The organism is Actinomycetospora chlora (assembly GCF_039542135.1).
GTDB classification, from domain to species: Bacteria; Actinomycetota; Actinomycetes; order Mycobacteriales; family Pseudonocardiaceae; genus Actinomycetospora; species Actinomycetospora chlora.
Window position 1 is genome coordinate 1 of sequence record NZ_BAABHO010000027.1, and the last position, 57,171, is coordinate 57,171.

Genomic DNA, 57,171 nt, shown 5'->3' on the forward strand with positions numbered 1-57,171 from the left:
GCCGCTGCCGTCGCCCACACCGACCCCGCCGCGTCCGGCCCCGCGCCCGGTGGCGCCGCGCGGTGCCGCCCCGGCCTCCCCGCCGGAGGGGATCACCGCGCTCGTGCCGGCCAGCCCGACGGCCCACGACCCGGTCCTGTCCTTCGCGGAGCGCGCCCCGGAGCGGCGGCCCGCGCCGCCCCCGCCGCAGGGCCGGCACCGCTGGTCGGCCGGCGACGGCCCGGACGACGCCCGGACGTCGCGGAACACCGGTCCCGGCCCCCGCTAGCCTGCGGAGCCGCACAGGGGGAGGGGGCCGATGGGGCGGTGGACGGAGGGGGAGCCCGGCGTCCTGCGACTGCCCTCCGGGCGGCTCGTGCGCGGCCGGGCGCTGCGCAGGCCGCTGCCCGACGGCGACCCTCCGGAGTTCGGGGTCTACCTGCTGGGCCGGCCGCCGCCGGCGACCGCGTGGGCGAGCCGGTGGGTGCGGTGGCCCGACTTCCGGCTCCCCGCGGACCGCGTGGCGTTCGACGCCGCCCTCCTCGAGGCGCTGGAGCGGGCCGGCGACGCGCGGGTCGAGTTCGCGTGCGGTGGCGGCAAGGGCCGGACCGGCACCGCCCTCGCCTGCCTGGCGATCCTCGACGGTCTGCCCGCCGCGGAGGCCGTGGCCTTCGTCCGCTCGTCCTACTCGCGCGGGGCGGTCGAGACGCCGTGGCAGCGGAGGTTCGTCGAGCGCTTCACCCCGCCGTCGTGAGGCTCGGCCGCGGCCTGACCCCGGACGGCGGGCTCAGCGCACCGGGCCCGCCTCGCCCGCCGTCTCGGTGAGCAGGCTGCGCACGAGGTCGTCGTCGATCTGGTCGACGGTCCGGAAAGGGACGCATCCCGTGCCGGCGTCGAGGTGCGCGAGCTCGTCGCGGTGCCGGTCGAGCCACTCGTCGTCCGACCGAGCGGTGCCGGCCCGGCGCCGACGGGTCCACAGCGGCCCCGCTGGCCCGCCGGTCGCAGTAGCGTGCGGGCCGAGCAGGGAGGTGGTCTGGTGGCGTCCGAGCCGTCCACCTGCACGGCCCCGTGTTGCGCGCCCGCGCCGGTCGCCCCGGGCCGTCGCGCCGTCCTCACCCGGCGGGTCGGGCTGCTCGTGGCCGCGACGATCACCTACAACGTCGTCGAAGCGGGCGTCGCCCTCTTAGCCGGCACCGTCGCGTCCTCCTCCGCGCTCGTCGGGTTCGGGCTCGACTCGACGATCGAGGTGGCCTCCGCAGCCGCGGTGGCCTGGCAGTTCGCCGGCGGCGACCCCGAGGCACGGGAGCGGACGGCCCTGCGCGTCATCGCGCTCTCGTTCTTCGCCCTCGCGGCATACGTCACCGCCGAGTCGGTCCGCGCGCTCCTCGGCAAGGCCGAGCCGGAGCCCTCGACGGTCGGCATCGTCCTCGCGGCGGTGAGCCTTCTCGTCATGCCGTTCCTCTCGGCCGCGCAACGCCGAGCGGGCCGGGAGCTGGGGTCGAGATCGGCGGTGGCCGACTCGAAGCAGACGCTGCTGTGCACCTACCTCTCGGGCGTGCTCCTGCTCGGGCTGGTGCTCAACGCGACGCTGGGCTGGAGCTGGGCCGACCCGGCCGTCGCGTTGGTCATCGCGGCCGTCGCCGTGCGCGAGGGGATCACCGCCCGGCGCGGTGAGCAGTGCTGCTGACGGGGTTCAGCGGCGGTTCGTCGAGCGCTTCCCTCCGGCGTCGCGGGCGCCCGGGGCGGCGGGCGAACGGGTCAGTTCGTGACCCTGGATGGCCCAGGTCGTTACTACTCCGACATCCACGGAAGGAAAGGAGACGCTCGTGCTGCGTCGACTCGTATCGGGAACCGCTATCGGGGTGGCAGCGCTCGGGATGCCGCTGGCGGCGGCCGGCGTGGCCCAGGCCCACGAGCACGCTGGGGAGGGTCAGGGCAGCCTGGTCTACGCGCCGATCTCGGTGAACAACTGCGGGAACACGGTGAACACCGTCGGCTTCCTCAACCCGGCCTTCGGCAACACCTGCGTCAACCAGGGCGACAGCGAGGACGGCGTGCAGACGGGCGACGCGGCCGGGCCGTCCGTCTCCGACCTGGCCCTGCCCGATCTGCCGACCTCGGTACCGGCTGGTCAGTAGTACCAGGGGAACGGGCTCCAGTCCGGCGCGCGCTTCCCGAGGAACGCGTCCTTGCCCTCGGTGGCCTCGTCGGTCATGTACGCGAGCCGCGTGGTCTCGCCCGCGAAGAGCTGCTGGCCGACGAGACCGTCGTCGGGGAGGTTGAACGCGTACTTGAGCATGCGCTGCGCCTGGGGCGACTTGCCGAGGATCTCCCGCGCCCACTGGATCGCGGTGGTCTCCAGCTCGGCGTGCGGGACGGCCTCGTTGACCGCGCCCATGTGGTGCATCTGCTCGGCCGTGTAGGTCCGGCCGAGGAAGAAGATCTCGCGGGCGAACTTCTGCCCGACGGCGCGGGCGAGGTAGGCCGACCCGTAGGCGGCGTCGAAGCTGCCGACGTCGGCGTCGGTCTGCTTGAAGCGGGCGTGCTCGGCGCTGGCGAGGGTGAGGTCGCAGACCGCGTGCAGCGAGTGCCCGCCGCCGGCGGCCCACCCGTTGACGACGGCGATGACGACCTTGGGCATGAACCGGATCAGCCGCTGGCACTCCAGGATGTGCAGCCGGCCCGCGCGGCCCTTCTCGTCGGCCGACACCTCACTCTCGGACTCGGCGTACTGGTAGCCGGTGCGCCCGCGGATGCGCTGGTCGCCGCCCGAGCAGAACGCGTGCCCGCCGTCCCGGGGTGAGGGCCCGTTGCCGGTGAGGAGCACGGCGCCGACGTCCGCGCTGGTCCGAGCGTGCTCGAGGGCCGTGGCGAGCTCGTCGACCGTGTGGGGGCGGAACGCGTTGCGCACCTCGGGGCGGTCGAACGCGATGCGTACGCAGCCCAGCTCGACGTGGCGGTGGTAGGTGATGTCGGTGAACTCGCCGACCTCCCGCCAGGCGGCCGGATCGAACAGGGGAGCGTCGGCGTCGACCATGGTCGGCACCCTAGGAGCAGCGCGGCCCCGGTGCCGTGATCGCCGGACCGAGGACCGCGTGCGCGCTGGACGCGGCGCACGTCCTGGAAAGGGCGATCACGCGAGGCCATACTCGCCGCCGTGGCCCACGACGAGGCACTGGCGGGGCGCCTGCGCGCGGCGCTCGAGGGACAGGACGGCCTCAGCGAGAAGCGTATGTTCGGCGGGCTCGCGTTCCTGCTCGACGGGCACATGGCGATCGCCGCGAGCTCGCAGGGCGGGATCCTGGTCCGGGTCGACCCGGCCCGCGAGGACGAGCTCCTGGCCCGCGCCGGCGTCGAGCCCATGATCATGCGCGGCCGGCCCATGACGGGGTGGCTGCGGGTCGCGGGCGACGAGCTCGGCGACGACGCGGCGCTCGAGAGCTGGGTCGGCGAGGGTGTGTCCTACGTCAGGACCCTGCCCCCGAAGTGAGCAGCCGGCGCAGCGCCTCGCGGTCGGGCTTGCCGATGCCGCGCGCGGGGATCGCGTCGAGCACGGTGACCGACCGGGGCGCCGCGTGGCCCAGCTGGGGGGCCACCGTCGCCCGCAGCCGGTCGGGGTCGAGCCCGTCGCCGACGACGGCGGCCACGACCCGCGCCCCCCACTCCGGGTCCGGCAGCCCGACGACGCACGCCTCGCGTACCCCGTCCTGCGCGAGCAGGGCCCGCTCGACGAGCGCCGGTGCGACGTTCTCCCCGCCGGTGACGATGACGTCGTCCGCGCGCCCGAGCACCTCGAGACGCCCGTCGTCGGTCCACACCCCGAGGTCGTTGGTGCGGAACCCGCCGCCGGTGAACGCGGCCCGGTCCGCGTCGGACACCGCGCCCCGGTAGCCCGCCGCCAGCGTCGTCCCGCCGAGGACGATGCGCCCGTCGGGCTCCAGCGTGACGGTCACGCCGTCGAGCGGCCGGCCGTCGTAGACGCAGCCGCCGCAGGTCTCGCTCATGCCGTAGGTCGTCACCACGGGGACGCCGGCGGCGCGGGCCCGGTCGAGCAGCGACGGGTCGGCGGCGGCCCCGCCGAGCAGCACCGCGGTGAAGCCGCGCAGCGCGTCGAGCGCGGGGCCGCCCGCGTCGAGCAGACGCACGAGTTGGGTCGGGACGAGCGAGGTGTACGCCGCACCGGACGCGGCCGCCGCCGCGGTGAACGCGTCGGTCCGGAAGCCCGCGCGGAGGTCCATCACCGCGGCGGGCTCCGCCGAGCGCAGCAGCACCTGCAGGCCGGCGACGTGGTGGGCGGGCAGCGCCAGCAACCACCGCCCGGGCGGGCCGATCCGGGCGTACGTGGCCCGCGCCGAGGCCGCGAGCGCCGCGGCCGGCAGCAGGACGGCCTTGGGGACGCCGGTCGAGCCGGTGGTGGTGACGACGGCGGCGACGGCGTCGTCCACCGGGCCGAGCAGGGCCGGGTCCGCGTCCTCGCCGGGCCCCGTCGGCAGCACGGCCGGCCCGTCCCCGGCCACCGCCGCCGCGGCCGCCTCCCCGAGGTGGCGGGCGGCCGCGGGGCTCCCGTCGGTCGGGACCGTCACCAGGGCGCGCACCGATCTAGGGTAGGTCGGTGGTCGGGACACCGTCGGTCGTCGCGCTGCCGCTGCGCACCCGCTTCCGCGGGATCACGGTGCGCGAGACCCTGCTCGTGGAGGGCCCGGCCGGGTGGGGCGAGTTCTGCCCCTTCCCCGAGTACGACGACGCCGAGGCGCGCGCGTGGTGGCGCTGCGCCCGCGAGGCCGCGGAGGACGGCTGGCCGGCGCCGGTGCGCGACCGCGTCGAGGTCAACGTCACCGTCCCGGCCGTCGACGCCGACCACGCGCACCGCATCGTCACCGACTCCGGCGCCCGGACGGCGAAGGTCAAGGTCGCCGAGAAGGGTCAGGACCCGGGGCAGGACCTCGCCCGCGTCGAGGCCGTCCGCGACGCCCTGGGACCCGGTGGGCGGGTGCGCGTCGACGCCAACGGCGGCTGGGACGTCGACGCTGCCGTCGCCGCGATCACCGCGCTCGCCCGGGCCGCGGGCGGGCTCGAGTACGTCGAGCAGCCGTGCGCGACGGTCGAGGAGCTCGCGGCCCTGCGCCGCCGCGTCGACGTCCCCGTCGCGGCCGACGAGTCGATCCGCCGCGCCGAGGACCCGCTGCGCGTCGCGCGGGCCGAGGCGGCCGACGTGGCCGTACTCAAGGTCGCGCCGCTGGGCGGGGTGCGGGCGTCGCTGCGGGTGGCCGAGCAGATCGGGCTGCCGTGCGTCGTGTCGTCGGCGGTGGAGAGCTCCGTGGGCCTGGCCGCCGGCCTCGCGCTGGCCGGGGCGCTGCCGGAGCTGCCGTTCGCGTGCGGGCTGGGCACGGCCGACCTGCTCGCCGCCGACGTCGTCGCCGCCCCGCTGCACCCGGAGCGCGGCGTGCTGCCCGTCCTCCCGCACCCGCCGGCGCCGGACCCCGCCCTGCTCGAGCGTCACGCGGCCGGACCCGCCGCCCGCGACTGGTGGACCGCGCGGCTGCGCCGGGTACTGGCCCTGGAGGACAGCGTCGTCCCCACCCGCCCGACGTGACCCGACGTGAGGAGTGCAGGGACATGAGCGACAAGGACGAGCGTCTCGAGGCCGGCCGCGAGGTCGTCAAGGCCAAGGAGGCCAAGGGCCTGACGTGGCAGCAGCTGGCCGACGAGCTGGGCCGCTCCCTGGTCTGGACGACGTCAGCGCTGCTCGGCCAGCAGCCCCTCGACGCCGAGCAGGCGCAGAAGATCGGCGCACTGCTCGGTCTCGACGAGTACGCGATCGCGTCGCTCTCGCTGCCGCCGGTGCGCGGGGAGCAGGCGATGGACCCGACCGAGCCGGTGACCTACCGCCTCCAGGAGGCCCTGCAGGTGTACGGGACGAGCATCCACGAGCTCATCCGCGAGGAGTTCGGCGACGGCATCATGAGCGCCATCGACTTCACCCTCGACCTCGAGCGCGTCGAGGACCCCAAGGGCGACCGGGTGAAGCTGACGTTCAACGGCAAGTTCCTGCCCTACAAGGTCTGGTGAAACCAACCCAGACACGCCGTGTGCGAGTGAACGGGACGCTCCGCACGCGCGGGTAGCGTGCGGAGCGTGACCGCCGCGCCCCCGCACAACCCGGCGCCCTCGGCCGACGCGCCGGGCGGGGACGCCGCGCGCGGGGCCGGGTCCGACCCGCGGCTGGAGTACGGGCCGCCCGAGCACGTGCGCACGGCGTTCGGGGTCCGCGACTCCGTGCCGCGCCCGCGCCCGGACCTCCCCGGTCCCGCCTGGTGGTGCGACGGCCTCGTGCTGCGCCCGGTGGCGGACACGGTGCTCGCGGCGTGGTCGGCGGGCGCGGTCGAGGAGCTGGCCGCGGCCGGCGTCGACGGGCTGCGCCTCGCGCGGCCCGTGCGGGCCAGCGACGGCCGCCGCGTCGTCGCCGGCTGGGCGGCCAGCCACGACGTCGCCGGACGCGTCGAGCCGCGCCACGACGACGTCATCGCCGCGTCGCTGCGGCTGCACCGCGCCACTGCGCGGCTCGAGCGTCCCCGTCTCGTCGACGACCGCGACGACCTGCTCGCCCGCGCCGACCGCGCGGCGTTCGGCGAGCGCGACATCCCGCTCGACCCGGAGACCGGCGGCACGCTGTTCGCCGAGCTCGCCCGCCGCCGGCGCCCGCTCGAGCGGCCGTCGCAGCTCGTCCACGGCGACCTCTTCGGCACCGTGCTGTTCGACCCCGCCGACCCGGGCGCCCCGCCCGCGGTGCTCGACCTCGTGCCGTTCTGGCGGCCGGTCGAGTGGGCGGCCGCCGTCGTCGTCATCGACGCCCTGGCCTGGGGCGGGGCCGACCCGGGGATCATCACGCGCTGGTCGCACCTCGTGGCGTGGCCGCAGATGCTGCTGCACGCGCTGCTCTTCCGACTCGCCGTGCACGCCCAGCACCCGTCGTGCACCCGCGAGTCGCTGCAGGGCCTCGAGCACGCCGCGCGGCTCGTCGGGAGCCTGCTGCCCGCCTGAGCACGTGATGTTGCCCGCACCGGCCGTCGCCCGGGTGCAACACACGGTCATCGCCACGTAACACCCGGTTCCTACCGTCCCGCCGAACGGATGCGGGGTCGACACCACGGCCTGCCGCCGGTCCCCACGGCGAGGAGGCGAGGACCATGACCGCAGCGCAGCCGCGAGGCAGCCTGCTGCGTGGCCGCTGGATCGACGACTGGCGTCCCGAGGACGAGTCGTTCTGGCAGAGCACCGGCAAGCGGATCGCCCGACGCAACCTGTGGATCTCGGTGCTCTCGGAGCACATCGGGTTCTCGATCTGGTCGCTGTGGTCGGTCCTCGTGCTGTTCATGCCGGAGTCGACCTACCACATCGACACCGCCGGCAAGTTCTTCCTGGTGTCGGTGCCGACGCTCGTCGGCTCGGTCCTGCGCCTGCCCTACACGATGGCCGTGGCGGTCTTCGGCGGCCGCAACTGGACGATCATCAGTGCCGCGCTGCTGCTGATCCCGTCGATCCTCGCCGCGATCGTCATGCACCCCGGGACGTCGTACACGACGTTCATCATCGTGGCGATCTTCGCCGGGGTCGGCGGCGGCAACTTCGCGTCGTCGATGACCAACATCAACGCCTTCTTCCCCGAGAAGGCCAAGGGTGCGGCGCTCGGCATCAACGCGGGCGGGGGCAACCTCGGCGTCGCGGTCGTGCAGCTCCTCGGCCTGCTGATCATCGCGACGGCGGGCACGGGGGCGCCGCGGATCCTGCTGGGGATCTACATCCCGCTGATCGTGGTCGCGGTCGTCTGCTCGGCGCTGTTCATGGACAACCTGAGCTCGGTGCGCAATTACACCGGCGCGCTGAAGGAGGCCACCCGCGACGCGCAGACCTGGATCATCTCGTTCCTCTACATCGGGACGTTCGGGTCGTTCATCGGCTACAGCTTCGCGTTCGGGCTCGTGCTGCAGAACCAGTTCGGGCGCACGCCGCTGCAGGCCGCCGCGGTGACGTTCATCGGCCCGCTGCTCGGGTCGCTCATCCGGCCCGTCGGCGGCTGGCTCTCCGACCGCATCGGCGGCACCCGGGTGACGTTCTGGAACTTCGTCGCCATGGCCGTCGCCTCGCTGATCTGCATCGGGGCGTCCGCGATCGACTCGCTCGCGCTCTTCACCGCCGGCTTCGTGCTGCTGTTCATCACCTCGGGCATCGGCAACGGCTCGGTCTACAAGATGATCCCGGCGGTCTTCCGCACCAAGGCGCTCGCGGCGTCCGAGGGGCGCGGCTGGGACCAGGAGGCGGCCCTGCTGTGGGCCCGCCGCACCTCCGGCGCCGTCATCGGCATCGCCGGCGCGATCGGCGCGTTCGGCGGCCTGCTGATCAACCTCGCGTTCCGCTCGTCGTTCCAGGCGACGAAGAGCGGCACGCCGGCGTTCTGGTCGTTCGTCGCGTTCTACGCGGTGTGCTTCGTCGTCACCTACCTCGTCTACATGCGGAGGGCCACGGCGGCGACGGACCCGACGACCGGTAGGCGGATGTCGTACGCGGAGGTCTGAGGTGGCCGCCGGCGCCGCGACCTATCCTGTGCGGGTGGTGGACGGCGTCATCCAGGTCGGGCACGCGTGACCGCGCGCCCGCTCGAGGGCTGGCGCGTCGGGGTGACGGCCGACCGGCGCGCCGACGACCAGCTCGACCTGCTGCGCCGCAAGGGTGCGCAGGTGCTGCACGGGCCGACGATGCGGATCGTGCCGCTGACCGACGACGCCGAGCTGGCCGCGACCACCCGGGAGCTGGTCGCGGCGCCGCCGGCGGTCGTCGTCGCCACGACCGGGCAGGGTTTCCGCGGGTGGCTCGAGGTGGCGGCCTCGTGGGGCCTGGAGTCCGAGCTGTTCGGGGTGCTGTCGTCGGCGACGCTGCTGGCCCGCGGGCCCAAGGCGCGGGGCGCGATCCGCGGCGCCGGGTTGCGCGAGGCGTGGTCGGCCGACGAGACGGAGTCGTCGCCGGAGGTGCTGGAGCACCTGCTGGCGTCGGGGGTCGACGGGGTGCGGATCGCGGTGCAGCTGCACGGCGACCCGATGATCGACTTCCTGGCCGCGCTGCGCTCGGCGGGGGCGGACGTCGTGACCGTGACCGTGTACCGGTGGGAGCCGCCGCCGGACCTCGCCGCGGTCGACACGCTGATCGACGCGATCCTCGCGCGGGAGGTCGACACCGTGACGTTCACGAGCGCGCCGTCGGTCGAGGGCCTGGTGCACCGGGCGTCGGCGCGGGGGCTGCGGTCCGAGGTCGTGGCGGCGCTGGCGTCGGGGGAGGTGCTGGCGACGTGCGTGGGGCCGGTGACCGCGGCGCCGCTCGAGCGTCTGGGGGTCGTCGGCATCGCGCCCGAGCGGTTCCGGCTGGGGTCGATGGTCAAGCGGCTGGAGGAGCACGCCCGGCAGGCCCAGCTGACGTGACGGCACCGGCCCTGCTGCTGCTCGCCCACGGGACCGCCGACGCCGACGGTCGCGCCACGTGGGAGCGCCTGCTCGCGTCGGTGCGGCACGCGCTGCCGGCCGTGACGGTGGGGCTGGCGTACGCGGACGTGGTGGGGCCGACCCTCGCCGAAGCGCTGTCCTCGCTCCCGGGACCGGTCGTGGTGGTGCCCGCCTTCCTGGCGTCGGGGTACCACGTGCGGGTCGACGTGCCGGAGCAGCTGGCCGCGACCGGGCGGGACGACGTCGTCGTGGCCGAGACGTTCGGGCCGGACCCGCGGCTGGTCGGCGTGCTGCTCGACCGGCTGGCCGAGGCCGGGGCACGGCCCGGCGACACCGTCGTGCTCGCCGCCGCGGGCTCCCGCGACCCGGGCGCCCAGGACGACCTGCGGACCGCGGCGGCGCTGCTGACCGCGCGGGTCGGTCACGAGGTGCCCGTCGGCTACATCGCCGGCGGGGAGCCGCGGGTGGCGTCGGTCGTCGCCTCGGCGGCGTCGCGGGGACCGCGCGTGGTGGCGGCGACCTGGCTGCTCGCGCCGGGGGCCTTCCACCGGTGGCTCGCGGACGCCGGCGCGGCCGTCGTGGCCGAACCGCTGGGCGACCACCCGGACGTCGTGGCGGTGGTGCTGGCCCGCTACGAGGCGGGGGTGTCCGCGGGGGCCGCCGCCGGAGTGGGCGCGTGAGCCCGCCGCGCCGACCTGCCGGCGGCCTCGACGTGCACCTCTACGCGTCCGACGGCCGGTGGATCGCCTGGTACCGGCCCGGGCTGCCGTACGTGTGGAACACCCGCGACCGGTGGGTCGGGTGGTTCCCGTGGGGGGAAGAGGGCGGCGTGCTCGACGTCCTCGACCCCGCCGACGCGTACCTCGGGACGGTCGTCGGCGACCGCCTCCTCGCGCGCACCCACCGACGCCCCCGACCGGTGCCGACGCGGGTCCCGGAGCCTCGACGGCCGGTCGGGCCTCCCGATGTCGACCGTGCGCAGGCCATCGCTCCCCCGATCGGGTTCGTCGACGTCGACGCAGATCGACTTCTCGGCGACTGACGGACATCTCGGTGTTTACGCGGCGTCACGATGGGGTGATGCTGTGCCCATGGGGCGCGTGATCGGCATCATCATCGGGCTGGCCGTCCTGTTCGCGATCATCTCCAACCCCGTGGGAGCCGCGCAGACCACGCGCAACGGCTTGTCGAACCTCGGAGCGGCCGGCGAGCAGGTGACGACCTTCCTCTCGAGCGTCGTGAACAACGTCGCGGTGAGCACGTCGTCCAGCGGCGGCAGCACCTACACCGACAGCAACGGCCGGACGTACTACTACCCCTCCGGCGGTGTCGAGACGGGCGACGGCTCGACCCCCATCGACCGCTGACACCTCCCGGCCCCCGCTGACCCGACCAGCAGGGGCGCAGGGCTCCGCCGGTGCGAGCAACGCGGCATTGCTGGCACAGGGCGCCAGGATCGCCACATCCTCGCCGCGCGACACGCCGATGATCAGGCCCGTTGCGCGATCCCGTCGACGACCAGGACATCCGGAGCCGGGAGCTGTGCGGCGATCGCCAGTCCCTGATCGAGGTCCCGCTCGACACCGTCAGGGTCGTCGCGGACCTGGGTCGGGCGGCTGCTCACGACGACGAGCCCGACGTCGCGCAGGAGCCGCTGCCGCCGAGCCGTCGTCTCGACCTGGTCGGGCGTGGCGAAGTGCTCTTCGACCGAGTCGACCTCCCAGACGAGGCCGACCTCCTCGACGTAGACGTCGACGAGTGCCAGGAAGCGGCCGTCGGGACGCAGGAGGCGGACGTCGAACCGCGCCGCTGGTAGCCCGCGAGCCACCCACCACTCCCGGGCCTCGAACTCCGCAGCCGACCGCACCCCGGCCTGGACCGCGCGCAGGACCGCCCGAGGTGCGGCCGTCCCCCGCCGGCAGCCGGCCTCCAGCTCTTCCTCCAGCTGCTCGACGAGCAGCATCCGCTGCTGGACGGGCTCGGCGAGGAGAGCCGAGATGCTCGTGGGGTTCCGTCTGCGTCGGGCCTCGTCGAGGACGGCGCGGACCAGCGGCGCGCAGGCCAGACCATCCCGCTCGAGGGCGCGCGGCATGCGCGTGGTCCGTTCGACGACGACGAAGCCTGCGCTGCGGACCTGGCGGTGGTCCGGCACGAGGACGTGCACGGTCTCGTCCTCGGGCAGGCGTCGGAGACCGAGGTGCCGGCAGGCCGCGGTCCCGGTGAGCACCGCGTCGGGACCCCCGTAGAGGAGAGCCGCGATCTCTCGCTCGCGACGGGTGGGGGTGCCGTTGTGCAGCACGATGATCCCCGGGAGCAGGCGCCGCCACGGGCCGCCGTATCGGCACCTCCGGTACACGGTCGTCTCGTCCATGCCGAGAGCGACGAGGGTCCGCACCGCGATCACGCCCTCGATGCTCGCGGCCACGAGCCTGTCCGAATCGATCGTCCGTGTTGCACGTCGCACGGCTGGAGCGTCACCCGACGCCCGTCCGTGGAACGAGGGTCCGCGGCCGATCTGTGGACGGACGGACGGGGTGTGGACGAGGTGTCGCGGCCGCGGCGGGAGCACGCCACCACACGGCTCATCGCGTGCCTTCGCGTCCCGAGGACGAGCGCCGTGACCCCATCGGCGTGTCCCGTCGGCGAGCATGTGGCGATCCTGGCGTGGGATGCCAGCAATGCCGCGTTGCTCGCATCCCGGATGCGCGTCCTCCCACGGCGGCGGGTCACTGCGCTGAAACACGGGGTCGAGGACGACCCTCCGTCGTAGTCACGAGGAAACACTTCGGCAATCGGCGGTTGGTGTGCTGATCGCAGCGAGGAACCGGATCGCCAACGGTCCCGCCCCGGGGTCGGCGAGGACCCTGCCTCCCCCGCGATTTCCCCAGGATCCGCGTCCCGGTCGAGGGCGCCCACCTGCCGCACCTGTCGAGGAGAAGAGCATGACCAGCACCGAGCTCTCCGACGTCGAGAAGAAGAGCCTCGAGGAGATCCCGCACCCGTCGCTGCCCGAGGGGTCGAGCATCTACGGCGGCACGAAGGTCTTCCCCGACCTCCAGGCCGAGAACGGCGAGACCTACTTCACGCTGGTCCACGGCATCGCGCACGAGTCGTCGGTCAGCTTCGTCGCCGTCCTGCAGGCCACGCGCGCGCTGCGCAAGGGCTTCGAGTCGGCCATGTACTTCTACGGCCCGGGCTCGCTGAACTGCCTGGCCACGCGCGGGTTCCCCACCACTGGCACCTCCGCGTTCCCCGGCGAGCACAACATCAACGACCAGCTCAAGACGTTCATGGGCGAGGGCGGCAAGGTGTACTGCTGCCGCTTCGGCCTCTCACTGCACGGTGCCCGCGAGGAGGACCTCATCGAGGGCATCATCCCGACGCACCCGCTCGACGTGCAGGACGCGCTCATCTACTACGCGCGCAAGGGCGCCATCATCAACTCGACCTACCAGCTCTGACGTGAGCCCGGCCGGCGCGGGGCGACCCGCGCCGGTCGGCGACACCCCCGCGCAGAGCCAGGAGGCCCGCTGATGTCCCCGCACGATCTCGGGCTGCCGACCGATCCCTACTTGGCCGCCCGCTCCGAAGTGGCCGTCCGCGGCGTCGCGGTCGACCTCGGCCCCTCCATCCCGCTGCGCCGCCCCGGCGGCGCCGGCCCGTCCGCCGACGGCCACGTGCTCGTCGACGGGCTCAAGACCACCGTCCCGATCAACCCGGCCAGCCCGTACCGGCTGCGCGACGGTCGCCTCGTGCGCACCGGCCCCGACGGCGGCGTCACCGACCTGGGCGTCGAGGTCGACACCGTCGCCCGCCCCGCCTTCTACGACCTCACCACCGCCGACGGCGTCCCCTACGAGCAGATCGCGCGGCTGCACGGCGACGACGTGCTCGCCACGACGGTCGTGCAGACGTGCGTGCGCTACGGGGAGGACCAGCGCTGCCGCTTCTGCGCCATCGAGCAGTCGCTGCGCAGCGGCGCCACCACCGCGGTGAAGACGCCCAACCAGCTCGCCGAGGTCGCCGCCGCCGCCGTCCGGCTCGACGGCGTGCGGCAGATGGTGCTCACCACCGGCACGTCGAACGGCCGCGACCGCGGCGCCCGCCACCTCGCCCGCTGCGTGCGCGCGATCAGGGCCGCGGTGCCCGGCCTGCCCGTCCAGGTGCAGTGCGAGCCGCCCGCGCCCGACGATCTCGCCGCCCTGCAGGAGCTGAAGGACGCGGGTGCCGACGCGATCGGCATCCACGTCGAGTCCCTCGACGACGCGGTGCGCGCCCGCTGGATGCCCGGCAAGGCCACGGTCCCGTTGAGCCAGTACTGGCTCGCCTGGGACGAGAGCGTGCGCCTATTCGGGGCGAACGCCGTCTCGACCTACCTCATCGTCGGCCTCGGCGAGGATCCCGACGAGCTGGTCGCCGGCGCCGCCGCGCTCGTCGACCGCGGCGTCTACCCCTTCGTCGTCCCGTACCGCCCGATCCCCGGCACGCTGGCCTTCGCCGACGGCGACCCCGCGCCGGACCCCGAGCTGCTCGCCGAGGTCACCGCGCGCGTCGCCAAGGTCCTGCAGGCCGCCGGCATGCGCGGCGCCGACCAGGCCGCCGGCTGCGCGGCCTGCGGCGCGTGCTCGGCGCTGTCCGCGGCGGGGGGCTGAGCGCCGTGTCGATCCTCGACCTGGGCGCCGCCGACGAGATCCTCGGCGGGCGCACCCGCCGGCCCGCCCGCGACGTCACCGTCGCCGAGGCGCCCGCGATCGACGCGCGCCACCCCGACGTCGTCGCCCACCGGGCGCTGCGGCGTGCGGTGTTCGTGGACGAGCAGGGTCTGTTCCGCCAGGGGATCGACGGCGCGGCCGGCGACCTCGACGAGCACGACCACGACCCGCGCGCGGTCGTGCTGGTGGCCCGCGACGGCGCCGGGGAGGTGCTCGGCGGCGTCCGCCTCGCGCCGGTCGACCCCGACGCCTCGCGCCCCGACCTCGGGTGGTGGACGGGCAGCCGCCTCGTCGTCGCCCCGACGGCCCGCCGCCGCGCGGGCGTGCGGGTCGGCGCCGCCCTGGTCCGCGCCGCCTGCGCCCGCGCCGAGGCCGCCGGCGTCCTGCGCTTCGAGGCCGACGTCCAGGCCCCCAACGAGACGCTGTTCCGCCGCCTGGGCTGGCGACGGGTGCGGGAGACGACGGTCGCGGGCCGCCCGCACGTGCGCATGCGCTGGCCGGTCGGGCGCTTCGCCGACCTCGTGGCGGCCACCAAGGCCCCGCTCGGCGAGCTCGTCGCCGGCCTGGCCGGTAGCGGGCCGCACGTCGGCGACGACGGCGCGCCGGTCCCGGGCAGCGACGTCGTCGCGGCCTGCGACGCGATCCTGCCCGCGATGGTCGAGCGCGACCCGGAGTGGGCGGGCTGGTGCGGGGTGCTGGTCAACGTCAACGACCTCGCGGCGATGGGGGCCGCGCCGACCGCGCTCCTCGACGCCGTCGGCGCGCGCGACGCGTCCTTCGCCCACCGGGTCCTGACCGGGCTGCGCGCCGCCGCCGACGCCTACGGCGTGCCCGTGATCGGCGGGCACACGCAGCTCGAGGTGCCCGCGTCGCTCGCCGTCACCGCCCTCGGGCGCACGGCGACGCCCGTGCCCGCGGCCGGCGGACGTCCCGGCATGGCCGTGCGCCTGACCGCCGACCTGCACGGCAGCTGGCGTCCCGGCTACACCGGCCGGCAGTGGGACTCGACGTCGACCCGCGCGCCCGCCGACCTGCGGGCGATGGTCGCCGCGATCGGGCCCGACGCTGCTCACCGGCCCGCGGCGGCCAAGGACGTCTCGATGGCCGGCGTCGTCGGGACGCTGGGGATGCTCGCCGAGGCCTCGGGCGCCGGCGCGGTGCTCGACGTCGCCGCCGTCCCGCGCCCGACCGGCGCGACCGTCGCCGACTGGCTGACCTGCTTCCCGGGCTTCGGCCTGCTCACCGCCGACGAGCCCGGCGCGCCCGCGCCGTCGGCCGGCCCGGCCACGAGCGCGGTCTGCGGGGAGCTCACCGACGGCCCCGGCGTCGCCCTGCGCTGGCCCGACGGCGAGACCACCGAGGCCGTCGCGGGCGGCGTCACCGGACTGGGCCCCGCGGAGCACGCCGCACCGACCGGAGGGAACCACCCATGACCGTCAGGACCTTCGCCGCCGCGGCCGCGGGCTTCGGCCGCGACCTCGACGAGGACTTCGCGCGGATCGAGGCGCTGCTCGCGCAGGCACGGGGCGCCGGTGCCGACCTGCTCGCGCTGCCCGAAGCCGCGCTCGGCGGGTACCTGTCGTCGCTGCACGACGACCCCGAGGACGTCCCGCCGCAGCTGGACGTCGACGGCCCCGAGGTGCGGCGGCTGATCGCGCTGGCCGGGGACACGGTGGTCACCGCGGGCTTCTGCGAGCGCGGTGACGCCGCCTCGGGCGGGCTGCCCTACAACAGCTGCGTGGCCGTGCACGGCGACGGCGTGCTCGGCCACCACCGCAAGGTCCACCAGCCGCTCAACGAGAACAACTCGTACGCCGCGGGTGACCGCTTCCGGGCGTTCGACACGCCGGTCGGCCGGCTCGGCATGATGATCTGCTACGACAAGGCGTTCCCCGAGGCCGCGCGGGCGCTGGCCGTGGACGGGGCGCGGGTCGTGGTGTGCATGTCGGCGTGGCCCGCCGCGCGCACCAACCAGGCCCCGGTGCTCGCCGAGGACCGCTGGACGCGCCGGTTCGACCTGTTCGACCGGGCCCGGGCGCTGGAGAACCAGATCGTCTGGGTCTCGGCCAACCAGGCCGGGACGTTCGGCGACATGCGCCTCGTCGCGAGCGCGAAGGTCGTCGACCCGGGCGGCGAGGTCCTCGCGACCACGGGCACCGAGGCGGGGCTGGCGGTGGCGTCGGTGGACGTCGACGAGGCCGTCGAGGCGGCCCGGCGGTTCATGGGCCACCTGCGCGACCGGCGCCCGGCCTCGTACGACGCGGCGCCGCTCGCCCCCGTCCCGGCCCGGGCCGGCTAGGGCCCGCCCGTGGTCCGCCTCGCCGCCGCCGCGGCCCACTTCACGCGCGACGTCGGGTTCGACCTCGACCGCATCAAGATGATCGTCTCGCACGCCCGCGACGCGGGGGTGGACCTCCTGGCGCTGCCCGACGGGGCGCTCGGCGGGTACCTCACCGACCTGCGGCGGCCGGACGCGGACTGCCTGCCGCCGCTGCTCGAGCCCAACGGGGACGAGGTCCGGTCGGTGATCGACATCGCCGGCGACATGGTCGTCTGCCTCGGCTACTCCGAGCGGGGCCCCGACCACGGCGACGGGCCGCTGCGCTACGACGCCGCGGTGTGCCTGTCCGGGGACGGCATCCTCGGGCGGCACCGCAAGGTGCACATCCCGGCCGGCGTGGCGCCGCTGTTCGCGCCGGGGGACCGGTTCGCGGCGTTCGACACCCCCGTCGGGCGGATGGGGCTGCTCATCGACCACGACAAGACGTTCCCCGAGGCGCCGCGGGCGCTGGCCGTCGACGGCGCGGAGATCATCGCGTGCCTGTCGGCCTGGCCGACGTCGCTGACCCACCGCGCGCCGCGGATGGCGCAGGACAAGCAGGCGCGGCTGTTCGACCTCTACGACCAGTCGCGGGCGGCGGAGAACCAGGTGGTGTGGCTGTCGTCCAACCAGAGCGGGCGCCTCGGCGCGCTGCACTTCCTCGGCCGGGCCAAGGTCGTCGGGCCGGGCGGGGAGATCCTGGCGCGGACGTGGTCGAAGGGCGGGCTCGCGGTGGCCGAGGTCGACCTCCCGGAGGCGGTCGACGCCGCCCGGGCCGTGCTGCACCACCTCGCCGAGCGCCGTCCCGAGACCTACGGTTGACCGTGCGCATCGCCCTGCTCACCTACTCGACGAAGCCGCGCGGCGGGGTCGTGCACACGCTCGCGCTGGCCGAGGCGTTCGCCCGCGCCGGGCACCAGGTGACGGTGTGGGCGCTCGCGCGCGGGGGTGACACGGCGTTCTTCCGGCCGGTCACGCCCGCGGTGCGCGTGCGGCTCGTGCCGGTGCCGGAGATCGACGGCGAGTCCGTCGGCGACCGGATCCTGAGGTCGATCGCGCTGCTCGCCGACGCGTTCTCGGGCGGGTTCGACGTCGTCCACGCCCAGGACTGCCTCACGGCGAACGCGGTGGGGCGGGCCCGGGGGTACGCCGGCCTGTGGCGCACGGTGCACCACCTCGACCGGTTCACGACCCCCGAGCTCGCGGCCTGCCACGAGCGGGCGATCGTGGAGCCGGCGGAACTGGTGTGCGTGTCGGAGGCGGTGGCGGCGGAGGTGCGTTCCGGCTGGGGACGGGAGCCGGCGGTGATCGGCAACGGGGTCGACGCGGCCCGGTTCGCGCGCGCCGCCGAGTCCGGGGCGGGGGCGCCGTGGCGGGAGCGGTACGGGCGCTACGTGCTCGCCGTCGGGGGGATCGAGCCGCGCAAGGGGACGCTGGAGCTGGTCGAGGCGATGGCGGCACTCGGGCGTCCCGAGGTGCCGCTGCTCGTGGCGGGCGGGGACACCCTGTTCGACTACCGGCCCTACCGCGCGGAGGTGTTCGCACGGGCGGCGGAGCTGGGCGTCGAGCCGGTGGTGCTGGGGCCGGTCGACGACGCCGCGCTGCCCGGGCTCGTCGCGGGCGCGGCGGTGTTCGCGTTCCCGTCGACGAAGGAGGGCTTCGGCCTGGCGGCGATGGAGGCCCTGGCCGCGGGCGTCCCGCTGGTAACCCGCGACCTGCCGGTGCTGCGCGAGGTCTTCGGCGCCGCGGCGCGGTTCGCGCACGACCCGGAGTCCTTCGCGCGCGAGTTCGCGAGCGTGCTCGACGGCAGTGGTGTCGATGGGGACCCGGAGCTCGACCCCGCCCACGCGACGGTGGGCCGCGCCCTCGCCGCCGCCCACACCTGGGACGCCGCGGCCGCCGCGCACCTCGCCCTCTACCGCCGCGGCTGAGGCACGGGGTGTCTCAGCGTGGCGTCCACTTGCTGACGATCGAGCACAGCACGCCGATAGGGTCAGGAAATCACCCATGATCTTGCCGAGCCGTCGGTGGTCCGTGCTGGACTCCTGACCGTGGACGAGGCCCGGCACGAGCGCATCCGCGCGGCGATCGCTGCGATCCCCGAGGGTTCTGTGGCGACGTACGGCCAGATCGCGACGGAGGTGGGCGAGGCCTCGGCTCGTCTCGTCGGCCGCGTGCTGCGCGAGGACGGCGCCGACCTGCCCTGGCACCGCGTCCTGCGTGCCGACGGTTCCAGCGCCCCGCAGCTCGTCGACGAGCAGCACCAGCGTCTGCGGGCCGAGGGCGTCGAGATCCGCGACGGACGGGTCGTGCTCGCCGACCACCGCGTCGCGAGCGGGTGGATTTCCGAACGTTGAACGTCAGCGTGGACGCCACGCTGGCACACCCCTGCGCCCAAGCCGCCGCGCGCCGACACGCCCACCTCCCGGCGCAGGGGTGTCGGGGGGTCGTGGTGGAGTGGTGGGCGTGACCGCCCCGACGAGTGCCGACCGGGCTCCCGAGCTGCGCCGCGCCGCCCCGTGGGTGCCCGGCGAGCTGGTGCTCGACGACGCCGCGCGGCGGGTCGTCGAGCACGACGCCGGGTTCCTGCGCGTGCTCGGCGGGCCGGGCACGGGCAAGACGACGCTGCTCGCCGAGCGGGTCGCGCGGCTGCTCCACTCCGACGCGGCGGCACGTCCCCTGGTGCTCGTGGGCGACCGGCGGGCCGCGGCCGCCCTGCGCGAGCGGATCGCCGCCCGTCGCCGGGTGCTCGCGGGCGGCACGGAGAGCGCCCGGGCCGCGGCCGAGCCGCTGGTGCGCAGCGTGCACTCCTACGCCTTCGCCGTGCTGCGCCGCCACGCCGCCCGGCGGGGCGAGGCGCCGCCGCGCCTGCTGCCGGGCGCCCAGCAGGACGCGATGGTGCGCGAGCTGCTGGCCGGCGAGGTCGCGGAGGTCGGCGCGCCGTCGGGCTGGCCGCCGCGCATGCGCCCGGCGCTGGAGGCCCCCGCCTTCGCCGGCGAGGTGCGCGATCTCCTGCTGCGCGCCGCCGAGCGCGGCCTCGGGCCCCGCGAGCTGGCCGACCTCGGCAAGCAGTACGGCGTGCCCGCCTGGCAGGCGGCCGGGCGCTTCTACCGCACCTACGAGGAGGTCACGCTCCTGCGGGCCGCGGCCGGGTCGGCCAACCCTCTCGCGAGCGCGCCGCCGCTCGACGCCGCCGAGCTCGTCGCCGCGGTGCTCGACGCCTTCGTCGCCGACCCCGAGCTGCTCGAGGTCGAGCGCGCGGCCGTGCGCCACCTCGTGGTCGACGACGTGCAGGACATGGACCCCCAGCAGGTCGAGCTCGCCCGCGCGCTGGGCGCCGCCGCGGACGACTGGGTGCTCGCCGGCGACCCGGACTCCTCGGTGCTCGGCTTCCGCGGCGCCGATCCCGCGCTGCTGCGCGACGCCGACCCGGGCGGGCTCGCGACCGTCGTGCTGCGCACCGATCACCGCAGCCGCCCGGTCCTGCGCGACGCCGTGGCCCGCGTCGTCGGCGCGCTGCCGGGCACGGGCCCGGGCCGGACGCGGCACGCGCCGCCCGGCGACGCGACCGGCGACGAGGGCCGCCTCACCGTCGACGTCTACGCCACAGCCGGCCGCCAGGCCGCCGCGGTGGCCGACCGGCTGCGCCGCGCCCACCTCACCGACGGCGTGCCGTGGTCGCGCATGGCGGTGCTCGTGCGGTCGGTGGCGGGCTCGTTGCCGCCACTGCGCCGCGCCCTGCTCGCCGCCGGCGTCCCGCTCGCCGTGCCCGCTGACGACACCCCGCTGGCGGCGCTGCCCGCTGTCGCCCCGCTGCTCACCGTGCTGCGCTGCGCCGCGGACCCGCCCCGTCTCGACGCCGACATCGCGCTCGCGCTGCTGTCCTCCCCGCTCGGTGGGGCCGACCCGCTGGCCGTGCGCCGCCTGCGCCGCGGCCTGCTGCGCCGTCACGAGGCCGGCGGCGGCGCGCCGGACACCCCGAGCGACGCCCTCATCGTCGACGCGCTGCGCGACCACGTCGAGGAACAGCCGAACCCCCTCGCGCTGCTCAGCCCGTCGGAGGCCGCGCCGCTGGCCCGCGTCGGCGAGCTCCTCGCCGCCGGCGCGCACGCCATCCGCGCGGGCGCCTCGGTGCCCGACGTGCTGTGGGCGGTGTGGGAGCGCAGCGGGCTGCAGCGCCGGTGGGTGGCGGCCAGCGAGCGCGGCGGGGTCACCGGGGCGCAGGCCGACCGCGACCTCGACGCCGTCGTCGCCCTGGTCGAGCGCGCCGCGCGCTACGTCGAGGACCTCCCGGGCGGCACCGTCGCGGGCTTCGTCGCCCAGGCCGACGACCAGCGGATCCGCGCCGACACGCTCGCCCCCCGCGCCCCGGACGGCGAGGCCGTCGCCGTGCTCACCGCCCACGCCGCCCGCGGGCGCGAGTGGGACGTCGTCGTCGTCCCGGACGTCCAGGAGGGCACGTGGCCGGACCTGCGCCGCCGCGGCACCCTGCTCGGCGTCGAGCGCCTGGTCGACGTGCTCGCCGGCGTCCCCGACGACCCGGCGGTGTCGGGTCAGGCGCCGTTGCTCGCCGAGGAGCGGCGGCTGTTCGCGGTGGCGCTCTCGCGGGCGCGCCGCGCGGCGCACGTCAGCGCCGTGGAGGCCGAGGACGTCACGCCCAGCCGCTTCCTCGACGACGTCGACGGCGGCCCGGTGGCCGACGATCCGGGTGACGCCCAGCGCCCGCGCAGCCGCCCCGGGCGCGCGCTGGTGCTCGCCGAGCTGGTCGGCGAGCTGCGCCGTGCCGTCACCGACCCGGACGCCGACCCGCGGCAGCGCGAGCGCGCCGCGGCCGGCCTGGCCCGCCTCGCCGACGCGCGCGTCCCGGGCGCCGACCCCGACGACTGGTACGGCCTGCTCGGCCCGTCCACCGACGCGCCGCTGCGCGCGCCGGGCACGCCGGTGTCGGTCAGCCCGAGCGCGGTGGAGACGATCCTGACGTGCCCGCTGCGCTGGGCGCTGCAGACCCACGGCGGCGACGACGGCGACTCGCTCGCGTCGGTCACGGGCTCGCTGGTCCACGCCCTCGTGCAGCGTGCCGCCGAGGGCGCGGGGGAGCGGGAGCTGCAGGAGGCCCTCGACGTCGCGTGGGCCTCGGTGGATGCCGGCGCCCCGTGGTTCTCGCGCCGGGAGCTCGCCAACACCCGCCGGATGCTGGGGTCGTTCCTCGCCTGGCGGGAGCAGACGCGCGCCCACCTCACCGAGGTCGCCGTCGAGCGGGAGCTGGAGGTCGCCGTGGCCGAGGGCGTGCGGGTGCGCGGGCGGGTCGACCGGCTCGAGATCGACCCGCACGGCCGCCCGGTGATCATCGACGTCAAGACGGGCAAGACGCCGATCTCGAAGGCCGACGCCGAGGCGCACCCCCAGCTCGCGGTCTACCAGCTCGCCACCGCGCTGGGCGCCTTCGCCGAGACCCTCGCCGGCCCGCACCAGACCCCGGCGCGCACCACGCCGGGCGGCGCCCGGCTGGTCTACCTCTCGCGGGCCGGCGGCGCGGCCAAGGAGCGCGCGCAGGAGCCGCTCGACGACGAGGGCCTCGCGCAGTGGCGCGAGGCTGTCGCCGCCGCGGCCCGGGCCACCGAGGGCCCCGTCTTCGTCGGCCGCGAGAACGACACGTGCGACCGGTGCCCGGTCCGCACGGCCTGCCCGGTGCACACCTCGGGCAGGCAGGTGCCGTGACCGCGATCGCGTTGCCCACGGGCCTGGTCGACCCCGTCGAGCTCGCCGAGCGCCTCGGCCTGCGCCGCCCCACCGACGAGCAGGCCGCGGTCGTCGGCGCCCCCACCGAGCCCGCGCTGGTCACGGCGGGCGCGGGCTCGGGCAAGACCGAGACGATGGCAGCGCGCGTGGTGTGGCTGGTGGCGAACGGCCTGGTCCGCCCCGAGCAGGTGCTGGGCCTGACGTTCACGCGCAAGGCCGCGGGCCAGCTCGCCGACCGCGTGCGCCGGCGCCTACGGGTGCTCGCCGCGTCGCCGCTGCTCGACGAGCTCGACCCCACCGGCGACCGGCGCCTCGCCGCCCGCGCCGGCGAGCCCACCATCTCGACCTACCACGCCTACGCCGGCCGCCTGCTCACCGAGCACGGCCTGCGCCTGCCCGTCGACCCGGGCGCCCGGCTGCTCTCGCCCACCGCGTCCTGGCAGCTCGCCCACCGCATCGTCGCCACCTGGGCCGCGGACCTCGACACCGACCGCGTGCCCGCCACGGTCACCGCGCTCGTGCAGGCGCTGGCGGGCGAGCTCGGCGAGCACCTCGCCGATCCCGAGGCGCTGCGCGTCCACGCCGAGCGCTTCGCCCGCGCGGTCGAGGACGCCCCCCGCGCGAAGGGGCAGGGCAAGGCGCTGCCGCAGACGCTCGCCGGCAAGGTCGCCGCCCAGCGCTTCCGGGCCGCGCTGCTCCCGCTGGTCGCCGAGCTCGCCGCCCGCAAGCGCGCCGAGCGCTGCCTCGACTTCGCCGACCAGATGGCCGCCGCCGCCCGGCTCGCCGAGGCCCACGAGGAGGTCGGGCTCGCCGAGCGCGCGGCCTTCCGCGCGGTGCTGCTCGACGAGTACCAGGACACCGGCCACTCCCAGCGGATCATGCTGCGGTCGCTGTTCGCCGGCGACGAGAACACCTCGGTGACGGCGGTCGGCGACCCGTTCCAGTCGATCTACGGCTGGCGCGGCGCGAGCGCGGCCAACCTGCCCCGGTTCGTCACCGATTTCCCGCGCGCCGACGCCGACGGCGAGTGGGTCGCCGCCGGCCGCCACGGCCTGCTCACGAGCTTCCGCAACCCGCCCGAGGTCCTCGCGCTGGCCAACGGCATCGCCGAGCCCCTCCGGGCCGGCGGGGTCCCCGTCGACGAGCTGCGGCCCCGGCCCGGCGCCCCGGCCGGCGACGTGCGGGTCGCGCTGCACACCGACGTCGAGACCGAGCGCGGCTGGCTGGCCGACGCCGTCGCCGACCGGTGGCGCGCCGCGGCCGACGCCGGCGGCGAGCCGCCGACCACCGCCGTGCTCGTGCGGCGCCGCGCCGACATGAGCGCGCTGGCCGCCGCCCTGCGCGCCCGCGACCTGCCCGTCGAGGTCGTCGGGCTCGGCGGCCTGCTCGACGAGCCCGAGGTCCGCGACGTCGTCTCCGCGCTGCGCCTCGTGGTCGACCCCCTGGCCGGGGGTGCCGCGGTCCGCCTGCTCACCGGGGCCCGCTGGCGGGTCGGCGGGGCCGACCTCGCCGCGCTCTGGCGCCGGGCCCGGGAGCTCGCCGCCCCTGTCGACCACGGTCCGACGGTGAGTGACGCCGTCCCCGACCCGGTGGCCGCCGCCCTGCCAGGGGAGCACGCCGAACGCGCGGGGCTGGTCGACGCGCTCGACGACCCGGGCCCGCCCGGGCGCTACTCGGCCGCTGGCCTCGAGCGCATCACCCACCTCGCGCGCGAGCTGGCGATGCTGCGCCGGCGGGTCACCGCCCCGCTCGTCGACCTCGTCGCCGACGTCGAGCGCGTGCTGCTGCTCGACGTCGAGACCGCCGCCCGCCCGGGCCCGGTCGGCCGCGCCCACCTCGACGCGTTCGCCGAGGTCGTCGCCGACTTCACCACCGGCGCCGTCGCGTCCGGCGGCACGGCGACGGTCACCGCGCTGCTGGCCTACCTCGACGCCGCCGAGGACGCCGAGGACGGCCTGACGCCGGGCGAGGTCGACGTCGCGGACCCCGCGACGGGCGGGACGCGCGTCCAGGTGCTCACCGTGCACGCCGCCAAGGGCCTGGAGTGGCAGCTGGTCGCGCTGCCGCACGTGGTCGACAAGGTGTTCCCCGCCGCCAAGCGGTCGGGCTCGTGGCTGACGTCGGTGGCGTCGCTGCCCGTCGAGCTGCGGGGCGACCGGCCCGACCTCCCCGAGCTCGACCTCGACGACGCCGCCGACCGCAAGGAGGTCCAGGAGCGCCTCGACGCCCACGAGCGGGCGTTCGACGACCGCCGGCTGGTGGAGGAGCGGCGCCTGTTCTACGTCGCGCTGACCCGGGCGGAGCACGCGCTGCTGGTGTCCGGGCACTGGTGGGGCGAGACCGGGGAGACGCCGCGGGGCCCGTCCGCCCTGCTCGCCGAGGTCGGCGAGCTGGCGGCCGCCGGCGGCGGGCGCTGCGGGGTCGTCGACGTGTGGGCCGAGCCCCCGGAGGAGGGCGAGCCCAACCCCATGGCCGCGGCGGTGCACCACGCGACGTGGCCGGTCGACCCCCTCGGCCGGCGCCGGGCGGCCGTCGAGGAGGGGGCGGCGCTGGTCCGGGCGGCCCGCGGAGCGACCGAGCCCGCGGACGGCGAGCCCCGGGACGACCCCGAGGGTTGGGCCGCGGACATCGAGGTGCTGCTCGCCGAGCGCGCCGCGGCCCGCGACCGGCACGCCCGGGTGCTGCTGCCCCCGCAGCTGTCGGTCAGCCAGCTCGTCGACCTCGCCGCCGACCCGGACGCGCTGGCCCGGCGCCTGCGCCGCCCGGTGCCGCGCCCGCCCGACCCGCGGGCGCGCCGGGGCACCGAGTTCCACGCCTGGCTGGAGCGCTGGTTCTCGGCCACCGAGCTCCTCGAGTTCGACGAGCTGCCCGGCGCGGCCGACGAGGACGCCGACGCCGCCGCCGACCCGGCGGGGGCCGCCGACGCCGCCGAGCTGCGCGAGCGCTTCACCGCCAGCCGCTGGGCGACGCGCACCCCGGTGGCGGTCGAGGTGCCGTTCGAGACCGAGGTCGCGGGCACGCTCGTGCGCGGGCGCATCGACGCCGTCTTCGCCGACGCCGACGGCGGCGCGACGGTGGTCGACTGGAAGACCGGCGGGGTGCCCCGCGACGACGCGCTGCCGGCGCTGGCGGTGCAGCTCGCGGCGTACCGCCTCGCGTGGTCGGCGCTGTCGGGTCTCCCGGTCGAGCAGGTGCGCGCGCAGCTGTACTACGTGCGGCACGACCGAACCGTCGCCCCGGCCGACCTGCTCGACGCGGACGGCCTGCGCGCGCTCGTCGCCGCGGTGCCCGCGGAGGACCGCGTGCCCGAGGGCGACCCGGAGGCACCCATCGCCGGCGCCGATCCCCGCGACCTGGACGCCGACCCGGACCGCGACGACGGCCCGCCCGAGGACGTCGACCCCGACCCCCGCTGACGAGGGGCATCATCGACGGGGTGAGCAACACCGAGACCGCGCCCGCCGAGGTCGCCTGCGCCCCCGGCGGCACGGACAGCCCCGTCGAGGTCCTCACGCCGCGGGAGGTGCCGCTCGGCGGGCCGCGCGCGATGACCGTGCGGCGCACGCTGCCGCAGCGGCAGCGCTCGCTGATCGGCGCGTGGTGCTTCGTCGACCACTACGGCCCGGACGACACGACGGCGAGCGGCGGGATGGATGTCCCGCCCCACCCGCACACGGGCCTGGCCACGGTGAGCTGGCTGTTCACCGGCGAGGTCGAGCACCGCGACAGCCACGGCGTGCACGCGATCGTGCGGCCCGGCGAGCTCAACCTCATGACCGGCGGGCACGGCATCGCGCACTCCGAGGTCAGCACGCCGTCCACGACGGTGCTGCACGGCGTGCAGCTGTGGGTCGCGCTGCCCGACCACGCCCGCGACGCCCCGCGCGACTTCGCCCACCACGCGCCCGACCCGGTCAGCCCGACGCCGGGCGCGACCGCGCGGGTCTTCCTCGGCCGGCTCGCCGGGGTCACCTCGCCGGTGCGCACCGCGTCGCCGCTGCTCGGCGCCGAGCTCCTCCTCGAGCCCGACACCCGGCTCGTGCTCGACGTCGACCCGGCCTTCGAGCACGGCCTGCTCGTCGACCGCGGGTCGGTGACGCTGCAGGGCCGTGCGCTGGCGCCCGCGGAGCTCGGCGCCGTGCCCGCCGGCCCGTCACGACTGGAGATCACGGCCGATGAGCAGGCCCGGGTCCTGCTCCTCGGCGGCCCGCCGTTCGGCGAGCAGATCGTCATGTGGTGGAACTTCGTGGCCCGCACCCACGACGAGATCGCCGCCTTCCGCGCCGACTGGGAGGCGGGCGGCGAGCGCTTCGGCGACGTCCCCGGCTACGTCGCCCGCGACGGCCGCACCGGCGACGCCGCCCGCCTCCCCGCGCCCGCGCTGCCGAACGGCGCCCTGCGCCCCCGGGGCAACCCCTAGGCTTCCCGCCGCACCCGCAGCGCGTGGGCGATCATCGGCGCCTGCAGCGGCAGGCGCCCGAACGCCACCGCGCGCCAGGGCCACGAGCGGCGCCGCCAGTCCCACGCCATCTGCACGTTGGCGGGGAACACCGCGACGAACAGTGCTGCCGCGGCGAGCGCCCCGAGCCGGCGGGTCCGCGGGACGGCGACGGCGGTCCCGACGGCGACCTCGGCGACCCCGCTGGCGTAGGTCCAGAACCGCGCCGACCCCGGCAGCCACGGCGGCACGATCGTGTCGAAGGGCTGCGGTACGACGCCGTGGAGCACGCCGGCGGTCAGCAGCGTGCCGGCGAGGGCTCCCGCGGGAGACGCAGCGATCAGACGAGCACGCCGATAGGGGAGCTCGACCCAGCGAGTCGGCGAGATCATGCCGTGCACCCTGGCAGGGCGAGGAGATCACCGCCCGACCGCGTACCCCTGCATCCCCCGCGGGTTGGCCGCGCCCCACAGCACGCCGCGGGACCGGTCGATCCCCACCGCCGAGAGCCGCCCCAGGCTCCACGGCCCGCTGCGCGTGACGCGGTGCCCCCGGCGCTCCAGGCCCGCGACGACGTCGTCACCGAGCCGGTCCTCCACGACGGCGCCGGCCGGCACGCGGCCGCGGGGCCAGAACGAGCTGGGTGACGACGTGGTGTGCAGCGCCGGCGCGTCGATGGCCTGCTGCGGGTCGTAGCCGCCGACGAGGGTGCGCAGCAGGTAGAGCAGCTGCCACTGGTCCTGCTGGTCGCCGCCCGGCGTGCCGAGCGCCGCCACCGGGCCCGCGCCGTCGAGCACGAGCGTCGGGGTCAGCGTCGTGCGGGGTCGCCGGCCGGGTGTCAGCGTCGAGGGCAGGCCCTCCTGCAGCCACGTCATCTGCAGCCGGGTGCCGAGAGCGAAGCCCAGCTCCGGCACGGTCGGCGACGACTGCAGCCAGCCGCCCGAGGGCGTCGCCGAGACGATGTTGCCCGCGCGGTCGACGACGTCGAGGTGGCAGGTGTCGCCCTTCGTCTCGCCGGCGAGGGTCACGGTCGGCTCGCCGACGGTGCCGTCGGCGGTGATGCCCGTGTCCGCACCGGCCAGGGCGAGGTCGGCGAGCACCGGGTCGCGCCCGCCGAGGCGGCCCGGCCGCAGGTCGGGGGAGGCCTCGGCGCCGACGAGGGCGCGGCGGGCGGCGACGTAGTCCGGGGCCAGGAGCGCGGAGAGCTCGACCGGGTCGCCCGACTCCCCGAACCACGCGTCGCGGTCGGCCTGCGCGAGCTTGACCGTCTCCAGCACGAGGTGGGCGCCGGCCTCGGTCGCCGGGTCGAGGTCGGCGTCGTCGTCCCCGTCGAGCGCGGCGAGCGCGGCGAGCAGCGCCGGCCCCTGCCCCCAGGCCGGGCTCTTCGCGATCCGGTGGCCGCGGAACTCCCCGATGGCCGCGTCGACCACCCCCGCGCGGTGGCCGGCGGTGTCGTCCACCGTCAGCACGCCCGCGTGGTGGGTGCCCGACGAGTGGCGGTGCGGCGTGCGGACCGACGCCGCGAGCGCCTCGGCGACGAACCCCTCGGCCCACACCGTGCGCACCGCGTCGATGCGCGCCGCCCGGTCCCGGCCCTGCGCGGCCTCCGCGAGGCGGACGAGGGTGTCCGCCCACGCCGGGTTGCGCAGCACCTCGCCCGGCGCCGGCACCCGGTCGCCGGGCAGCCACAGCGCGGCCGAGGTCGGCCAGTGCTCGCGGAAGAGGTCCGCCACCGTCGCCACCGTGCTGGCCAGCCGCGGGACGGCGGGCACGCCGCCGCGGGCGTAGCCGATCGCCGGCGCGAGGACGTCGCCGACCTCCCAGGTGCCGTGGTCGCGCAGCAGCAGGAACCAGGCGTCCACCGCGCCCGGGATCGCCGCGGCGAGCGCGCCCGCGCCCGGCACGCGGTCGAGCCCCTTCGCGCGGAAGTGCGCCACGGAGGCGCCCGCCGGCGCCGGGCCCTGCCCGTCGAGGACCCGCGGCGTGGGGTCGCCGGCCGTCGCGAAGATCGCCACGAGATCGCCGCCGGGGCCGTTGAGGTGCGGCTCGGTCACGTGCAGGACGAACGCGCCCGCCACGGCGGCGTCGAACGCGGTGCCGCCCCGCTCCAGCACGCCCATTGCCGTCGCCGCCGCGGCCCAGTGCGTCGCGGCGGCCATACCGACCGTGCCCTCGAGCACGGGCCGCGTCGTGAACTCCGGTCCGGGTGTCCAGCCGTGGGGCGTCACGCGTCCAGCACACCCCGAGGGACGGTCCGGACGGAAGAGTACGAGTGAAAAACTCAAAAGTATTGACTTAGGACTGACGCTCGGACAGAGTTCCCGCCACACCGTCCCGCCACCCCGGAGGCCCCGATGACCACGACGACCGCGCCGACGACCGCTCCCCCCGCCGCCCGCCCCCGCCCGGTCGCGATCGCGCTCTGGACGCTGCAGGCGCTGCTCGCCGCGGCGTTCGTGCTCGGCTCCGGCGCGCCGAAGCTGGTCGGCGAGGCCTACGCGGTCCAGATCTTCGACGACCTCGGCACGGGCCCGTGGCTCCGCGTGCTCGTCGGCGTTCTCGAGATCGCCGGCGGCATCGGCCTGCTGGTGCCACGGCTGGCCGGTCTCGCCGCCGCCTGCCTCGTCGCGCTCATGGTCGGCGCGACCGGCGCGCAGCTGTTCTTCCTGTCCGAGGGCTACTGGTACACGCCGGTGATCCTCGGGGTGCTGCTCGGCATCGTCGCGGTGGCGCGGCGCCACGAGGTCCGCCTCCGCTGACGCGGGCTAGCGTGGGGCTCATGACCAGCACCGCCGGTGCCGAGGCCCGGGAGGTCGCGTCGCGCGCCGAGGCGTTCGTGGCGGACCTCCGGGAGTGGCTGCGCATCCCCTCGATCTCGGCCGACCCCGGCCACCACGGCGACGTCGCCCGGTCCGCGGCCTGGCTGGCCGAGCGGCTGCGGGTCGAGGGCTGGCCGCGGGTCGAGGTCTGGGACGACACCGACGCCCTGCCCGCCGTGTACGCGTCGTGGCCCGCCGCCGACCCGGGCGCGCCGACCGTGCTGGTCTACGGCCACCACGACGTGCAGCCCGCCGACCGCGCCGACGGCTGGTCGTTCGAGCCGTTCGACCCCGAGGTGGTGGGGGAGGAGCTGCGCGGGCGCGGCGCCTCCGACGACAAGGGCCACCTCGCGATGGTGCGCCTCGGCCTCGCCGCCCACCTCGCCGCCACCGGCGCGGAGGCCCCCGCGGTCACCCTGACGCTGCTCGCCGAGGGCGAGGAAGAGTCGGGCTCGGCGCACCTCGCCGCGCTGCTCGACGCCCACCGCGACGCCCTGGCCTGCGACGCGATCGTCGTCACCGACACCGGCATGGTCGGCCGCGACACCCCGACCGTGTGCACGGGGATGCGCGGCATGGTCGACACCGAGATCGTCTTCCGCGGCGCGTCGGTGGACCTGCACTCCGGGCAGTTCGGCGGCGCCGTGCCCAACCCCGTCACCGAGCTCGCCCGGCTCGTCGCCGCGCTGCACGACGACGACGGCCGGGTGCAGGTGCCCGGCTTCTACGACGACGTGCGACCCCCGACCGACGCGGAGCGCGCGGCCTGGGCCGCGCTGCCCTTCGACGAGCCCGCCTGGCTCGCCGGCTCCGCGGCCGGCGCGCGCGCCACGTCCGGCGAGGCGGGCTGGAGCACCTACGAGCGGCTCTGGGCCCGCCCGACCGCCGAGGTCAACGGCCTGCACGGCGGCTACGGCGGCCCCGGCCACAAGACGATCGTGCCGCACTCCGCCTCCGCGAAGCTGACGTTCCGCCTCGTCGCCGACCAGGACCCAGCCCGCGTCCTCGACGGCATCCGGGCGTTCGTCGACGCGCGCACCCCGCCGGGGATCGACAGCGAGGTGATCGCCGGCGGTCCGGGGGTGCCGCCGCTGGTCTGCGACGTCGACTCGACGCTGGTGACGACCATCCGCGAGGCCATGGGGGCGGCGCTGGGCGCCGAGGTCCTGCCCGCCCGCGAGGGCGGCAGCGGGCCGGAGGCGCTGCTGTCCACCGAGCTCGGCGCCCCGCTGGCGTTCCTCGGCGTCATGCTCCCGTCGGACCGCATCCACGCCCCCGACGAGCGGGCCGTGCTGCCGCTGCTGCTCTCCGGGGCCGAGGCCACCGCGCACCTGTGGCGGATGCTGGGCGAGCGCGGGCTTGCGTGAGAGCGCGCTCGAAGACCTAGCGTCGGGATCATGAGCACGGCACAGCAGCCGATCGGCTCCGGCTTCGGAGCACACACCACCGCCACCGAGGTCCTCGCGGGCCTCGACCTCACCGGCCGCCTGGCCGTCGTCACCGGCGGCTACTCGGGTCTCGGGCTCGAGGCCACGCGGGCCCTGACCGCCGCGGGCGCGCACGTCGTCGTCCCCGCCCGCCGCCCCGACGCGGCGAAGGAGGCGCTCGACGGGATGGAGCGCGTGGAGACCGACGCCCTCGACCTGGGCGACCTCGACAGCGTCGCCGCCTTCGCCGACCGCTTCCTCGCGACGGACCGCGCGATCGACATGATGATCGACAACGCGGGCATCATGGCCACGCCGGAGACGCGGGTCGGCCCCGGCTGGGAGGCCCAGTTCGCCACCAACCACCTCGGCCACTTCGCGCTGGTCAACCGCCTGTGGCCGGCGATCGCCCGGGGCCGCGACGCCCGCGTCGTGTCGGTGTCCTCCCGCGGGCACCACCGCTCGCCGGTGCGCTTCGACGACCTCGACTGGCGCGTCGAGCCCTACGAGAAGTGGCAGGCCTACGGGCAGTCGAAGACCGCGAACGTCCTGTTCGCGGTGCACCTCGACGCCCTGGCCGCCGACCGGGGCGTGCGGGCGTTCTCGCTGCACCCCGGCGGCATCATGACCCCGTTGCAGCGCCACCTGCCGCGCGCGGAGATGGTCGCCCTCGGGTGGCTCGACGAGGACGGCAACCCGACCCCGGAGGCCGCCGCGAACTTCAAGACCCCCGAGCAGGGCGCGGCCACCGAGGTCTGGGCGGCCACCTCGCCGCAGCTCGCCAGGCGCGGCGGGCTCTACCTCGAGGACTGCGAGGTCGCCGAGGTCGCCCCCGAGGCCGGCGCCCGCGGTGTGCGCGACTACGCCGTCGACCCCGACGCGGCCGCGCGCCTCTGGGCGATCTCGGCCGAGCGGACGGGCGTGGACGCGTTCGCCTGATCGTGTACCGGCACGGACGGGGAGCCGGCCCGCGGGCCCGGCTCACCCACCCGTCCGAACGGGTCCGACGGACCGTCACCGGAGCCGGCCGCGCGGCGGCGTCGGCGCCGGTGACGGCCGCGCGGACGTCCCCGGACCGCCGTAGCAGACGCCTGATCGTGAGCGTCGCGGATGCCTCGATCGTGGGGGCGTCGCGGGTGTTTGAATCCCGCCCGTGTCACTCACGGGGGCTGCGGCGGGCCCGCATCTGGATCGTTCCCACCTGGTGCGCGGGACCGGCGGGTCACCGCGGCGGACACCCCGTCGAGCGGCGCGCTCCGGGCGCCGCGTCCGGGTGCTCGGCGTCCTGCTGGCGCTGGCCGTCGGCGCCGCGCTCGCGCTCTGGCTGCTGGCGACGGCGTTCCCCTCGCGCGCCCTCGGCGGCGACGGCACGGGGGGCACCGCCCAGGCGCCGGCCGCGGTCGAGACGGTCGGCCCGGCCACGGTCGTCGCCACCAGCTCCTGCCTCGCCGCGGACCCCCGCGACACCGTCGTGGTCGACGGGCCGGCCGGCCGGCGGCTGATGGCCCTCGACGCGTGCGGCACGCCCGTCGCCACCCGCGTCACGGTGCGGATGGCCTTCGTCGGCACCGAGCCCGCGGCCACCCCGGCCCGCCTGGCCGGCACCGGCTCGTCGGCGCCGCTGGCGGCGGCCGGTCCCGCCGAGTCGCCGCTGACCGACCGGTTCGCGGTGCTGCTCACCGGCGTCGCCGCGCTCGGGATGGGCGGGCTGCTCGTGGCCGTCGTCCGCGAGCGCTCCCGCCGGGCCGCACGGCCCGCGCCCGCGCGGCCGCCCGCGCGGCCGGTCACCACCGTCAGCACGACCGGCCGGGAGCCGCGCCGCGCCCCGCACCGCCCGTCGGCGCGGCCCGGGCGCTCCACCCGCGCCGGACGTCCCAGCGCCCTCGACGCCGGACGGCGGCAGCAGGGTGCGCGCGGTCGCACCACGCCGCGCCGTCCGGCTGCCGGACCGCACCGCGGGTAGGTTCTGACCGTGTGACCTCCAGCGTGACCGCCCCCTCCCAGGGGCTGCACCGCCACGTGCTCGACAACGGGCTCCGCGTGCTCCTGGTGCCCGACCCGGCCGCGCCCGTCGTGGGCGTCGCCGTCCACGTCGACGTCGGCTTCCGCTCCGAGCCGGAGGGCCGCACCGGGTTCGCGCACCTCTTCGAGCACTTGATGTTCCAGGGCTCGGAGAGCCTGGAGAAGCTCGCGCACTTCCGCCACGTGCAGTCCTCGGGCGGGGTGTTCAACGGCTCGACCCACCAGGACTACACGAACTACTTCGAGGTGCTGCCCTCGGCGGCGCTCGAGCGGGCGCTGTTCCTCGAGGCCGACCGGCTGCGCGCGCCGCGCCTGACGCCGGAGAACCTGCGCAACCAGGTGGACGTGGTCAAGGAGGAGATCCGGCTCAACGTCCTCAACCGGCCCTACGGCGGCTTCCCCTGGATCCTGCTGCCGCCGGTGCTCTACGACACGTACCCGAACGCCCACAACGGCTACGGCGATTTCACCGACCTCGAGCAGGCCGACCTCGACGACGCCGCCGCGTTCTTCGACGCCTACTACGCGCCGGGCAACGCCGTGCTCACCGTCGTCGGCGACCTCGACCCGGACGAGGCCGCGGCGCTCGTCGAGAAGCACTTCGGGGACATCCCCGCCCGGCCGGTGCCGTCGCGGCCCAGCTTCGCCGAACCCCCACCGGACCGGGAGCGCCGCGACGCCGTCGTCGACGCGCACGCGCCGCTGCCCGCGCTCGCCGTCGGGTACCGCCTGCCCGACCCGGACACCGACCTGCCCGGCTACCTCGCGCACGCGGTGCTGGCCAGCCTGCTCACCGACGGCGAGGCCGCGCGGCTGACGCAGCGCCTGGTCTACGGCGACGAGCTCGTCACCGACGTGTCCGCCTCCTGCGGTCTGATGGGCGCCCCGCTGGACGCCCGCGACCCCGACACGTTCACGATCACCGCCGTGCACCCCGCGACGGTCGACCCCGACCGCATCCTCGGCGCCGTGGACGACGAGCTGGCCCGGCTCGCCGCGCAGGGCCCCGAGCCCGAGGAGCTGCGCCGGGTGACGGCGCGCTGGGCATCATCGCTGCACCGCGAGCACGACCGGCTCATGAGCCGGATGCTCGCGCTCGGCTCCGCGGAGCTCGTGCAGGGCCGCGCCGAGCTCGCCGACGAGCTGCCGGGCATGCTGGCCGCCGTCGAGCCGGCCGCCGTCGCCGACGCGGCCGGGCGCCTGCGCCCCGACGCCCGCGCCGTCCTCACCGTGACGCCGGGGGGTGGCGCATGAGCGCGCCGACCAGCGCGACCCGCCGCAGCGCCGAGGAGATCGGCAGCACGCCCGCCGGGCCGCGCCCGCTGCCCCCGCTGGGCCCGCAGCGCTCGGTGCCCGCGCCCGACGAGGTCGACACCGTCCTCGCGTCGGGCCTGCGGGTCATCGCGGTCCGCCGCCCGGACGTGCCGATGGTCGAGGTGCGGCTGCGGGTGCCGTTCGCGGACCCGAGCGGGACGGCCGCATCCGACCACGCCGCGGTCGCCGAGCTGCTGTCCACCACGATCCTGTCCGGTACGCGCTCGCGCAGCCGCATCGGCATCGACGACGACCTCGCCGGCGTCGGCGGGGAGCTCGGCTTCTCGGTCGACCCGGAGCGGCTCGCCGTCTCCGGCCACGCGCTGGCCGAGGGCCTCGACACCCTGCTCGACGTGCTGGCCGACGTCCTGCTCGCGGCGACCCACCCCGACGACGAGCTCGCCCGCGAGCGCGACCGCCTCGTCGAGCGGATCGAGCTCGCGTCGGCGCAGCCGTCGGTGATCGCGCGGCGGGCGCTGCAGGAGCGGCGCTACGGCGACCACCCGGTGACCCGCGAGATGCCGCGCCCCGAGGAGGTCCGCGCCGTCACCGGCGACGCCGTCCGCGCGCTGCAGGGCTCGGCGCTGCGTCCCGGCGGCGCGGTGCTCGTGGTGGTCGGCGACGTCGACCCGGGCGACGCCGCGGCGCGCGTGGAGTCGGCGCTGGCCGGGTGGACGACGGGCGAGGCCCGCGCACTGCCCGCGCTGCCCGCGCTGACCCCGCGCGACCTGCTGCTCGTCGACCGTCCCGGCGCGGTGCAGTCGCAGCTGCGGCTCTCGGCGCCCGCCGTGGGCCGGACCGACCCCCGCTATCCCGCGCTGCAGCTGGCGAACCTCGCGCTCGGGGGCTACTTCTCGTCCCGGCTGGTGGAGAACCTGCGCGAGGACAAGGGCTACACCTACCACGCGTCGTCGAGCCTCGAGCTCGACCCGCACGGCGCGGTGCTGCTGGTCGAGACCGACGTGGCGTCCGAGGTCACGGCCCCGGCGCTGCTCGAGACCCGCTACGAGCTCGGCCGGCTCGCGGTGGTGCCGCCGACGGCCGACGAGGTCGAGTCGGCCCGCCGCTACCTCGTCGGGTCGCTGCTGATCTCGATGACGACGCAGGCCGGCTACGCCTCGACGGTGGCCTCGCTCGCCGCCCACGGGCTCTCGTCGTCCTGGATCCGCGAGCACCCGGCGCGCATCGAGGCCGTCACCACCGACGAGGTCGCGGCCGCCGCGGCCGACTTCTTCGCGCCGACGCGGTTCACCGGTGTCGTCGTGGCCGACGCCGCGGCGAGCGCCGCCGGGCTCCGGGCCCTCGGCGGGGTGGAGACCCCGTGAGCTCGAGCACCGCGGGCCCCGACCTGCGCGCGGCGTTCCACCTCGACGCCGACCCGTCGCTGTCGCGCTCGACGGTCGACCGCCGCGAGCAGCTGCGCGTCGACCCCGACCACGCGAAGGCGCTGTGGCCGGACGCGCGCCTCGTGCTCGTCGACCCGCACGGCCGCACGCCGACCGAGCGGGCCGCGGACGGCACGCTGACGCTGGCCCTGGTCCCGACCGACGGGATGGGCGACATCCCCGAGGGCGCGGTCGTGCTGGGGGAGGAGGACGGCACCGCGTTCTGGGCGGTGCGCGCGCCCGACCCCGCGGAGGCCGAGTCGAACGACGCGGGCTCGGGCTTCATGACCGCCGAGCAGTGGTCGCGGGCCGGCGGCGGCCCGGACCACGAGAACTGGACCGACCTGCGGTCGTCGGGCGCCGACCTCGACGCCCGCAGCGCGGGCCTGCTGACCACCGCCGTGAGCCTGCTGAACTGGCACGACCGGTCGCGGTTCTGCGCCCGCGACGGCTCGGAGATGTACGCGATCAAGTCGGGCTGGGCGCAGCTGTGCCGGGCCCACGGGCACGAGGAGTACCCGCGCACCGACGCGTCGATGATCTGCCTGGTGCACGACGGCACGACGGGGGACCAGGCCCAGGTGCTGCTCGCCCGCCAGCCCATCTGGCCGGCGGGGCGCTACTCGGTGCTGGCCGGCTTCGTCGAGGCCGGCGAGTCGCTCGAGGCGTGCGTCGCGCGCGAGTGCGCAGAGGAGGTCGGCGTGGACGTGCACACGATCTCGTACCTCGGGTCGCAGCCCTGGCCGTTCCCGCGCTCGCTGATGATCGGCTTTGCGGCCGTCGCGGACCCCGCGCAGCCGCTCAAGCTCCAGGAGGGGGAGATCGAGGGCGCCCGCTGGGTCACGCGCGCGGAGCTGCAGACCGCGCTCGACGCGGGTGCCTGGTCCCACCGCGACGGTGCGCCGACGGGCGCCCGGGGCGTCGGGGGGACGGCGTTCGAGGCCGGTGCCGGCCGGGAGCTCATCCTCCCCGGCGGCGTGTCCATCGCCCGCGCGATGCTCGAGGCGTGGGCCGCCGCCGGGTGACGACGAGGGTCAGGACGAGGGTCAGGAGGCGGCCTCGACGCGGGCCAGGGTGTCCTTGACCTCGGCGAAGCTCGGGTTGGTGGCCGCGGAGCCGTCCGGGTAGACGACGGTCGGGACGGTGCGGTTGCCGCCGTTGACCTTCATCACGATCTCGGCGGCGTCGGGCTCGCGCTCGATGTCGATCTCGGCGTAGCCGATGCCCTCCCGGTCGAGCTGCATCTTCAGTCGCCGGCAGAAGCCGCACCAGCTGGTCGTGTACATCGTCATCTGTGCCACGACCGGTGCAACACGCGGCGGTGCCCGATCCTTCCGGCGCTCAAGCTTCCACGTGCCCGAACCGGTGGCGGGTCGCGCTGACGGCCTGCTCGCGCAGCACGGTCAGCACCTCCCGCCGGCCGTCGGCCACCACCGGCGCGTCGACCAGCGACGCGCCGACCGTCGCGGCCGCGCGCCGCAGCCACTCCGGCGCCGTGCCGACCACCCGGAGGCGCTCGCCGGGGCCGGGCGCGACGTCGTCCGGGGCGCGCACGGTGACCGGCACGCCCGCGCACGCGGCGGCGAGCCGGACCCGCAGCACGTCCCGGGGGGCGGCGTCCGGGGCGGCGACGACGCGCAGGGAGGGCAGCGGGCGGTAGCGGAAGACGTTGGCCTCGGCCCGCAGGCCGGTCGGGTCGTGCTCGACGGCGAACTCGTCGCGCCACGCCGCGGCGTCCGACGCGGCGGCGGCGCGCAGCCAGGCGAGGTCGTCGGGGGTGAGGTCCGGTGCCGCGGCGGCGAGCAGGTCGGCCGCGGCGGGCTCGAGCGGTGCGGCGGGCAGCGCGTCGAGCGGTCCGTCGTGCCAGGTGCCGAACTGCGCGACGTAGTTCGGCCCGCCCGGCTTCGCACCCGGGCCCACCACCGAGCCCTTCCACCCGCCGAACGACTGCCGCTGCACGATCGCGCCGGTGATGTGGCGGTTGACGTAGGCGTTGCCGACCTCGACCCGCTCGCTCCAGTGGGCGATCTCGTCGGGGTCGAGGGCGTGCAGGCCGCCGGTGAGGCCGTAGCCGGTGGCGTTCTGCAGCGCGAGCGCCTCGTCGAGGTCGGCGGCGTGCATCAGCCCCAGCACCGGACCGAAGCACTCGGTGCGGTGGAACCACGATCCCGCCGCCACCGGCTCCTTCACCCCCGGCGACCACGTCGTCCCGCCGAGGTGGCGGGGCTCGACGAGCCACCTCTCGCCCCGGTCGAGGCGGGTCAACGCCCGCTCGAGGTCCTCGCCCGGCGGCCCGATGAGCGGCCCCATCGTCGTCGACGGATCGGAGCCGTGGCCGACGCGCAGGGTGCGGACGGCGTCGACGAGCTGGCGGTGGAACCGTGCCCCGGCCGGGGTCCGCGTCGAGCGCATCGGCCCGACGAGGATCGCCAGCGACGCCGCCGAGCACTTCTGCCCCGCGTGCCCGAAGGCGGAGCGCACGAGGTCGGCGACGGCGAGGTCCGGGTCGGCGCTCGGGGTCACCACCAGGGCGTTCTTGCCGCTGGTCTCGGCCACCAGGCGCAGGTCGGGCCGCCACGAGCGGAAGAGCGCCGCGGTCGACGACGCCCCGGTGAGCACGACGTGGTCGACGGCCGGGTGGGTCACGAGCCGCCGCCCGGCCGCCCCCTCGTCGGTGTGCACGAGCTGCAGGGCGTCTGCCGGGATGCCGCCGCGGTGCAGGGCCGCCACGCCCGCCTCGGCGCACGCCCGCACCTGCGGCGCAGGCTTGACGACCACCGACGCGCCCGCCGCCAGCGCGGCGACGCATCCGCCCAGCGGGATCGCGATCGGGAAGTTCCAGGGCGGGGTCACGACGACGACGCGGTCGGGCGTGAACGGCGCGTCCTCGAGCTCCTCGGCGCGGTCCGCGTAGTACGCCGCGAAGTCGACCGCCTCGGAGATCTCGGGATCGGCCTCGGCGATCGTCTTGCCGGCCTCGCCGACCATCACCGTCAGCAGCTCGCCCCGCGCCGCCGCCAGCGCCCGCGCCGCCTCCCGCAGCACCGCCGCGCGCTCCCGGGCCGGCCGGTCGCCCCACGGCGACGCCGCGGCCCGCTCGACGACGGCGTCCACGGCGCGCGGGTCGGTGACCTCGGGCTCGCGCACCGGCGGTGCCGGGGCGGCGATGGCCCGCAGCGCCCAGTCCCGGTTCGCCGGCAGCGAGGGGTCGGTGTCGGGTTCGTTGCGGAAGCGCTCACCGATCGCCGGCGTCTCGGTGGTCCGGTCCTGCGTGCGCCGCGGCGTCGCCGGCGTCGCGTCGCGGTCGCGGACCGAGGCGCGGAACCGGTCGGTGTAGGACGCCGGGCCGGCGTCGGAGAACAGCGCGTAGAGGTAGTTCTCCGGCGACGCGTTCTCCTCCAGGCGCCGCACGAGGTAGGACACCGCGGCGTCGAAGTCGCCGCGGTGCACCACCGGCGTGTAGAGCACCAGCTGTTCCGCCACGTCGTGCGCCACCACGCGCGCCTGGGCCGGCGCCATGCCCTGCAGCATCTCGACGTCGATCTGGCGCTCGGCGCCGCGGGCGGCGGCGAGCTCGACGGCCAGGGCGACGTGGTGCAGGTGGTGGCTCGCGACGCCGATCCGCAGCGCGTCGACCAGGTCGCCGCCGATCGCGCGGTCGAGCAGCCGCACGTAGTTCGCGTCCACCTCGGCCTTCGACGGGTAGGGCGCCTGCGGCCAGTCGTGCAGCTCCGCGTCCACCTGCTCCATCGCGAGGTTCGCGCCCTTGACCAGCCGCACCTTGATCGGCGCGCCGCCGTCCGCGACGCGGCGGCGGGCGAAGTCGGCGAGCTCGCCCAGGGCGCCGAGGGCGTCGGGGAGGTAGGCCTGGAGCACGATCCCGGCCGACAGCCCGTGCAGCTCCGGGCGCGAGAGCAGCGCGGTGAACAGCGCGACGGTGAGGTCGAGGTCCTTGTACTCCTCCATGTCGAGGTTGACGAACGACCCGGTGTCGCGGGCCAGCGCGAACAGCGGCACGAGGCGCTCGACGAGCCGGTCGCGGCTGCCCTCGAGGTCCCACGGCACGAGCTGGCTCGCCACCGACGACGCCTTGACCGACACGTAGTCGACGTCGCCGCGGCGCAACAGGTCCATCGTGCGCGCGAGGCGCCGGTCGGCCTCGTCCTCGCCCAGCACCGCCTCGCCGAGCAGGTTGAGGTTGAGCCGGACGCCCTCGTCGCGCGCCTCGGCCAGCCGTCGCGCGAGCTCACGGCCGTCCGCGTCCACGATGAGGTGCCCGACCAGCGCCCGCAGCCGCCGGCGCGCGAGCGGCACGACGACCCGCGGGAACCCCGGCGCCAGGCGCGCGCCGGCCCGCAGCAGCACCCGGTCGATCCCGCGGACGAACTCCGGCAGCGTCCCGCCGCGCCCCGCGAGACGGGCCAGCTCGCGGGCGGCCACGCGGTCGTCGGCCGGCCGGGCGACGCGGTCGACGAAGCGCAGCGTGAACTCGACGCCCGCGGGGTCGTGCATCAGCGCCGCGAGCTGCGCCGACGGCCCGGTGCCGGGGTCGGCCGCCGCGCCGGCCCGGGCCCACCGGTCCGCCCGCGCGACGGCCCGCTCGACGAGGTCGTCGGGGATCCCGTCGGTGTCCGCCCGCGCGGCGAGCTGCTCGGTCATGCCCCCATGGTGGCCCTCACACGCGGGTCCGCAGGGCCCAGACCGCCAGCGGCGCGAAGACCGCGGCGAACGCGGCGCCCCACAGGAGCGTCGCGACGACGTTGCCGGCCACCGGCCCGCCGACGAGCAGCCCACGCAGGGCGTCGGCCATGCGCGACACGGGGTTGATCGACACCCACGCCTGCAGCCAGCCGGGCATCGTCTCGGTGGGCGCGAACGCGTTGCTCGCGAAGGTCAGCGGGAAGAGCACCGTGAACCCGTAGACCTGGACCTTCTCCGGGTCGCGGGCGAGCACGCCGAGCAGCACCGACGTCCACGAGAACGCCACGGTGAACGCCACGAGCAGGAGGAACGCCGCCACCACCGCGAGCGGCGACGTGGTGATGCGGAAGCCGAGCACGACGCCGATCGCGAGCAGCACCACCAGCGACCACAGCTGGCGCAGCACGTCGCCGAGGATGCGCCCGGTCAGCGGCGCGGACCGCGCGATCGGCAGGCTGCGGAAGCGGTCGAACGTGCCCTTCTGCAGGTCGGTCGCCAGACCGGTCGCGGTGTAGATCGTCAGGAACAGGGCGTTCTGCGCGATGAGCCCGCCGAGCGCGAACTGCAGGTAGGCGTCGGTCGACCCGCCGATCGCCCCGCCGAACACGAACGTGAACAGCAGCACGAACATGATCGGCTGGATCGACAGGTCGAGCAGCTCGGAGGGGTTGTGCTTGATCTGGACGATGCTGCGCCACGCCATCGTCAGCGACTGGCCGGCCCACCGCCCCGGCGAGACGCGCCGCGCCGGTCGCGGTGTCCCGGGGTCGGCCTCGGCGGACGGCCGTGCGGGCGCCGTGCGGTCGAGGGTCACGCGCTCTCCCGGTACTCGTCGGTGTGCTCCTGATCGACCGCGCGCCGCCCGGTCAGCGCGAGGAAGACCTCGTCGAGGGTGGCCCGCCGCAGCGTCAGCTCGGCGAGGCGCACCCCGATGTCGTCGAGGCGCCGGACCACCGCCGGCATCAGCGCGTCGTCGGGCGCGGGCACCGCGACCGAGCCCTGCTCGACGGTGGGCTCCGTGCCGGCCAGCTCGGCGGCGATCCGGCGCACGGCGTCGAGCTCCTCGGGCCGGCTCGGGCGCATCTGCAGCACCGCGGCGCCGGCCCGCGACTTGAGGTCCAGCGGCGTGCCCGTCGCCACGACGGTGCCCCGGTCGATGACGACGATGTCGTCGGCCAGCTGGTCGGCCTCCTCGAGGTACTGCGTGGTGAGCAGCACGGTGACGCCGTCGTCGGTGAGCCCGCGGACCATGTCCCACAGCTCGTTGCGGCTCGCCGGGTCGAGCCCCGTGGTCGGCTCGTCGAGGAAGAGGATGCGCGGGCGCCCGACCAGCGACGCCGCGAGGTCGAGACGCCGGCGCATGCCCCCGGAGTAGGTGCGCGCGGCCCGGCCGGCGGCGTCGGTGAGCCCGAACTGGGCCAGCAGCTGCGCGGCCCGCCTCCGCGCCGCCGCCCGGCCCTGCCCGAGCAGGCGGGCGATGAGCACGAGGTTCTCGGTGCCGGTGAGCGCCTCGTCCACGCCCGCGTACTGGCCGGTGAGCCCGATGAGCGTGCGCACGCGGTGGGGCTCGGTCACGACGTCGAACCCGCCGACCAGCCCGCGGCCCTCGTCCGGCGCGAGCAGCGTCGCGAGCACCCGGGTCGCCGTGGTCTTGCCGGCGCCGTTCGGCCCGAGCACGCCGAGCACCGTGCCCTCGGTGGCGGAGAAGCTGGCGCCGGCGAGCGCCGTGGTGGCGCCGAAGCGCTTGACGAGACCGTCGGCCTCGATGGCTGGTGGCACACCTCCACCGTCCCAGAGGGGTCCGACAGCGGCATGAGGTTTTCGCGGCCGGCGCACCGGTCCGCGCCCCGGCCGTCGGACCCGGTTGAGACGATGGGGTCGTGGGTGAGCTCGGTGGGCGCGGCGCGACGGCAGGACTCGACCCCGAGCAGACCCAGGCCGTCCTGGCCCCGCGCGGTCCGGTCTGCGTGTTGGCGGGCGCGGGCACCGGCAAGACGCGCACGATCACCCGCCGCATCGCCCACCTCGTCGCCGCGGGCCACGTCGCGTCCGGGCAGGTCCTGGCCGTGACGTTCACCGCCCGGGCGGCAGGCGAGATGCGCACGCGGCTGCGCGAGCTGGGCGTGGGCGGCCCCGGTCAGCCCCCCGTGCAGGCCCGCACGTTCCACGCCGCGGCGCTGCGCCAGCTGCGCTACTTCTGGCCGCGGGTGGTGGGCGGCCCGCCGTGGGAGGTGCTCGAGGGCAAGCTGCGCCTCGTCGGGCAGGCGGCGCAGCGGGCGGGCGCGCCGACGACGCGGGAGTCGCTGCGCGACCTGGCGAGCGAGATCGAGTGGGCCAAGGCCTCGCTCGTCCCCGCGTCCGACTACGCGGCCGCGGCCGGGCGGACGGCGCGGGACGTGCCGGCGCCGGTCGAGCAGGTCGCGGCGGTCTACGAGACCTACGAGACGCTGAAGAACCGCGCCGAGCAGCTCGACTTCGACGACCTGCTGCTGCACACCGCGGCCGCGCTCGAGGAGCACCCCGAGGTGGCCCACGAGTTCCACGAGCGCTACCGCTGCTTCGTCGTCGACGAGTTCCAGGACGTCACCCCGGCCCAGCACCGGCTGCTGAGCGCCTGGCTGGGCGGGCGTGACGACCTCACCGTCGTCGGCGACGCCAACCAGACGATCTACTCGTTCGCCGGCGCGAGCCCGTCGTACCTGCTCGAGTTCCCGCGGGTCTTCCCGGAGGCCACGGTCGTGCGGCTGGTGCGCGACTACCGGTCCACCCCCCAGGTCGTGGCCGCGGCCAACACCGTCATCGGGGCGGCGCGGGGGCGGGCCGCCGGGTCGCGGCTGCGTCTCGAGGGGCAGCGCCCGCCCGGCCCGGCGCCGGACTTCGCCGAGCACGACGACGAGCCCGCCGAGGCCGCCGCCGTGGCGACGGCCATCCGCGAGCTGGTCGACGACGGCGTGCCCCCCGCCGAGATCGCCGTGCTCTACCGCGTCAACGCCCAGTCCGAGATCTACGAGACGGCCCTGGGCGACGCCGGCATCGCGTACCAGGTCCGCGGGGGTGAGCGGTTCTTCCAGCGCACCGAGGTGCGCACCGCCGTCGCCGCGCTGCGCACCGCGGCGGCGCGCGCGCCCGAGGAGGCGCGCGGCGCCGGCATGGTCAGCCTGGTCCGGGCCGTGCTCGGCGAGCAGGGGCTCACCGACGAGCCCCCGGCCGGGGCGGCCGGGCAGGGCGCCGCGCGCCAGCGGTGGGAGTCGCTGCGCGCGCTCGCGGAGCTGGCCGAGGAGCTCGTGGCCTCGGTGCCCGAGGCCGATCTCGGGGCCTTCCTCGCCGAGCTGACCACCCGGGCCCAGGCGCAGCACCCGCCGACGGTGCAGGGCGTCACGCTCGCGTCGCTGCACGCGGCCAAGGGGCTCGAGTGGGACGCCGTGTTCCTCGTCGGGCTCACCGACGGCACGCTGCCCATCCAGCACGCCGACGGCGACGACGACGCCGTCGAGGAGGAGCGGCGCCTGTTCTACGTCGGGGTCACCCGCGCGCGGGTGCACCTGCGGATCTCGTGGGCGCTGTCGCGCAACGCGGGCGGGCGGCGCTCGCGGCGGCGCAGCCGCTTCCTCTACGGCCTGGTGCCCGACGACCACCCCGCGGCCCGCGTGCCGACGGGCCGCGACGGCGGCGGCGCCGGCGGATCGAAGGGCAAGCCGGCGTGCCGGCTGTGCGGCAAGCCGCTGCCCGACGCCGCGTCGGCCAAGCTCGGCCGCTGCAGCACCCACCCGTCCGACGTCGACGAGTCCCTGCTGGAGGCCCTGAAGGCCTGGCGCTCCACCGAGGCGAAGGCCCGGTCGGTGCCGGCCTACGTCGTGTTCACCGACGCCACGCTGATCGCCCTCGCCGAGCAGCGCCCGGCCGACCCGTCGGGCCTCGTCGCGATCCCGGGCATCGGCTCGTCGAAGCTCGAGCGCTACGGCACCGAGGTCCTGACGCTGCTGCGCGAGCACGCGTCGTAGATCCCGGCGGGGATTCTCCGGGGAACTCCGCGAAAAGGCGTTGCCTCCCTCGCGGAGGCGGCCCTACGGTCGACGAGCACCGGCGCGGAAGGCTGCCGGTCGGGAGGCGGGACACCGCCACGTGGTGACGTGAGGAAGGGGGCTCGTGAGATGGACATCGTGACCTTCGCGGGCACCGGTCGCCGCGTCGTGGCCTGGCCCTCGTACGTCGTCCCGATGCCGTTCGTCGGCGTCGCCACGTGCGAGCAGCAGGGGCAGCAGAGGGATCTGCGTCCCCGTGCGAGCCAGATCCTCCCGACCACCGACCCGCAGCGACCGTCCGCGCCCTCCCGCTGGGTGACCTGACACCAGGCCACCACCAGCACCCACGAGGCCGCGGACCCGCACCAGGGACCCGCGGCCTCCGTCGTCTCCACGACACGGATCCCCCGCCGCGGCTCCCGGCCCCGCCGACCCGCTACCGGAGGTAGACCGTGTCCCCCGCCGGACTCGCCATCCGTCCGACCGCCCCCGAGCCCCAGCCCCCCGAGCTCGAGATCGACCTGTTCGACGCCCTGACGGCCCTCGACCTGCCCTGCCGGCTGGCCGAGGAGGACCTGTGGTTCTCCGACCGGCCCGCCGACCTGGAGCGGGCCAAGGCGCTCTGCACCGACTGCCCGATCCGGCGCGCCTGCCTGACCGGCGCGCTGGAGCGGCGGGAGTACTGCGGCGTGTGGGGCGGGGAGATCCTCGAGCGGGGCGCCGTGATCGCCCGCAAGCGGCCCCGGGGCCGGCCGTCGAAGGCCGACCTCGCGCGCGACGCCGAGATCGCGGCCGCGCGGGCGGCGGCCGGGGTCGCCTGAGACCCCCGCCGGGGGAGAGGGGGCCCGGTGCGCGTGGGATGCGCACCGGGCCCCGGACGATCACACCCTCAGTGCGCGAACCCCGGCTGCCACTCCTCGAAGACCGAGCGCAGCGGGATCTCCGCGTCCAGCTGGCAGAGCACCGCGACCGACGCGAGCGTCACGCGGTGCACGAGCATGTACTGCGGCGGCAGGTTGAGCCCACGCCCGGTGGTGAACTCCGGCCGGCGCAGGTCGCCGAGCCGCTCGGCCTGCCCGCGCAGCCACGCCCGCGTGAAGTGGAACTTCTCGGTGCGCAGCGGGTCGGTCAGCGGCCCCAGGTACGTCATGGCCTCGTCGGGGCTCATGTCGACCCCGGGCAGGACGAAGTTCAGCTCGCGCAGCAGGTCGAGGAGCTCGTCGGCGCGGTCCTCCACGGCCAGGCGCAGCATGTGCCCGAGCTCGCGCGGGAGACCCTCGGGCAGCCGCGCGACGGCCCCGAAGTCGATCACGCACAGGCGGCCGTCGGGCAGGATCTGGAAGTTGCCCGGGTGCGGGTCGGCGTGCAGCAGCCCCACCCGGGCGGGCGAGGAGAAGTGGAACCGGGAGAGCAGCAGGCCGACGCGGTCGCGCTCCTCGGGCTCGCCGGACCGGATGATCGCCGACAGGGGCGTGCCGCTGATCCACTCCGAGACCATCGCCTTCGGCGCCGACGCCACGATCCGCGGGACGACGACGTGCTCGTCGCCGTCGTAGGCCGCGGCGAACGCCCGCTGGGCGTCGGCCTCGTCGCGGTAGTCGAGCTCCTCGGCCATGCGATCGCGCAGCTCGGTGAGCAGCGGCTTGATCTCCATGCCCGGCACGAGCGGCTGCACCATGCGGCTGAAGCGCTGGAGCTGGCGCAGGTCGGCCATCACGGCCTCGTCCGCGCCCGGGTACTGCACCTTCACCGCCACGTCGCGGCCGTCGTGCCAGACGGCGCGGTGCACCTGTCCGATGCTGGCCGCGGCGGCCGGGGTGTCGTCGAACTCGCGGAAGCGCTCCCGCCACCCGCGGCCGAACTGTTCGGCGAGCACGCGGTGGGTCCGGGCGGCGGGCATCGGGGGCGCGGCGGTCTGCAGGCGCGTCAGCGCCTCGCGGTAGGGCTCGGCGAGCTCGGGCGGCACCGCCGCCTCGAAGACGGACAGGGCCTGGCCGAACTTCATCGCGCCGCCCTTGAGCTCGCCCAGGACCGCGAACAGCTGCTCGGCGCCGCGGCGGGCGACGTCGGCGGTGATCTGGTCCTGGTCGCCCCCGGCGAGCCGCCGACCCCAGCCCGCCGCGGTGCGCGAGGCGAAGCCCAGCGGCAGCGAGGCCAACCGCGCCGACCGCTGGACCGACCGGCGCGGGATGTCATCGGTCACGCCCCGATTCTCCCCCGGCGCGGCGCTCGGGGCGCGATCAGGTGGGTCGGGGCGGCCGTGGGTCGGGCCACTCAGGGCGCCGGCGCGGTCGCGGCGGTGCGCTCGAGCCACCACCGGCGCTCGAGCAGGAGGTCGATCTCCGCGCGGAACAGGTCCACGAGCACGGGGAAGCGCGGCGACGCGAGCTCGAGGCGCTGGCACAGCCGCCCGAGGTGGACGTCCACCGCCGCGAGGTCGGGGCAGCTGTAGGTCGCGCTCTCCGCCCCGAAGACCGTCGTCAGCGGGTCGTGGCCGCTGGTGTCGATCGGGTGGGCGGAGGGGAACGTGGTCGTGGACATCGTGCTCTCCTTCAGGGAACCCCCGGACACCACCGAGTACCCGGCGCCCCGCGGTCCCGTTCCCGGATGTGACGCGCGCAGCCCTCACGCGGCGGCCGCCGTCCGCCGGGCCGGGGCACGGCCCCGGAGGGCGTGGCAGCCGCAGCCCGGGTGCCGGCGCAACTCGCGACGGTCCCGGGTGCCGTCGGTGGCGACCTCGAGCACCGCGCCGCGCGCGTCGGCGGGGCCGCCGCCGAGCTCCGCCAGCACCTGGGCGGCGGCGAGGGCGGCCACCGCGGCGGCGGTGACGACGGGCACCGGGGCGCCGCGGCCCGCCAGCCCGGCGGCGAGCCGGGGCCAGGCCGGGTCGGCGTCGGCACGGACCAGGTCGGCGCAGCGCAGGCACGGGGTGCGGCCGGGGACGACGAGGGGGCCGACCGTGCCGGTGCCGTCCACCACGGCGACGACGAGGTGGGGGCGCCCGGCGGCGGTGAGCGCCGCGGCGGTCACGGGGTCGGGACGCGGCCCGTCGGCGAGGACGACGAGGTCGGCGTGCGCGGTCAGCCACCGCTGCGCCGGCGACCCGCTCGGCGTGGGGCGGCCCCCGGCGCGGGCGACGGCCTCCGCGGCGGCGGGCCGCGCGGCCCGCCCGACGTCGGCGGGGAGCAGGCCGGTGCCGACGTCCCCGCGGCCCACGACGCCGCCGGCGACGTCGAGGACCCGGCGGACGCCGGCGGCCGCGAGCAGGCCGACCACCGCCACCGCGACCCGGCCGGCGCCGAGGACGACGACCCGGCGGTCGGCCAGGGGAGCGGGGCCGGCGGGCGTGGCGAGCAGGCCCGCGGCGTGCAGGCGTTCGAGCACGCCCCGCGCGGCGTGCGGGCAGGCGCCGGCCGCGGCCGCCTCGGCGAGCACGCGGGCGACGGGCCGGGAGCCGTCGAGGGCCCCGACCATGCGGGCGAGCGGCGGGGTGAGCCCGTCGAGCACGAGCGCGTCGGCGGGGTCGAGGCCGAACTGCAGGACGCCGGGCGCCCGGTGGTGGGCGGGCCGGCGCAGCCGGGGCGGGTCGGGCAGGGGAACGGGGAACGGGACCACGGGAGCTGGGAGCACACCTGGTTCGACGCCGCGGAGGCCCGAAAGGATCCCTCCCCGTACCCTCACCCGTCGTGGCCGAAACCCCTCCGCAGGTCGAGGTGCGCCGCAGCGCGCGGCGCAAGCGGACCGTGGACGCCCACCGCGAGGGGTCGACGGTGGTCGTCAACATCCCGGCCTCGATGTCCCGCGCGCAGGAGCGGCACTGGGTCGAGGAGATGCTGCGCCGCCTCGAGCGCGCCGACGCCCGCCGGCGGCCGGGCCGCCGCGCCGGGGACGCCGACCTCGGCGCCCGCGCCGTCGCGCTCGCCGCACGGCACCTCGACCCGATCGCGCCGGGGGGCGCGTGGCCGCGCCCGGCGTCGGTGCGATGGACGAAGCCGATGCGCACGCGCTGGGCGTCCTGCACCCCGACGGACGCGACGATCCGGGTCAGCGAGCGCCTGCGCGAGGTGCCGGGCTGGGTGCTCGACCACGTGCTGGTGCACGAGCTCGTGCACCTGCGCGAGCCCCACCACGGCCCGGCCTTCCGCGCCGCCGAGGCCGCCTACCCGCGCAGCGAGCGCGCGATCGGCTACCTCGAGGGCCTCGCGGCCGGCGCGGGTCTCCCGATCACCGACACGGACGGCGGGGACGCCGAGGAGCCCGACGACTAGCTCTCGTCGCCGCCCGTGTCGTCGCCCTTCTCCTTCGACTCCTGCTCGGCCTTCATCTCGGCCTCGAGGCGGGCCAGCGGATCGTCGAGGTCGGTGAAGCTCTCGCCGCTCTTCGGGGCGGCGCCCTCCTCCGAGGGCGCCACGGAGCGGCGCTCGCCGACGAAGGACGAGGGGTCGTCGAGGTCGTCGGCGGTGGGCATGAGGTCGGGGTGCGCCCAGACCGCGTCGCGGCCCTCGATGCCCCGCTGCTCGGTGAGCGTGCGCCACAGGTCGGCGGCGTCGCGCAGGCGGCGGGGGCGCAGCTCGAGCCCGACGAGCGTGGCGAAAGTCTGCTCGGCCGGCCCGCCCGAGGCGCGGCGGCGGCGCAGCGTCTCGCGCAGCGCGACGGCGCCGGGCAGGCGGTCGCCCACCGCGTCGGCGACGACGACGTCGACCCAGCCCTCGACCAGCGCGAGCAGCGTCTCGAGGCGGCGCAGCGCGGCCTTCTGCGTCTCCGTGGTCTGCGGCTCGAACATCCCCGAGCTCATGAGCTCCTGCAGGGACGCCGGGTTGGTGGGGTCGACCTCGCGGGCCAGCTCCTCCATCCGCGAGGTGTCGATCGAGATGCCGCGCGCGAACTCCTCGACGGTGGCGAGCAGGCGCTGGCGCAGCCAGGGCACGTGGCCGAACAGCCGCTGGTGCGCCGCCTCGCGGGCGGCGAGGAAGACGAGCACCTCGCCCGCCGGGCGGTCGAGGCCCTCGGTGAACGTGGCGATCGCGGCGGGCAGGAGCGCCGCGGTGCCCTCCGGGCCGAGCGGCAGCCCGACGTCCGAGGAGGTCAGGACCTCCTTGGCCAGCTGCGCGAGGCCCTGGCCGAGCTGCGAGCCGAAGGCCATGCCGCCGACCTGCGAGATCATGCCCAGCATGGGGCCGGCCATCTGGCGGGCCTCCTCGGGCAGGCCCTCGACCCACGCCCCGGCGACGCGCTGGGCCACCGGGTCGCAGAGGCGCTGCCAGGTGGGCATCGTCGTGTCGATCCACTGCGCGGGCGACCACACGGCGACCTGCGAGGCGCCCGACGGCAGCGTCGTCGCGTCCTCGAGCCACAGCTCGGCGAGGCGCACGGACTCCTCGGCGGCGCGCTGCTGCTCGCCGGACGGGGCCTTCGTGCCGGCGTCGCCGAGCTGCTGGTGGGCCATCTGCGCGGCGAGCTTGTAGTTCACCGGCCCCTGGGCGCCCGGGCCGGACGACTGGGACAGCATCTGCCCGAGCTGCGTGAGCATCTGGCCGAGCTGGCCCATGTCGAAGCCGCCGGCACCCCCGGCGCCGCCGGGCAGGCCGCCCATGCCGGGCAGCCCGAAGCCGAAGCCGGGCGGCATCCCGCCCGGACCACCGGACCCGGAGCCGCCGGAGTCACCGGAGCCGGAGCGGCGGGACTCGTCGTCGTCGGACGGACCGAAGCCGAAGGGCAGGTCACTCATGGTGCCGACGGTACGCGGCCCCCGCGCTGATCGGTGGCGCGAGCGGCCGCCGGGACCACGCTCACGGCGAACACCCAGGAACTTCCCAGAAAGGACCGACCCGCCTCCCCGCACGGCGCCCACGCGCCCGATCACTACCCTGTTCCGCCGTGACCCGGTTGCGCGCGACGCTGGCGCTCGGACTCGTGCTGGCCGGCGTCCTGGGTCTGCTGGGCGCGACCGTGCGCGTGCCCTTCGTCGCGCTCGGGGACGGCCCGACGTTCGACGTGCTCGGCACGCAGGACGGGCGCACGGTCGTCGACGTCAGCGGCCCCGCGCCGGTCTACCCGACCACCGGGCAGCTGCGGATGACGACGGTCGCGGTCACCACGCAGGTGACGCTGTTCGGCGCGATGGCCATGTGGGCCTCGGGCGACGAGCAGGTGCTGCCGCGCGAGTCGGTCTACCCGCCCGGGCGCTCCAGCGAGCAGGTCGACCAGGAGAACACCCGCCAGTTCGCGCAGTCCGAGACCGACGCCGAGGCGGCCGCGCTGCGCTACCTCGGCTACCCGACCGCGGTGCAGGTCGGCTCCGTGCTCGACAACTCGCCCTCGGCGGGGCGCCTGGCCCCCGGTGACCGCATCGTCGCCGTGGACGGCCGGCCGGTGACGACGCCGCAGGAGGTCGTCGACGCCCTGGCGCCGACCCGCCCCGGCCAGACCGTCACGGTGACCGTGCAGCGCGGCCCGCTCGGGTCGCCGGGCCCGCCCACCGACGTCGCGATCGTGGCCGCCGCCCGCCCCGACGGCGACCCGCGCGGCTTCCTCGGCGTCACGCCGACCAACATCGTCGACTCCCCGGTGGACGTGCACATCAGCCTCGGCGACATCGGCGGCCCGTCGGCCGGGCTGATCTTCGCGTCGGCGATCGTCGACAAGCTCACCCCGGGCGACCTGACCGGCGGCCACGTCGTCGCCGGGACCGGCACGATCGACGCCACCGGCCGCGTCGGGGACATCGGCGGCATCCGCTTCAAGATGGACGCCGCGCGCAAGGACGGCGCGCAGGTGTTCCTCGTGCCCGCCGGCAACTGCGCCGAGGCGGTGGGGGCCGCGCCCGCCGGTCTCGAGCTCGCCCGCGTCGGGACGCTGTCGGAGGGCATCGCCGCGCTGCAGGCCGTCCGGGACGGCCGCACGCCCACCCCGTGCTGACGCGCACCCCCGTGGAGCCCCCGTGGAGCAGGGCACGGACCGAACCGGACACCTCGGGCCACGGCGACCCCACACCGTGTTCGTAGAGTGGCCTCCGCACACGTCCGTTCCGGTGCGTCCGGCGGGCGCGTGACCAGCTTCGATCCAGGAGAGTGACCCCGTGGCCAACCGGCCCCCGACGGCGACCCCCCAGCTGTCGCGACGGACGAAGACGCTGCTGATCGTCGGCGCGGTGGCGCTCGTCGTGCTGCTCGGCGGGGCCCGCCTGGTCGACGTCTACGTCGACTGGGCCTGGTTCGGCGAGGTCGGCTTCCGCGGCGTCTTCACGACGATCCTGTGGACCCGGGTCCTGCAGTTCGCCGTCGCGGCCGTCCTCATGGGCGGGCTGCTCGCGCTGAACCTCGTCATCGCCTACCGCGTGCGCCCCGTGTTCGTGCCCGTCGCGGGCGCGGCGTCGGAGGACCCGGTGGCGCGCTACCGCACGGTCGTGCTGTCGCGGCCGCGCTGGTTCGCCATCGGCATCCCCGCCGTGGTGGCGCTCATCGCCGGGCTGTCCGCGCAGGCCGACTGGCAGACGGTGCAGCTGTTCCTGCACTCGACGCCGTTCGGCGTGCAGGACCCGGTGTTCGGGCACGACATCTCGTTCTACGTCTTCCAGCTGCCCTTCTACCGGTGGCTGCTGAGCTGGCTGTTCGTGGCGATCGCGGTCAGCTTCATCGCGGCGCTCATCGCGCACTACCTGTTCGGCGGCATCCGCCTCGCCGGCCGCAGCGGCGCGGTCGCCCCGGCCGCGCGGGCCCACCTCGCGGTGCTGGCCGGCACGTTCGTGCTGCTCAAGGCGGTGGCGTACTTCTTCGACCGCTACGAGCTGCTCTTCAGCGACCGCAAGGCCGCCGAGGGCGGCGCCAACTTCTTCGGCGCCACCTACACCGACCTCAACGCCGCGATGCCGGCCAAGCTGATCCTGCTGATCATCGCGGTGATCTGCGCCGCCGCGTTCTTCTCCGCGGTGGTGTTGCGCAACCTGCAGATCCCGGCGATCGCGCTGGCGCTGCTCGTGCTCTCGAGCGTGCTGGTCGGCGCGGCGTGGCCCGCGGTGCTCGAGCAGTTCTCGGTGCGCCCCAACGCCATCGACCGCGAGGCCGAGTCGATCTCCCGCAACATCGCGGCGACGCGGCAGGCGTTCAACCTCGGCAACGTCACGACCGTGCCGTACGCCCCGCAGGTGGCGACGGCCGCCGGCAACGCCGCCGTGCCGCCGCAGGACGTGGCCAACAGCCAGGCGACGCTGAACAACATCCGCATCCAGGACCCGTCGCGGCTCAACCGGACCTTCGCCGTCCAGCAGCAGCTGACCAACTTCTACGCGTTCTCGCCGCTGCTCGACATCGACCGCTACAACGTCGGCGGCCAGCGCCAGGACTTCGTGCTGGCCGCGCGCGAGATCAACCCGGACGCCCTCATCGGCAACCAGCAGGACTGGATCAACCGCCACCTCGTCTACACCCACGGCCAGGGCCTGGTGTCGGCGCCGGCGGACCGCGTCAACGTCCCCAGCAACGCCGAGGCGAGCCAGGGCGGGCTGCCGGCCTTCGACGTCAGCGACTCGAGCAACCCCGGCCCGTTCGGCTTGAGCCCCGACGGCGCGCGCATCTACTACGGCGAGTTCCTCGGGAGCAGCGACGACTACGCGATCGTCGGCGGGAATCCCGGCTCGACGCCGCGGGAGTTCGACGGCCCGGGCCGCCCGGCGTCGGCCTACACCGGCCCCGGCGGCGTGCCGCTGGGCAACTGGGCCTCGCGCCTGGTCTTCGCCGCGGCCTACGGCGAGCGGAACATCCTGTTCAACGGCCAGATCGGCTCGGACTCGCGGATCCTCTACAACCGCACGCCGGTCGAGCGCGTCGAGAAGGTCGCGCCGTGGCTGCGCACCGACGTCGACCCCTATCCGGCCGTCGTCGACGGGCGTCTGCAGTGGATCATCGACGGCTACACGACGCTGCCGCGCTACCCGTACGCCCAGCAGGTCGACCTCGGCCAGGCGACCGACGACTCGCTGCGGCCCGCGTCCGCGGCGGGCTCGGTGGGCTACATGCGCAACTCGGTGAAGGCCACGGTCGACGCCTACAGCGGCGAGGTGCGGCTGTACGCGGTCGACGACCAGGACCCGGTGCTCAAGACGTGGATGGGCGTCTTCCCGGGCGTCGTGCAGCCGTCGGCGGACATCCCGGAGAGCCTGCGGGCGCACTTCCGGTACCCCGAGGACATCTTCAAGGTCCAGCGTGACCTGCTCACGCGCTACCACGTCGAGAACCCGCGCGACTTCTTCTCGACGCAGAACTTCTGGACCGTCCCCGAGGACCCGACGCGCGAGGCCAACGCGGCGATCCCGCCGTACTACCTGCTCGCGGGCGACCCGCGGCCGGGGGCCGCGCCGGACACCCAGTTCCAGATGACGAGCACGCTGCTCGCCCTCTCGCGACCGAACCTGTCGGCGTACCTGTCGGTGAGCTCGGAACCGGAGAACTACGGGCAGATGACCGTGCTCGAGCTCCCCGCCCAGCTCACCGGCGACCAACGCGGGCCGCAGGGTCCGCAGCAGGTCCAGGCCGAGCTGCTGACCAGCCAGTCGGTCAACGGCGGGCTGTTCACGCTGCGGCAGTCGGGCACGCCGGTCCAGGTGCAGTACGGCAACCTGCTGACGCTGCCGGTGGCCGGCGGGCTGCTCTACGTGGAACCGATCTACGTCGAACGCAACGCCCAGACCTCGTTCCCGCAGCTGTTCGGTGTCATCGCCCGCTTCAACAACGGCGACATCGGCTACGCGCCGACGCTGCAGGGCGCGCTGCAGGCCGCGTTCCAGGGCGTGCCGCTGCCCCCGGGCCTCAGCGTGCCGGGCCTGGGGCCCTCGCAGGCGTCGCCGACGCCCGCGCCGGGCGCCAACACCGGCGGCGGGCCGCTGCCCACGGGGCAGGCCGGGCAGACGCTGAGCCCGCAGCTCTCCGCCGCGGTGACGGCGATGAACGACGCCCTCGACCGGCTCTCCTCGGCCCAGGCGGCCCGGGACTTCCGGGGTATCGGGGACGCCGAGGCGGCCCTCGACGCCGCCATCGCGCAGTTCCGCTCGGCCACCGGCGCGGCGCCGGCGACGCCGACCACACCGGCCGGCGCGGCCGCCGGTACCGGGGGCTGAGCCCGGACCGACCCTGGACCGACCCCGGAGGGGGGTGGGCACGGAGGCCCACCCCCCGGGGTTGTAGAGTTCGGGACACAACGCAGCGCGGGGTGGAGCAGCTCGGTAGCTCGCTGGGCTCATAACCCAGAGGTCACAGGTTCGAATCCTGTCCCCGCTACGACACCGGTGCGAGTCGCCGGGATCCCCAGCCCAGGGCCACGGGCACGGCGCGGGGTGGAGCAGCTCGGTAGCTCGCTGGGCTCATAACCCAGAGGTCACAGGTTCGAATCCTGTCCCCGCTACTGCGAGATCGACGGCCCCCGGGACACGCTCCCGGGGGCCGTTGTTGTGATCCCTCCGAAGCGGCGGGTGGCCTCATGCGAGCTCCGGCGGCCGGAACGTCCCGTCCGGCCCGGGCACGAGCGGGTGCACGGCCACGACGGCGTCGAGGGGCAGCGGGCCGTAGACGTGCGGGAACCACGGGCCGCGCGGGTCCTCGGTGCCCTCCGGGCCCACGCCGGGCTCCCACCGCACGGGGACGTCCAGCCGGGCGGTGTCCACCACGAGCGCGACGACGTCCGTGCGCCCGGCGAACAGGCGCGACGCGGGCAGGTGGACGGTGCCGGGGTCGGAGCAGTGCACGAACCCGACCTCGTCGAGCGACGGCGGCCGACGCGCACCGTCGGCCCGGGCGGCCGCGAGCTCGGCCGCGGTACAGAGGTGCAGGATCACGCGGCGGTCAGGCCCCGAGGCCGGGCTCGTTCGCCCGGCTGGGCCGGTGGGCCTCCCAGCGCCACACCCGCCCGCGCTTGCCGGACTCGTCACGCCGCCGCGACTGCACCCGCACGAGCCCGTTCGCGGTCAGCACGCTCGCGGCGGGGGAGCGCTCGGGCAGGGTGTGGGCGACGACCGTCTGCACGTCGGGATCGGCGAAGGCGCGGGCGACGAGCGCGCGCGTCATCGAGGTGGCCCAGCCCCGCCCCTCGAACGGCGGGAACGTCCAGAAGGCGATCTCGATGCGGCCGGCGCGCACCGGGCCCTGGAATCCGCAGGTGCCGACCACCTGGTGGTCGCGCGGGTCGACCGCGAGGAACGTGCGTGGCTGCCCCGGCGTCGCCGCGGGACCCGGGCACGCGGGGGTGTCGGCCTCCGAGCGCAGCACGGCCTCGACCAGCGGCTCCACACCCAGCGTGCGGACCGCCGCGAGACCGGGGGCGCCGGGGCCCGTCAGCCGTTCGTCGACGGGCACCAGGACGACCACCTGACCTCCATCCCGTGTTCCCGGCAGCGACCGTCGACCGTAGCCAATACGGCAGGCGCGCGGGAGCCGACCCGCTGGGCGGGGCCCGGGTGCTGCACCGCACCACACGGAGGATCAGGCACTCTGGACACCATGGACGCGGTCTGGCTCGTCGTGTACTACGCGCTGTTCCTGCTGTGGTTGTTCGTCGTGGGGCGGCTCGTGGTCGAGATCGTGCGCAGCTTCGCCCGCGACTGGCGGCCCGTCGGCGCGACCGCCGCCGGGCTCGAGGTGCTGTTCATGGTGACCGACCCGCCGGTCCGGCTGCTGCGGCGCCTCATCCCGTCGGTGCGCATCGGCAACATCAGCCTCGACCTGTCGATCATGATCCTGTTGCTGGTGACCTTCATCCTCATGCGCGTCGTCGATGGGCTGATCGAGTCACCGCTGCGCGTGGGCTGAGCGGCCGGCTGAGTCCCGCGTCACGGCGGCGGTCGGGGCGGGGCTCCCGAGTGGGCGACCCGCCCGGGGAGCTGCCACTGTGTCGGTCGTGAGTCCCGTGCGCGACCTCGTCACGTTCATGACCTCGGCGCTGCGCGCGCCCGCCGTCATCGGGGCGGTGGCGCCCAGCGGGCGGGCCCTGTCCGACCTCCTCGCGTCGGTGGCCCCCGCCGAGGGAGCGCCGGTGGTCGTGGAGCTCGGGCCGGGCACCGGCGTCGTGAGCGCCGCCCTGCGCCGGCGGCTGCCCCCGGGCGCCCGCCACCTCGCGGTCGAGCTCGACCCCGGCATGGTGACCCACCTGCGGCGCACCCGGCCGTGGCTCGAGGTCCTGCAGGGCGACGCGGCCGACCTGCAGAAGCTGCTCGCCGACGCCGGGGTCGACCGGGCCGACGCGATCATCAGCGGGCTGCCGTGGACGCTGTTCCCCGAGTCGGCGCAGCGCGGGATCATCGAGCAGGTCACGAAGGTCCTCGCCCCCGGCGCCCCGTTCACGACGTTCGCCTACAGCCACGTCCGCAGCTTCCCGACCCAGCGCCGCTTCCGGGGCGTGCTGGAGGAGGCCTTCGCCGAGGTCGTCGTCACCCCGACGGTGTGGCGCAACCTGCCGCCGGCGATGGCCTACCAGTGCCGTCACCCCGAGGACGCGTAGCGCTCAGGCGCCGCGGGAGGCCACCCGCGGCCCGATGCTCGTGACGTCGAGGTCCGCAGGCGCCGTCGCGTCGCAGAACTCGGTGAGCAGGGCGGCGAAGCGGTCCGGCTCGTCGCAGTGCGGGAAGTGCCCGGCGCGGTCGAAGAGCTCCAGGCGGGCGTGGGGGATGAGCGTCCCGGCCCGCCGGGCGTGCCCGACCGGGATCACCGGGTCGCGCGCGCCCCACACGACCATCGTCGGCAGGCCCTCGGTGAGGTAGAGCCGGTCGGTGCCGCTGACGCGCTGACCGCCCGGTCCGATGACGGCGCGGACGGTGTCG

53 protein-coding genes, 2 tRNA genes and 1 pseudogene (1 of these 56 only partly in view) are annotated in these 57,171 nt (G+C 76.2%); 40 read left to right on the forward strand and 16 right to left on the reverse strand.

Features of this window, described 5'->3' with window-relative positions; all coding sequences use genetic code 11:
• The 4 genes and pseudogenes from ABD994_RS17135 to ABD994_RS17150 form a co-directional block, all read left to right on the forward strand.
• A pseudogene (locus ABD994_RS17135) lies at positions 1-268 on the forward strand (hypothetical protein); the annotation flags it as partial.
• 30 nt (positions 269-298) lie between these two features.
• Complete coding sequence (locus ABD994_RS17140) at positions 299-733, forward strand: protein-tyrosine phosphatase family protein (protein ID WP_345417367.1); 435 nt, start codon at positions 299-301, stop codon at positions 731-733.
• A 282-nt stretch (positions 734-1,015) separates the two neighbouring features.
• A complete protein-coding gene (locus tag ABD994_RS17145) occupies positions 1,016-1,666 on the forward strand; it encodes a cation efflux transmembrane domain-containing protein (protein WP_345417370.1) in 651 nt (216 codons plus the stop codon).
• 175 nt (positions 1,667-1,841) lie between these two features.
• On the forward strand, positions 1,842-2,117 hold the full coding sequence (locus ABD994_RS17150) for a chaplin family protein (protein ID WP_345417373.1): 276 nt from the start codon (positions 1,842-1,844) through the stop codon (positions 2,115-2,117).
• Here the strand turns inward: ABD994_RS17150 and ABD994_RS17155 are convergent.
• The gene (locus ABD994_RS17155) at positions 2,111-3,016 is read right to left on the reverse strand and encodes a 1,4-dihydroxy-2-naphthoyl-CoA synthase (protein ID WP_345417376.1); all 906 of its coding nucleotides are present in this window, start codon (positions 3,014-3,016) and stop codon (positions 2,111-2,113) included. The genes ABD994_RS17150 and ABD994_RS17155 overlap by 7 nt on opposite strands.
• Before the next feature lie 120 nt (positions 3,017-3,136).
• Between ABD994_RS17155 and ABD994_RS17160 the strand changes: the two genes are divergently transcribed.
• Complete coding sequence (locus tag ABD994_RS17160) at positions 3,137-3,469, forward strand: TfoX/Sxy family protein (RefSeq protein WP_345417379.1); 333 nt, start codon at positions 3,137-3,139, stop codon at positions 3,467-3,469.
• On the opposite strand, the gene menE is transcribed toward ABD994_RS17160, so the two are convergent.
• Positions 3,447-4,565, reverse strand: a complete 1,119-nt coding sequence (menE, locus tag ABD994_RS17165) for an o-succinylbenzoate--CoA ligase (protein ID WP_345417574.1) — start codon at positions 4,563-4,565, stop codon at positions 3,447-3,449. The two genes, ABD994_RS17160 and menE, sit on opposite strands and share 23 nt — an antisense overlap.
• A gap of 26 nt (positions 4,566-4,591) precedes the next feature.
• Here menE and ABD994_RS17170 point away from each other — a divergent pair, with 26 nt between their 5' ends.
• From ABD994_RS17170 to ABD994_RS17205, 8 genes are all read left to right on the forward strand, one after another.
• Positions 4,592-5,572: an o-succinylbenzoate synthase gene (locus ABD994_RS17170; protein ID WP_345417381.1), complete on the forward strand. Its 981-nt coding sequence runs from the start codon at positions 4,592-4,594 to the stop codon at positions 5,570-5,572.
• 23 nt (positions 5,573-5,595) lie between these two features.
• On the forward strand, positions 5,596-6,048 hold the full coding sequence (gene cynS, locus ABD994_RS17175) for a cyanase (RefSeq protein WP_345417385.1): 453 nt from the start codon (positions 5,596-5,598) through the stop codon (positions 6,046-6,048).
• A 177-nt stretch (positions 6,049-6,225) separates the two neighbouring features.
• Entirely contained in the window at positions 6,226-7,020 is a 795-nt protein-coding gene (locus ABD994_RS17180; RefSeq protein ID WP_425550077.1) for a TIGR02569 family protein, read from the forward strand.
• 146 nt (positions 7,021-7,166) lie between these two features.
• Entirely contained in the window at positions 7,167-8,552 is a 1,386-nt protein-coding gene (locus tag ABD994_RS17185) for a nitrate/nitrite transporter (protein WP_345417391.1), read from the forward strand.
• A gap of 66 nt (positions 8,553-8,618) precedes the next feature.
• Complete coding sequence (locus ABD994_RS17190; RefSeq protein ID WP_345417394.1) at positions 8,619-9,449, forward strand: uroporphyrinogen-III synthase; 831 nt, start codon at positions 8,619-8,621, stop codon at positions 9,447-9,449.
• Complete coding sequence (locus ABD994_RS17195; protein WP_345417397.1) at positions 9,446-10,150, forward strand: sirohydrochlorin chelatase; 705 nt, start codon at positions 9,446-9,448, stop codon at positions 10,148-10,150. Before ABD994_RS17190 ends, ABD994_RS17195 begins: the two co-directional genes overlap by 4 nt.
• On the forward strand, positions 10,147-10,512 hold the full coding sequence (locus ABD994_RS17200; protein ID WP_345417400.1) for a hypothetical protein: 366 nt from the start codon (positions 10,147-10,149) through the stop codon (positions 10,510-10,512). Before ABD994_RS17195 ends, ABD994_RS17200 begins: the two co-directional genes overlap by 4 nt.
• A 49-nt stretch (positions 10,513-10,561) precedes the next feature.
• Positions 10,562-10,837, forward strand: coding sequence for a hypothetical protein (locus ABD994_RS17205; protein WP_345417403.1), 276 nt, complete (start codon positions 10,562-10,564; stop codon positions 10,835-10,837).
• A 122-nt stretch (positions 10,838-10,959) separates the two neighbouring features.
• Here ABD994_RS17205 and ABD994_RS17210 read toward each other — a convergent pair whose 3' ends face one another.
• Entirely contained in the window at positions 10,960-11,895 is a 936-nt protein-coding gene (locus tag ABD994_RS17210; RefSeq protein ID WP_345417406.1) for a hypothetical protein, read from the reverse strand.
• A 517-nt stretch (positions 11,896-12,412) separates the two neighbouring features.
• Between ABD994_RS17210 and ABD994_RS17215 the strand changes: the two genes are divergently transcribed.
• From ABD994_RS17215 to ABD994_RS17260, 10 genes are all read left to right on the forward strand, one after another.
• On the forward strand, positions 12,413-12,931 hold the full coding sequence (locus tag ABD994_RS17215; RefSeq protein ID WP_345417409.1) for an MSMEG_0572/Sll0783 family nitrogen starvation response protein: 519 nt from the start codon (positions 12,413-12,415) through the stop codon (positions 12,929-12,931).
• A 72-nt stretch (positions 12,932-13,003) separates the two neighbouring features.
• Positions 13,004-14,122, forward strand: coding sequence for an MSMEG_0568 family radical SAM protein (locus tag ABD994_RS17220; RefSeq protein ID WP_345417412.1), 1,119 nt, complete (start codon positions 13,004-13,006; stop codon positions 14,120-14,122).
• A gap of 5 nt (positions 14,123-14,127) precedes the next feature.
• A complete protein-coding gene (locus ABD994_RS17225; protein ID WP_345417415.1) occupies positions 14,128-15,615 on the forward strand; it encodes an MSMEG_0567/sll0787 family protein in 1,488 nt (495 codons plus the stop codon).
• Positions 15,612-16,481, forward strand: a complete 870-nt coding sequence (locus ABD994_RS17230; RefSeq protein ID WP_345417418.1) for a carbon-nitrogen hydrolase family protein — start codon at positions 15,612-15,614, stop codon at positions 16,479-16,481. The genes ABD994_RS17225 and ABD994_RS17230 overlap by 4 nt, the downstream gene beginning before the upstream one ends.
• 9 nt (positions 16,482-16,490) lie before the next feature.
• The gene (locus ABD994_RS17235; protein ID WP_345417421.1) at positions 16,491-17,324 is read left to right on the forward strand and encodes a carbon-nitrogen hydrolase family protein; all 834 of its coding nucleotides are present in this window, start codon (positions 16,491-16,493) and stop codon (positions 17,322-17,324) included.
• Positions 17,325-17,326: 2 nt separating this feature from the next.
• Complete coding sequence (locus ABD994_RS17240; RefSeq protein ID WP_345417424.1) at positions 17,327-18,433, forward strand: MSMEG_0565 family glycosyltransferase; 1,107 nt, start codon at positions 17,327-17,329, stop codon at positions 18,431-18,433.
• A gap of 120 nt (positions 18,434-18,553) precedes the next feature.
• Positions 18,554-18,859, forward strand: coding sequence for an MGMT family protein (locus tag ABD994_RS17245; RefSeq protein ID WP_345417427.1), 306 nt, complete (start codon positions 18,554-18,556; stop codon positions 18,857-18,859).
• 109 nt (positions 18,860-18,968) lie between these two features.
• The gene (locus ABD994_RS17250; RefSeq protein WP_345417430.1) at positions 18,969-22,220 is read left to right on the forward strand and encodes an ATP-dependent helicase; all 3,252 of its coding nucleotides are present in this window, start codon (positions 18,969-18,971) and stop codon (positions 22,218-22,220) included.
• Positions 22,217-25,657 (forward strand): ATP-dependent helicase, encoded by a 3,441-nt coding sequence (locus ABD994_RS17255; RefSeq protein ID WP_345417433.1) that lies wholly within the window; start codon positions 22,217-22,219, stop codon positions 25,655-25,657. The genes ABD994_RS17250 and ABD994_RS17255 overlap by 4 nt, the downstream gene beginning before the upstream one ends.
• 20 nt (positions 25,658-25,677) lie before the next feature.
• The gene (locus ABD994_RS17260) at positions 25,678-26,661 is read left to right on the forward strand and encodes a pirin family protein (RefSeq protein ID WP_345417436.1); all 984 of its coding nucleotides are present in this window, start codon (positions 25,678-25,680) and stop codon (positions 26,659-26,661) included.
• Here the strand turns inward: ABD994_RS17260 and ABD994_RS17265 are convergent.
• Positions 26,658-27,071 (reverse strand): DoxX family protein, encoded by a 414-nt coding sequence (locus ABD994_RS17265; protein WP_345417439.1) that lies wholly within the window; start codon positions 27,069-27,071, stop codon positions 26,658-26,660. The genes ABD994_RS17260 and ABD994_RS17265 overlap by 4 nt on opposite strands.
• A gap of 27 nt (positions 27,072-27,098) precedes the next feature.
• Positions 27,099-28,838, reverse strand: a complete 1,740-nt coding sequence (locus tag ABD994_RS17270; protein WP_345417577.1) for a gamma-glutamyltransferase family protein — start codon at positions 28,836-28,838, stop codon at positions 27,099-27,101.
• Positions 28,839-29,033: 195 nt separating this feature from the next.
• Here ABD994_RS17270 and ABD994_RS17275 point away from each other — a divergent pair, with 195 nt between their 5' ends.
• The 7 genes from ABD994_RS17275 to nudC all read left to right on the forward strand — a co-directional run bounded on the left by ABD994_RS17275 (position 29,034) and on the right by nudC (position 36,671).
• Positions 29,034-29,438, forward strand: a complete 405-nt coding sequence (locus tag ABD994_RS17275) for a DoxX family protein (protein WP_345417442.1) — start codon at positions 29,034-29,036, stop codon at positions 29,436-29,438.
• A 20-nt stretch (positions 29,439-29,458) separates the two neighbouring features.
• Entirely contained in the window at positions 29,459-30,865 is a 1,407-nt protein-coding gene (locus ABD994_RS17280) for a M20/M25/M40 family metallo-hydrolase (protein ID WP_345417445.1), read from the forward strand.
• 30 nt (positions 30,866-30,895) lie between these two features.
• The gene (locus tag ABD994_RS17285; protein ID WP_345417448.1) at positions 30,896-31,864 is read left to right on the forward strand and encodes an SDR family NAD(P)-dependent oxidoreductase; all 969 of its coding nucleotides are present in this window, start codon (positions 30,896-30,898) and stop codon (positions 31,862-31,864) included.
• A gap of 265 nt (positions 31,865-32,129) precedes the next feature.
• Positions 32,130-32,888 carry a hypothetical protein gene (locus tag ABD994_RS17290; RefSeq protein ID WP_345417451.1) on the forward strand — a complete coding sequence of 253 codons (759 nt, stop codon included), beginning with the start codon at positions 32,130-32,132 and terminating at the stop codon, positions 32,886-32,888.
• An 11-nt stretch (positions 32,889-32,899) separates the two neighbouring features.
• The gene (locus ABD994_RS17295; protein ID WP_345417454.1) at positions 32,900-34,201 is read left to right on the forward strand and encodes a M16 family metallopeptidase; all 1,302 of its coding nucleotides are present in this window, start codon (positions 32,900-32,902) and stop codon (positions 34,199-34,201) included.
• Positions 34,198-35,586, forward strand: coding sequence for a M16 family metallopeptidase (locus tag ABD994_RS17300; RefSeq protein ID WP_345417457.1), 1,389 nt, complete (start codon positions 34,198-34,200; stop codon positions 35,584-35,586). Before ABD994_RS17295 ends, ABD994_RS17300 begins: the two co-directional genes overlap by 4 nt.
• Positions 35,583-36,671: an NAD(+) diphosphatase gene (gene nudC, locus ABD994_RS17305; protein ID WP_345417460.1), complete on the forward strand. Its 1,089-nt coding sequence runs from the start codon at positions 35,583-35,585 to the stop codon at positions 36,669-36,671. The genes ABD994_RS17300 and nudC overlap by 4 nt, the downstream gene beginning before the upstream one ends.
• A gap of 21 nt (positions 36,672-36,692) precedes the next feature.
• Here the strand turns inward: nudC and ABD994_RS17310 are convergent, their stop codons facing one another.
• Genes ABD994_RS17310 through ABD994_RS17325 form a run of 4 tightly spaced genes read right to left on the reverse strand, consistent with a single transcriptional unit; the run spans position 36,693 to position 42,126 of the window.
• Entirely contained in the window at positions 36,693-36,938 is a 246-nt protein-coding gene (locus ABD994_RS17310; RefSeq protein WP_345417463.1) for a mycoredoxin, read from the reverse strand.
• A 49-nt stretch (positions 36,939-36,987) separates the two neighbouring features.
• A complete protein-coding gene (locus tag ABD994_RS17315) occupies positions 36,988-40,305 on the reverse strand; it encodes a proline dehydrogenase family protein (RefSeq protein ID WP_345417466.1) in 3,318 nt (1,105 codons plus the stop codon).
• 16 nt (positions 40,306-40,321) lie between these two features.
• The gene (locus ABD994_RS17320) at positions 40,322-41,161 is read right to left on the reverse strand and encodes an ABC transporter permease (protein WP_345417469.1); all 840 of its coding nucleotides are present in this window, start codon (positions 41,159-41,161) and stop codon (positions 40,322-40,324) included.
• Positions 41,158-42,126, reverse strand: coding sequence for an ATP-binding cassette domain-containing protein (locus tag ABD994_RS17325; RefSeq protein WP_345417472.1), 969 nt, complete (start codon positions 42,124-42,126; stop codon positions 41,158-41,160). The genes ABD994_RS17320 and ABD994_RS17325 overlap by 4 nt, the downstream gene beginning before the upstream one ends.
• A 101-nt stretch (positions 42,127-42,227) precedes the next feature.
• Here ABD994_RS17325 and ABD994_RS17330 point away from each other — a divergent pair, with 101 nt between their 5' ends.
• The 3 genes from ABD994_RS17330 (at position 42,228) to ABD994_RS17340 (ending at position 45,190) form a co-directional block, all read left to right on the forward strand.
• Positions 42,228-44,348, forward strand: coding sequence for an ATP-dependent DNA helicase UvrD2 (locus tag ABD994_RS17330; RefSeq protein WP_345417475.1), 2,121 nt, complete (start codon positions 42,228-42,230; stop codon positions 44,346-44,348).
• A gap of 150 nt (positions 44,349-44,498) precedes the next feature.
• Positions 44,499-44,693, forward strand: a complete 195-nt coding sequence (locus ABD994_RS17335) for a hypothetical protein (RefSeq protein ID WP_345417478.1) — start codon at positions 44,499-44,501, stop codon at positions 44,691-44,693.
• 191 nt (positions 44,694-44,884) lie between these two features.
• A complete protein-coding gene (locus ABD994_RS17340; protein ID WP_425550078.1) occupies positions 44,885-45,190 on the forward strand; it encodes a WhiB family transcriptional regulator in 306 nt (101 codons plus the stop codon).
• A 68-nt stretch (positions 45,191-45,258) separates the two neighbouring features.
• Here the strand turns inward: ABD994_RS17340 and ABD994_RS17345 are convergent, their stop codons facing one another.
• The 3 genes from ABD994_RS17345 to ABD994_RS17355 form a co-directional block, all read right to left on the reverse strand.
• On the reverse strand, positions 45,259-46,572 hold the full coding sequence (locus ABD994_RS17345; RefSeq protein ID WP_345417481.1) for an ABC1 kinase family protein: 1,314 nt from the start codon (positions 46,570-46,572) through the stop codon (positions 45,259-45,261).
• A 71-nt stretch (positions 46,573-46,643) separates the two neighbouring features.
• On the reverse strand, positions 46,644-46,910 hold the full coding sequence (locus ABD994_RS17350; RefSeq protein WP_345417484.1) for a hypothetical protein: 267 nt from the start codon (positions 46,908-46,910) through the stop codon (positions 46,644-46,646).
• Positions 46,911-46,994: 84 nt separating this feature from the next.
• On the reverse strand, positions 46,995-47,984 hold the full coding sequence (locus ABD994_RS17355; RefSeq protein WP_345417487.1) for a TOMM precursor leader peptide-binding protein: 990 nt from the start codon (positions 47,982-47,984) through the stop codon (positions 46,995-46,997).
• 71 nt (positions 47,985-48,055) lie between these two features.
• On the opposite strand from ABD994_RS17355, the gene ABD994_RS17360 reads away from it, so the two are divergent.
• Positions 48,056-48,637, forward strand: a complete 582-nt coding sequence (locus ABD994_RS17360) for a M48 metallopeptidase family protein (RefSeq protein WP_345417490.1) — start codon at positions 48,056-48,058, stop codon at positions 48,635-48,637.
• On the opposite strand, the gene ABD994_RS17365 is transcribed toward ABD994_RS17360, so the two are convergent.
• Positions 48,634-50,097, reverse strand: coding sequence for a zinc-dependent metalloprotease (locus ABD994_RS17365; protein ID WP_345417493.1), 1,464 nt, complete (start codon positions 50,095-50,097; stop codon positions 48,634-48,636). The genes ABD994_RS17360 and ABD994_RS17365 overlap by 4 nt on opposite strands.
• Before the next feature lie 149 nt (positions 50,098-50,246).
• On the opposite strand from ABD994_RS17365, the gene ABD994_RS17370 reads away from it, so the two are divergent.
• The 4 genes from ABD994_RS17370 (at position 50,247) to ABD994_RS17385 (ending at position 54,764) form a co-directional block, all read left to right on the forward strand.
• Positions 50,247-51,287: a YlbL family protein gene (locus ABD994_RS17370; RefSeq protein WP_345417496.1), complete on the forward strand. Its 1,041-nt coding sequence runs from the start codon at positions 50,247-50,249 to the stop codon at positions 51,285-51,287.
• 160 nt (positions 51,288-51,447) lie between these two features.
• Entirely contained in the window at positions 51,448-54,480 is a 3,033-nt protein-coding gene (locus tag ABD994_RS17375) for a UPF0182 family membrane protein (protein ID WP_345417499.1), read from the forward strand.
• Positions 54,481-54,566: 86 nt separating this feature from the next.
• Positions 54,567-54,640: transfer RNA gene (locus tag ABD994_RS17380), tRNA-Met, on the forward strand.
• A 50-nt stretch (positions 54,641-54,690) separates the two neighbouring features.
• Positions 54,691-54,764: transfer RNA gene (locus ABD994_RS17385), tRNA-Met, on the forward strand.
• 73 nt (positions 54,765-54,837) lie between these two features.
• On the opposite strand, the gene ABD994_RS17390 is transcribed toward ABD994_RS17385, so the two are convergent.
• Together ABD994_RS17390 and ABD994_RS17395 are read right to left on the reverse strand one after the other, a co-directional pair.
• Positions 54,838-55,194, reverse strand: a complete 357-nt coding sequence (locus ABD994_RS17390) for a DUF952 domain-containing protein (RefSeq protein WP_345417502.1) — start codon at positions 55,192-55,194, stop codon at positions 54,838-54,840.
• 7 nt (positions 55,195-55,201) lie between these two features.
• Complete coding sequence (locus ABD994_RS17395) at positions 55,202-55,723, reverse strand: GNAT family N-acetyltransferase (RefSeq protein WP_345417506.1); 522 nt, start codon at positions 55,721-55,723, stop codon at positions 55,202-55,204.
• Positions 55,724-55,855: 132 nt separating this feature from the next.
• On the opposite strand from ABD994_RS17395, the gene ABD994_RS17400 reads away from it, so the two are divergent.
• Together ABD994_RS17400 and ABD994_RS17405 are read left to right on the forward strand one after the other, a co-directional pair.
• The gene (locus ABD994_RS17400) at positions 55,856-56,164 is read left to right on the forward strand and encodes a YggT family protein (RefSeq protein ID WP_345417509.1); all 309 of its coding nucleotides are present in this window, start codon (positions 55,856-55,858) and stop codon (positions 56,162-56,164) included.
• Positions 56,165-56,252: 88 nt separating this feature from the next.
• A complete protein-coding gene (locus tag ABD994_RS17405; protein ID WP_345417514.1) occupies positions 56,253-56,852 on the forward strand; it encodes a class I SAM-dependent methyltransferase in 600 nt (199 codons plus the stop codon).
• 3 nt (positions 56,853-56,855) lie between these two features.
• Here the strand turns inward: ABD994_RS17405 and ABD994_RS17410 are convergent, their stop codons facing one another.
• Positions 56,856-57,171: the 3' end of an alpha/beta fold hydrolase gene (locus ABD994_RS17410; protein WP_345417516.1), read on the reverse strand. It continues 632 nt past the right edge of the window; the window shows 316 of its 948 coding nt (coding positions 633-948); its start codon lies beyond the right edge, outside the window; it ends in the stop codon at positions 56,856-56,858.

Bases quoted from the DNA above. Each gene is read 5' to 3' on its own strand.
- ABD994_RS17140 (WP_345417367.1), top strand. From the start codon at position 299: ATGGGGCGGTGGACGGAGGGGGAGCCCGGCGTCCTGCGACTGCCCTCC.
- ABD994_RS17155 (WP_345417376.1), bottom strand. From the start codon at position 3,016: ATGGTCGACGCCGACGCTCCCCTGTTCGATCCGGCCGCCTGGCGGGAG.
- cynS (WP_345417385.1), top strand. From the start codon at position 5,596: ATGAGCGACAAGGACGAGCGTCTCGAGGCCGGCCGCGAGGTCGTCAAG.
- ABD994_RS17185 (WP_345417391.1), top strand. From the start codon at position 7,167: ATGACCGCAGCGCAGCCGCGAGGCAGCCTGCTGCGTGGCCGCTGGATC.
- ABD994_RS17205 (WP_345417403.1), top strand. From the start codon at position 10,562: ATGGGGCGCGTGATCGGCATCATCATCGGGCTGGCCGTCCTGTTCGCG.
- ABD994_RS17215 (WP_345417409.1), top strand. From the start codon at position 12,413: ATGACCAGCACCGAGCTCTCCGACGTCGAGAAGAAGAGCCTCGAGGAG.
- ABD994_RS17220 (WP_345417412.1), top strand. From the start codon at position 13,004: ATGTCCCCGCACGATCTCGGGCTGCCGACCGATCCCTACTTGGCCGCC.
- ABD994_RS17230 (WP_345417418.1), top strand. From the start codon at position 15,612: ATGACCGTCAGGACCTTCGCCGCCGCGGCCGCGGGCTTCGGCCGCGAC.
- ABD994_RS17265 (WP_345417439.1), bottom strand. From the start codon at position 27,071: ATGATCTCGCCGACTCGCTGGGTCGAGCTCCCCTATCGGCGTGCTCGT.
- ABD994_RS17270 (WP_345417577.1), bottom strand. From the start codon at position 28,838: ATGGCCGCCGCGACGCACTGGGCCGCGGCGGCGACGGCAATGGGCGTG.
- ABD994_RS17275 (WP_345417442.1), top strand. From the start codon at position 29,034: ATGACCACGACGACCGCGCCGACGACCGCTCCCCCCGCCGCCCGCCCC.
- ABD994_RS17280 (WP_345417445.1), top strand. From the start codon at position 29,459: ATGACCAGCACCGCCGGTGCCGAGGCCCGGGAGGTCGCGTCGCGCGCC.
- ABD994_RS17285 (WP_345417448.1), top strand. From the start codon at position 30,896: ATGAGCACGGCACAGCAGCCGATCGGCTCCGGCTTCGGAGCACACACC.
- ABD994_RS17300 (WP_345417457.1), top strand. From the start codon at position 34,198: ATGAGCGCGCCGACCAGCGCGACCCGCCGCAGCGCCGAGGAGATCGGC.
- ABD994_RS17310 (WP_345417463.1), bottom strand. From the start codon at position 36,938: ATGACGATGTACACGACCAGCTGGTGCGGCTTCTGCCGGCGACTGAAG.
- ABD994_RS17315 (WP_345417466.1), bottom strand. From the start codon at position 40,305: ATGACCGAGCAGCTCGCCGCGCGGGCGGACACCGACGGGATCCCCGAC.
- ABD994_RS17335 (WP_345417478.1), top strand. From the start codon at position 44,499: ATGGACATCGTGACCTTCGCGGGCACCGGTCGCCGCGTCGTGGCCTGG.
- ABD994_RS17350 (WP_345417484.1), bottom strand. From the start codon at position 46,910: ATGTCCACGACCACGTTCCCCTCCGCCCACCCGATCGACACCAGCGGC.
- ABD994_RS17365 (WP_345417493.1), bottom strand. From the start codon at position 50,097: ATGAGTGACCTGCCCTTCGGCTTCGGTCCGTCCGACGACGACGAGTCC.
- ABD994_RS17400 (WP_345417509.1), top strand. From the start codon at position 55,856: ATGGACGCGGTCTGGCTCGTCGTGTACTACGCGCTGTTCCTGCTGTGG.